The sequence below is a fragment of the Pseudophaeobacter flagellatus genome, assembly GCF_021228235.1.
In the GTDB taxonomy this organism is placed as follows: Bacteria; Pseudomonadota; Alphaproteobacteria; order Rhodobacterales; family Rhodobacteraceae; genus Pseudophaeobacter; species Pseudophaeobacter flagellatus.
This window is the reverse complement of the sequence record NZ_JAJQRG010000010.1, coordinates 56,256-112,457: the sequence shown is the minus strand read 5'-3', so window position 1 is coordinate 112,457 and position 56,202 is coordinate 56,256. Positions and strand designations below refer to the sequence as shown.

The 56,202-nt window shown below is 59.8% G+C and carries 53 protein-coding genes (2 of these 53 running past the window's edge); 30 read left to right on the top strand and 23 right to left on the bottom strand.

Going from position 1 to position 56,202, the window contains the following annotated elements; translation table 11 throughout:
• Both LRK71_RS17145 and LRK71_RS17140 read left to right on the top strand, forming a co-directional pair.
• A protein-coding gene (locus LRK71_RS17145; RefSeq protein WP_232405185.1) for a DUF1150 family protein crosses the window boundary here: on the top strand, positions 1-81 show its end. It extends 144 nt beyond the left edge of the window; the window shows 81 of its 225 coding nt (coding positions 145-225); its start codon lies off the left edge, out of view; it ends in the stop codon at positions 79-81.
• A gap of 155 nt (positions 82-236) precedes the next feature.
• The gene (locus tag LRK71_RS17140; protein ID WP_232405184.1) at positions 237-1,121 is read left to right on the top strand and encodes a PhzF family phenazine biosynthesis protein; all 885 of its coding nucleotides are present in this window, start codon (positions 237-239) and stop codon (positions 1,119-1,121) included.
• Here the strand turns inward: LRK71_RS17140 and LRK71_RS17135 are convergent.
• The 5 genes from LRK71_RS17135 to trxB all read right to left on the bottom strand — a co-directional run bounded on the left by LRK71_RS17135 (position 1,118) and on the right by trxB (position 7,745).
• Complete coding sequence (locus LRK71_RS17135; protein WP_232405183.1) at positions 1,118-2,230, bottom strand: hypothetical protein; 1,113 nt, start codon at positions 2,228-2,230, stop codon at positions 1,118-1,120. The genes LRK71_RS17140 and LRK71_RS17135 overlap by 4 nt on opposite strands.
• Before the next feature lie 165 nt (positions 2,231-2,395).
• Complete coding sequence (locus tag LRK71_RS17130; protein ID WP_232405180.1) at positions 2,396-4,471, bottom strand: bifunctional sulfate adenylyltransferase/adenylylsulfate kinase; 2,076 nt, start codon at positions 4,469-4,471, stop codon at positions 2,396-2,398.
• A gap of 185 nt (positions 4,472-4,656) precedes the next feature.
• Positions 4,657-6,336: an adenylate/guanylate cyclase domain-containing protein gene (locus tag LRK71_RS17125; protein WP_232405179.1), complete on the bottom strand. Its 1,680-nt coding sequence runs from the start codon at positions 6,334-6,336 to the stop codon at positions 4,657-4,659.
• A gap of 123 nt (positions 6,337-6,459) precedes the next feature.
• A complete protein-coding gene (locus tag LRK71_RS17120) occupies positions 6,460-6,798 on the bottom strand; it encodes a ribonuclease E inhibitor RraB (RefSeq protein ID WP_232405178.1) in 339 nt (112 codons plus the stop codon).
• 5 nt (positions 6,799-6,803) lie between these two features.
• Entirely contained in the window at positions 6,804-7,745 is a 942-nt protein-coding gene (gene trxB / locus LRK71_RS17115) for a thioredoxin-disulfide reductase (protein ID WP_232405174.1), read from the bottom strand.
• Positions 7,746-8,058: 313 nt separating this feature from the next.
• Here trxB and LRK71_RS17110 point away from each other — a divergent pair, with 313 nt between their 5' ends.
• Entirely contained in the window at positions 8,059-8,559 is a 501-nt protein-coding gene (locus tag LRK71_RS17110) for an Lrp/AsnC family transcriptional regulator (RefSeq protein WP_232405173.1), read from the top strand.
• Positions 8,560-8,620: 61 nt separating this feature from the next.
• On the opposite strand, the gene LRK71_RS17105 is transcribed toward LRK71_RS17110, so the two are convergent.
• The 4 genes from LRK71_RS17105 to lgt all read right to left on the bottom strand — a co-directional run bounded on the left by LRK71_RS17105 (position 8,621) and on the right by lgt (position 12,866).
• On the bottom strand, positions 8,621-9,400 hold the full coding sequence (locus LRK71_RS17105) for a Hint domain-containing protein (RefSeq protein ID WP_232405172.1): 780 nt from the start codon (positions 9,398-9,400) through the stop codon (positions 8,621-8,623).
• Between the two features lie 747 nt (positions 9,401-10,147).
• Entirely contained in the window at positions 10,148-10,903 is a 756-nt protein-coding gene (pgeF, locus tag LRK71_RS17100) for a peptidoglycan editing factor PgeF (protein ID WP_232405171.1), read from the bottom strand.
• Entirely contained in the window at positions 10,900-11,970 is a 1,071-nt protein-coding gene (locus LRK71_RS17095) for a class I SAM-dependent methyltransferase (RefSeq protein WP_232405169.1), read from the bottom strand. Before LRK71_RS17095 ends, pgeF begins: the two co-directional genes overlap by 4 nt.
• Complete coding sequence (lgt, locus tag LRK71_RS17090; RefSeq protein ID WP_232405167.1) at positions 11,967-12,866, bottom strand: prolipoprotein diacylglyceryl transferase; 900 nt, start codon at positions 12,864-12,866, stop codon at positions 11,967-11,969. Before lgt ends, LRK71_RS17095 begins: the two co-directional genes overlap by 4 nt.
• Positions 12,867-12,962: 96 nt before the next feature.
• Here lgt and LRK71_RS17085 point away from each other — a divergent pair, with 96 nt between their 5' ends.
• The 5 genes from LRK71_RS17085 (at position 12,963) to LRK71_RS17065 (ending at position 16,482) form a co-directional block, all read left to right on the top strand.
• Positions 12,963-13,205 carry an accessory factor UbiK family protein gene (locus LRK71_RS17085; protein ID WP_232405165.1) on the top strand — a complete coding sequence of 81 codons (243 nt, stop codon included), beginning with the start codon at positions 12,963-12,965 and terminating at the stop codon, positions 13,203-13,205.
• 548 nt (positions 13,206-13,753) lie between these two features.
• Complete coding sequence (locus LRK71_RS17080) at positions 13,754-14,254, top strand: type III secretion system chaperone family protein (RefSeq protein WP_232405164.1); 501 nt, start codon at positions 13,754-13,756, stop codon at positions 14,252-14,254.
• Between the two features lie 128 nt (positions 14,255-14,382).
• A complete protein-coding gene (proC, locus tag LRK71_RS17075; RefSeq protein WP_232405162.1) occupies positions 14,383-15,198 on the top strand; it encodes a pyrroline-5-carboxylate reductase in 816 nt (271 codons plus the stop codon).
• Positions 15,191-15,529, top strand: coding sequence for a tRNA-binding protein (locus LRK71_RS17070; RefSeq protein ID WP_232405161.1), 339 nt, complete (start codon positions 15,191-15,193; stop codon positions 15,527-15,529). Before proC ends, LRK71_RS17070 begins: the two co-directional genes overlap by 8 nt.
• A gap of 2 nt (positions 15,530-15,531) precedes the next feature.
• Positions 15,532-16,482 carry a 2-hydroxyacid dehydrogenase gene (locus LRK71_RS17065; protein WP_232405160.1) on the top strand — a complete coding sequence of 317 codons (951 nt, stop codon included), beginning with the start codon at positions 15,532-15,534 and terminating at the stop codon, positions 16,480-16,482.
• Positions 16,483-16,514: 32 nt separating this feature from the next.
• On the opposite strand, the gene LRK71_RS17060 is transcribed toward LRK71_RS17065, so the two are convergent.
• Positions 16,515-17,099, bottom strand: coding sequence for a thymidine kinase (locus tag LRK71_RS17060; RefSeq protein ID WP_232405158.1), 585 nt, complete (start codon positions 17,097-17,099; stop codon positions 16,515-16,517).
• 534 nt (positions 17,100-17,633) lie between these two features.
• Between LRK71_RS17060 and LRK71_RS17055 the strand changes: the two genes are divergently transcribed.
• Positions 17,634-18,107, top strand: coding sequence for a hypothetical protein (locus LRK71_RS17055; RefSeq protein WP_232405157.1), 474 nt, complete (start codon positions 17,634-17,636; stop codon positions 18,105-18,107).
• Positions 18,108-18,195: 88 nt separating this feature from the next.
• Here the strand turns inward: LRK71_RS17055 and LRK71_RS17050 are convergent, their stop codons facing one another.
• On the bottom strand, positions 18,196-19,323 hold the full coding sequence (locus LRK71_RS17050; RefSeq protein ID WP_232405155.1) for a beta-ketoacyl-ACP synthase III: 1,128 nt from the start codon (positions 19,321-19,323) through the stop codon (positions 18,196-18,198).
• Between the two features lie 255 nt (positions 19,324-19,578).
• Here LRK71_RS17050 and LRK71_RS17045 point away from each other — a divergent pair, with 255 nt between their 5' ends.
• The 3 genes from LRK71_RS17045 to LRK71_RS17035 are packed head-to-tail and all read left to right on the top strand — an operon-like array spanning position 19,579 to position 24,220.
• Entirely contained in the window at positions 19,579-20,064 is a 486-nt protein-coding gene (locus tag LRK71_RS17045) for a MarR family winged helix-turn-helix transcriptional regulator (RefSeq protein ID WP_232405154.1), read from the top strand.
• Positions 20,065-20,091: 27 nt separating this feature from the next.
• On the top strand, positions 20,092-21,156 hold the full coding sequence (locus LRK71_RS17040) for an efflux RND transporter periplasmic adaptor subunit (protein ID WP_232405251.1): 1,065 nt from the start codon (positions 20,092-20,094) through the stop codon (positions 21,154-21,156).
• A gap of 10 nt (positions 21,157-21,166) precedes the next feature.
• Positions 21,167-24,220: an efflux RND transporter permease subunit gene (locus tag LRK71_RS17035; RefSeq protein ID WP_232405153.1), complete on the top strand. Its 3,054-nt coding sequence runs from the start codon at positions 21,167-21,169 to the stop codon at positions 24,218-24,220.
• A 207-nt stretch (positions 24,221-24,427) separates the two neighbouring features.
• Here the strand turns inward: LRK71_RS17035 and carB are convergent, their stop codons facing one another.
• A complete protein-coding gene (carB, locus tag LRK71_RS17030; RefSeq protein ID WP_232405152.1) occupies positions 24,428-27,796 on the bottom strand; it encodes a carbamoyl-phosphate synthase large subunit in 3,369 nt (1,122 codons plus the stop codon).
• 242 nt (positions 27,797-28,038) lie between these two features.
• On the opposite strand from carB, the gene LRK71_RS17025 reads away from it, so the two are divergent.
• The 6 genes from LRK71_RS17025 to LRK71_RS17000 all read left to right on the top strand — a co-directional run bounded on the left by LRK71_RS17025 (position 28,039) and on the right by LRK71_RS17000 (position 36,216).
• A complete protein-coding gene (locus LRK71_RS17025) occupies positions 28,039-29,220 on the top strand; it encodes an aminodeoxychorismate synthase component I (RefSeq protein ID WP_232405150.1) in 1,182 nt (393 codons plus the stop codon).
• A complete protein-coding gene (locus LRK71_RS17020) occupies positions 29,163-29,837 on the top strand; it encodes an aminotransferase class IV family protein (RefSeq protein WP_232405149.1) in 675 nt (224 codons plus the stop codon). Before LRK71_RS17025 ends, LRK71_RS17020 begins: the two co-directional genes overlap by 58 nt.
• A 252-nt stretch (positions 29,838-30,089) precedes the next feature.
• Entirely contained in the window at positions 30,090-31,943 is a 1,854-nt protein-coding gene (gene aspS, locus LRK71_RS17015; RefSeq protein ID WP_232405148.1) for an aspartate--tRNA ligase, read from the top strand.
• A gap of 392 nt (positions 31,944-32,335) precedes the next feature.
• The gene (locus LRK71_RS17010) at positions 32,336-33,721 is read left to right on the top strand and encodes a DUF1800 domain-containing protein (RefSeq protein WP_232405146.1); all 1,386 of its coding nucleotides are present in this window, start codon (positions 32,336-32,338) and stop codon (positions 33,719-33,721) included.
• Between the two features lie 38 nt (positions 33,722-33,759).
• Entirely contained in the window at positions 33,760-35,004 is a 1,245-nt protein-coding gene (locus LRK71_RS17005) for a DUF1501 domain-containing protein (RefSeq protein ID WP_232405145.1), read from the top strand.
• Between the two features lie 222 nt (positions 35,005-35,226).
• Positions 35,227-36,216 (top strand): IS1595 family transposase, encoded by a 990-nt coding sequence (locus LRK71_RS17000; protein WP_232405144.1) that lies wholly within the window; start codon positions 35,227-35,229, stop codon positions 36,214-36,216.
• A gap of 742 nt (positions 36,217-36,958) precedes the next feature.
• Here LRK71_RS17000 and LRK71_RS16995 read toward each other — a convergent pair.
• A complete protein-coding gene (locus LRK71_RS16995) occupies positions 36,959-37,678 on the bottom strand; it encodes a response regulator (protein WP_232405143.1) in 720 nt (239 codons plus the stop codon).
• 241 nt (positions 37,679-37,919) lie between these two features.
• Here LRK71_RS16995 and mce point away from each other — a divergent pair, with 241 nt between their 5' ends.
• Positions 37,920-38,324 (top strand): methylmalonyl-CoA epimerase, encoded by a 405-nt coding sequence (mce, locus tag LRK71_RS16990; RefSeq protein WP_232405142.1) that lies wholly within the window; start codon positions 37,920-37,922, stop codon positions 38,322-38,324.
• Positions 38,325-38,380: 56 nt separating this feature from the next.
• Positions 38,381-38,656 (top strand): DUF1467 family protein, encoded by a 276-nt coding sequence (locus LRK71_RS16985; protein WP_232405141.1) that lies wholly within the window; start codon positions 38,381-38,383, stop codon positions 38,654-38,656.
• Between the two features lie 125 nt (positions 38,657-38,781).
• On the opposite strand, the gene LRK71_RS16980 is transcribed toward LRK71_RS16985, so the two are convergent.
• On the bottom strand, positions 38,782-39,474 hold the full coding sequence (locus LRK71_RS16980) for an EI24 domain-containing protein (protein ID WP_232405140.1): 693 nt from the start codon (positions 39,472-39,474) through the stop codon (positions 38,782-38,784).
• Positions 39,471-40,049: a nitroreductase family protein gene (locus LRK71_RS16975; protein ID WP_232405138.1), complete on the bottom strand. Its 579-nt coding sequence runs from the start codon at positions 40,047-40,049 to the stop codon at positions 39,471-39,473. Before LRK71_RS16975 ends, LRK71_RS16980 begins: the two co-directional genes overlap by 4 nt.
• 167 nt (positions 40,050-40,216) lie before the next feature.
• On the opposite strand from LRK71_RS16975, the gene LRK71_RS16970 reads away from it, so the two are divergent.
• Positions 40,217-40,504, top strand: a complete 288-nt coding sequence (locus LRK71_RS16970) for a DUF167 domain-containing protein (protein WP_232405136.1) — start codon at positions 40,217-40,219, stop codon at positions 40,502-40,504.
• A 105-nt stretch (positions 40,505-40,609) separates the two neighbouring features.
• Here the strand turns inward: LRK71_RS16970 and LRK71_RS16965 are convergent, their stop codons facing one another.
• The gene (locus LRK71_RS16965) at positions 40,610-40,849 is read right to left on the bottom strand and encodes a DUF8831 family protein (RefSeq protein ID WP_232405135.1); all 240 of its coding nucleotides are present in this window, start codon (positions 40,847-40,849) and stop codon (positions 40,610-40,612) included.
• 157 nt (positions 40,850-41,006) lie between these two features.
• Here LRK71_RS16965 and LRK71_RS16960 point away from each other — a divergent pair, with 157 nt between their 5' ends.
• The 4 genes from LRK71_RS16960 to LRK71_RS16945 all read left to right on the top strand — a co-directional run bounded on the left by LRK71_RS16960 (position 41,007) and on the right by LRK71_RS16945 (position 42,887).
• Positions 41,007-41,744, top strand: coding sequence for a M48 family metalloprotease (locus tag LRK71_RS16960; RefSeq protein WP_232405134.1), 738 nt, complete (start codon positions 41,007-41,009; stop codon positions 41,742-41,744).
• Between the two features lie 30 nt (positions 41,745-41,774).
• Entirely contained in the window at positions 41,775-42,158 is a 384-nt protein-coding gene (locus LRK71_RS16955) for a YigZ family protein (protein ID WP_232405130.1), read from the top strand.
• 133 nt (positions 42,159-42,291) lie between these two features.
• Complete coding sequence (locus LRK71_RS16950) at positions 42,292-42,555, top strand: DUF6455 family protein (protein ID WP_232405129.1); 264 nt, start codon at positions 42,292-42,294, stop codon at positions 42,553-42,555.
• 53 nt (positions 42,556-42,608) lie between these two features.
• Complete coding sequence (locus LRK71_RS16945; protein ID WP_232405124.1) at positions 42,609-42,887, top strand: DUF6455 family protein; 279 nt, start codon at positions 42,609-42,611, stop codon at positions 42,885-42,887.
• Between the two features lie 84 nt (positions 42,888-42,971).
• Here LRK71_RS16945 and rimO read toward each other — a convergent pair whose 3' ends face one another.
• Positions 42,972-44,378 (bottom strand): 30S ribosomal protein S12 methylthiotransferase RimO, encoded by a 1,407-nt coding sequence (gene rimO / locus LRK71_RS16940; protein ID WP_232405123.1) that lies wholly within the window; start codon positions 44,376-44,378, stop codon positions 42,972-42,974.
• A 193-nt stretch (positions 44,379-44,571) separates the two neighbouring features.
• On the opposite strand from rimO, the gene LRK71_RS16935 reads away from it, so the two are divergent.
• Positions 44,572-46,527: an AsmA family protein gene (locus LRK71_RS16935; RefSeq protein WP_232405122.1), complete on the top strand. Its 1,956-nt coding sequence runs from the start codon at positions 44,572-44,574 to the stop codon at positions 46,525-46,527.
• Positions 46,528-46,659: 132 nt separating this feature from the next.
• On the opposite strand, the gene LRK71_RS16930 is transcribed toward LRK71_RS16935, so the two are convergent.
• The 4 genes from LRK71_RS16930 to LRK71_RS16915 are packed head-to-tail and all read right to left on the bottom strand — an operon-like array spanning position 46,660 to position 51,408.
• A complete protein-coding gene (locus tag LRK71_RS16930; protein ID WP_232405121.1) occupies positions 46,660-48,156 on the bottom strand; it encodes a phosphomannomutase/phosphoglucomutase in 1,497 nt (498 codons plus the stop codon).
• 23 nt (positions 48,157-48,179) lie between these two features.
• The gene (kdsA, locus tag LRK71_RS16925; protein WP_232405120.1) at positions 48,180-49,013 is read right to left on the bottom strand and encodes a 3-deoxy-8-phosphooctulonate synthase; all 834 of its coding nucleotides are present in this window, start codon (positions 49,011-49,013) and stop codon (positions 48,180-48,182) included.
• Positions 49,014-49,016: 3 nt separating this feature from the next.
• Complete coding sequence (locus LRK71_RS16920; RefSeq protein ID WP_232405119.1) at positions 49,017-50,771, bottom strand: KpsE/RkpR family capsule polysaccharide export protein; 1,755 nt, start codon at positions 50,769-50,771, stop codon at positions 49,017-49,019.
• Positions 50,749-51,408 (bottom strand): ABC transporter ATP-binding protein, encoded by a 660-nt coding sequence (locus LRK71_RS16915; protein ID WP_232405117.1) that lies wholly within the window; start codon positions 51,406-51,408, stop codon positions 50,749-50,751. The genes LRK71_RS16920 and LRK71_RS16915 overlap by 23 nt, the downstream gene beginning before the upstream one ends.
• Positions 51,409-51,790: 382 nt before the next feature.
• Here LRK71_RS16915 and LRK71_RS16910 point away from each other — a divergent pair, with 382 nt between their 5' ends.
• Complete coding sequence (locus LRK71_RS16910) at positions 51,791-52,381, top strand: uracil-DNA glycosylase family protein (RefSeq protein WP_232405114.1); 591 nt, start codon at positions 51,791-51,793, stop codon at positions 52,379-52,381.
• The gene (locus LRK71_RS16905; protein ID WP_232405113.1) at positions 52,378-53,169 is read left to right on the top strand and encodes an SseB family protein; all 792 of its coding nucleotides are present in this window, start codon (positions 52,378-52,380) and stop codon (positions 53,167-53,169) included. Before LRK71_RS16910 ends, LRK71_RS16905 begins: the two co-directional genes overlap by 4 nt.
• A gap of 407 nt (positions 53,170-53,576) precedes the next feature.
• Here the strand turns inward: LRK71_RS16905 and yghU are convergent, their stop codons facing one another.
• Positions 53,577-54,458 carry a glutathione-dependent disulfide-bond oxidoreductase gene (yghU, locus tag LRK71_RS16900; RefSeq protein WP_232405112.1) on the bottom strand — a complete coding sequence of 294 codons (882 nt, stop codon included), beginning with the start codon at positions 54,456-54,458 and terminating at the stop codon, positions 53,577-53,579.
• Positions 54,459-54,750: 292 nt separating this feature from the next.
• Here yghU and LRK71_RS16895 point away from each other — a divergent pair, with 292 nt between their 5' ends.
• Entirely contained in the window at positions 54,751-55,266 is a 516-nt protein-coding gene (locus tag LRK71_RS16895) for a YHS domain-containing (seleno)protein (RefSeq protein WP_232405111.1), read from the top strand.
• A gap of 174 nt (positions 55,267-55,440) precedes the next feature.
• Here the strand turns inward: LRK71_RS16895 and LRK71_RS16890 are convergent, their stop codons facing one another.
• Positions 55,441-56,034 carry a GcrA family cell cycle regulator gene (locus tag LRK71_RS16890; RefSeq protein ID WP_232405110.1) on the bottom strand — a complete coding sequence of 198 codons (594 nt, stop codon included), beginning with the start codon at positions 56,032-56,034 and terminating at the stop codon, positions 55,441-55,443.
• A gap of 160 nt (positions 56,035-56,194) precedes the next feature.
• On the opposite strand from LRK71_RS16890, the gene LRK71_RS16885 reads away from it, so the two are divergent.
• Positions 56,195-56,202: the 5' portion of an ABC transporter permease gene (locus LRK71_RS16885; protein ID WP_232405109.1), read on the top strand. Its footprint extends 835 nt past the window's final position; the window shows 8 of its 843 coding nt (coding positions 1-8); the start codon lies at positions 56,195-56,197; the stop codon falls past the right edge of the window.

The following is a 56,202-nucleotide window of genomic DNA, read 5'->3' as shown; positions in this document are numbered from 1 at the left end:
CAGCTGGCAGTTGTCACTGACCGGAAGCTGGCATTCTTGCTGGCGCGTCAGAATGATCTGTCTCCGGTTGCTGTACACTAGGCTCCGGCCTTAAAACGCCTGTAGGTTCTGGCCTCAAAATACCTGTGCGCCCTCTCATCGGAGGGGGCGCTATTATTTGCGAAGACCCGAGATGGTTTTCAGGTCTCCTCGTTGTGTTATGCTCTGGCAAAAGTCAGCCAAACAGGTGGGGCATGATGAGCAGATATGATTTTGATTGGGTCGATGCGTTTTCGGATCGTGCCTTTGGCGGCAATGGCTGTGCGGTGGTCCATGGTGGCGCGCATTTGCCGGTAGATATCTGCACCGCCTATGTGCGCGAGACGTCTTTGGTGGAATGCACCTTCACCGGCCCCTCTGAGGTGGCAGACCTTCAGGTGCGCTATTTCCTGGCCAGCCGCGAGATCCCCTTTGCCGGCCATCCCACAATTGCCACTGTGGCCGCCCTGCGCGACCGTGGGCTGATTGGCGACGGTCAGATCCGTCTGGAAACCGGTGCCGGGATCGTGCCGGTGACCATTGCGGGCGATCAGATTGAAATGACCCAGATCGCGCCAGAGTTTGGTCCAAAACCCGATCCTGCCCTGGTGGCGGCGGCAATTTCCTTGCCGGTCGAGGCCATTCTGGGCGCACCACAAAAAGTGTCAACGGGATTGCCCTTCTGTATTACCGTGCTCAAAGATCACAGCGCATTGGCGCAGGCGCGCCTTGACCTTCCGGCGCTGGCCAAGCTGGGCCAGGCGCTGGGGGCAGACGGCATTGATATGATGGAGCCGTTTCTGGTGGCCCTGCAGGGGGCCACCGAAGGCGGCGATACCTATGCGCGGCTGCTGATGGCGCCCCCTAGCCCGCCGGAAGATCCGTTCACCGGCTCTGCCAGCGGTGCGATGGGTGCCTATCTGTGGCGCAATGGCCTGATGCAGAAAGATAGCTTTGTGGCCGAGCAGGGCCATGGCATGGGCCGCCCCGGCCAGGCGCGTATCAGCCTGGTTGGCCCCGCGGAGGCCCCGCTGGGGATCCGGGTTGCGGGTACGGGGTTTGTGCTGATGCGCGGCACGGTGGATCTGCCGGATTCTGCCTAACCCCGCTTCAGATGCTGGGCGTCGCGTTCTGTGCGGCGTTTGGATTTCTGGCGGTCCCAGGCGCGGCGCAGCCCCTGGGTTTTCAGCTCGGCCTCGGGGTCGAACATAAGGATCGCGTTGCGAAAAATCCATTCGCCAAACGAGCCACGGCATCCCTTTTCCGGCCATAGGGAACGTTCTGACCAGATGTAATTTTCCCTGAGCTCGTCAGGTTGCACCGGCTGCGCCATGGCCTGGTGCGACAGGCGCATCATCAGCTGCATGATGTTTTCTTCTTCCAGAACCTTGTCTCGGGCGGTGCGAATGGCTGACTGGGCGCTTTCCCAGCGGCCATTTTGCATATCGCGGACCATGCGCCGGGCTTCCTCTTCCGGGTTGCTAAGGTCCAGGGTCGCAAAGCTGTCTTCTGGGAAATACTCGGGCACGTTGTTGCAGCCGGCATAGAAGGGAAAGGACCAGCACAGCCAGGGATCGGTGAGCTTCTCTGTCCAGACATGTGGGCCTTTGCCGTTTTCAATCGCAAGATTGTATTTGTTGGGCAGCAGCGCATCGGCCTTGTCATCAATCGGGGTGAAGCCGCGACCGTATAGTTCGATATGTTCAGGGATCAGCTGGGTCATGGCCTCAACAAAGCGCATGCGCTTGCGGTGAAATTCCGTATAGACCTTGTTCGAGGTGACGATCGCGATTTTGTCTTGTTTCTCTGGGATGGCAAGATCCTTGAACCAGTCATAGCCATGCGGCGCGCGCTGACCGGAGAAATCCGTACCAACCCACCAATACCAGCAGACGGCCCGGTGCCATTTCTTGGTGGTCAGCGGTTTGTCCGTGGTGGTCAGGGCCAGGCCAAACTGATTGAGAAAGCGGCAGCTATAGGGATGAATGACATCCGGTTCCGCTGCGATAAAGATGCTGCGTTCACGCGGCACCCGGCTCTTGATTGTGTAGGAGGCGCGGTTAAAGGCGATCAGGACATCGGTATCTTCCGGGACGGTGGAGCCAAAGGTGAACCTGACATTCCCAATTTGTGATAGCCCGCCGGGTGCCTGTTTGAGAAACGAAATTGGGGCGATATCGGTGAAAACATGTGTCTTAATCTGCTGGGCCATCTGTATCTTTACCTATGAATAGGCCTAGCTTAGGTGGAAATCCGCCTACACGAAAGCGTGAATGCCGCGGAGAATACCATAAAATAACGCGCGCCCCTTCATCAAAAGGAACGCGCGTCACTGATGTTTGACTGCCTGCGGCAGACTGGCGGGATTGATCGCGCCTTAGCCGGAGATCAGACCCATGTTTTCCAGCTTCAACAGCACCTGATGCGCGCAGTTGTCGACATCGACGTTCTCGGTCTCGACGCTCAGCTCAGGGCTGGTGGGTACGTCATAGGGGTCAGAGATCCCGGTGAACTCTTTGATCTTGCCTTCTCGGGCCAGTTTATACAGGCCCTTGCGGTCGCGGCGTTCGCATTCTTCCAGCGAGGTCGCGACATGGATTTCAACAAAGGCACCAAAGGCTTCGACATCTTCACGCACGGCCCGGCGGGTGGTGGCGTAGGGCGCAATGGGCGCACAGATGGCGATGCCGCCGTTTTTGGTGATCTCAGAGGCCACATAGCCGATGCGACGGATATTCAGATCGCGGTGCTCTTTCGAGAAGCCCAGCTCGGAGCTGAGGTTTTTACGCACGATATCGCCATCCAGCAGGGTCACGGGGCGGCCGCCCATTTCCATCAGCTTGATCATCAGCGCGTTGGCGATGGTGGATTTGCCTGATCCGGACAGGCCGGTCAGGAAGACGGTAAAGCCCTGCTTAGAGCGCGGTGGCTTGGTGCGGCGCAGTTCCTTGACCACTTCGGGGAAGGAGAACCACTCGGGGATCTCCAGGCCCTCGGACAGGCGGCGGCGCAGCTCGGTGCCGGAAATGTTGAGGATGGTAACGTCATCCTTGTCTTCGATCTCGTCGATGGCTTCGTATTGGGCGCGCTCGGACACCCAAACCATATGTTTGAAATCGACCATTTCGATGCCCATTTCTTCCTGATGGGTGCGGAACAGGTCCTGCGCATCATAGGGGCCGTAGAAATCTTCACCGGCCGAGTTCTTGCCGGGGCCTGCGTGGTCGCGACCAACGATGAAATGGGTGCAGCCGTGGTTTCTGCGGATCAACCCGTGCCAGACCGCTTCGCGGGGGCCTGCCATACGCATCGCCAGGTTCAGCAGGCTCATCGAGGTGGTGGACGTGGGGTATTTGTCCAGCACGGCCTCGTAGCAGCGCACGCGGGTAAAGTGATCGACATCGCCGGGTTTGGTCATGCCGACAACCGGATGGATCAGCAGGTTGGCCTGGGCTTCACGCGCGGCGCGGAAAGTCAGTTCCTGGTGGGCGCGGTGCAGCGGGTTGCGGGTCTGGAAGGCCACGACCTTGCGCCAGCCCAGCTTGCGGAAATAGGCGCGCAGCTCGTTTGGAGTGTCGCGACGGGCGCGGAAGTCATAGTGCACAGGCTGCTGGATGCCGGTGACAGGGCCGCCCAGATAGATCTTGCCAGCCTGATTGTGCAGGTAGTTGACCGCAGGGTGTGCGTCATCGTCGGCGCCAAAGACCATTTCGGCTTCGCGCGCTTTGTTTGGGGTCCAGCTGTCGGTGACAGTCATGGTTGCCAGGATCACGCCTTCCTGATCGCGCAGTGCGATATCTTCGCCCACTTCTAGCGTGGCGGCAAACTCTTCGGAGACATCCAGGTTGATCGGCATCGGCCAGAGCGTGCCGTCGGCCAGGCGCATGTTTTCCACAACACCGTTGTAGTCTTCCTCGCTCAGGAAGCCTTTCAGCGGGTTGAAGCCGCCGTTCATCAGCAGTTCAAGATCACAGATCTGGCGCGGGGTCAGGTCGTGGCTTTTCAGTTCTCCCGCCTCGGTTTTCAGCTTCTGGGCAGAGTCATAGGAGACATAGAGCTCGGGGATAGGAGCCAGGTTATTCTGCATTGGATGAGTCCTGTGTTTAATATGGGGCAAGCCGCTTGCTGTGCCGGTAAGTTCCGCGTGCAGCACATCGTATTCAGCCAACTTGCGGGAGAGGAATTGATCGGTGAGTCGTCTTTTTTCAGTGGCGCCATGTCGTGTCAGCGTGTAGGCAAAGCGCTGACGCTTATCGGGGCCAGCTCTGTCGCTTATGGTGATCAGCCCGGTATCAGCGACACTGCGCAACAGTGTGTTCAATCGCCCCAAAGAGAGACCCAGCGCTGCTGCAGTGGCGCGCTGTGACGCTTCCGGTGCCAGATCAAGCTGGCGCAGGAGGCGGAAGATCTGGTCTTCCTCGTTTGGCGTGGCGGGTGTGTCGGGCGGTGTCATGGCGGGATGGCGTCTGGGTTAATGTGTGTTCAGGCGTGAACGCATCGCATAAATAGCCCTGCGAGCAAAGGCCAAAAATACCCGAAATGTGTGAGATCGGGCAGCGTTGCTGCGCTGCAACGCCATTTGATCTGCTGTGGTCCTGATTGCTGAAACACTGTCCCGTCTGGATAGGGTAATCAGGACTATGGTTCAGATCTTTGCAAAATTTCGGGAAGTGTCGCGGCCTGACGCAGGGCAAGGGCCATCAGCGGCTCTGCGACGCCGCGAAGGTGAAAGGTGCGGAGTTCGAGATCTGAGGTGGCGTAGCCTGCCGCGTGCAACACTGCGGCCGAAACCATCAACTCGACCCCTTCGTCCTTGCTGGCGCCCTCCAGGCGGCTGGCGGCATTAACGGTGTCACCGATGATGGTGCGTGGGGCATGGCCCGCGGCACCAATTTCGCCAATCACCAACTCTCCCAGATGCAGCCCCATGCCGATCTTTATCGGCTCATCCCCTTCGGCCTGTAGGGTCTGGTTGAAGGTTTCAAGCGCCAGGCCAATCTGGCAGGCGGCCCGAAGCGCCGCCTGGGCGGACTGCTGGGCCTTAGCCGCGTCGAAGACGGCGAGAAAGCCATCGCCAAGGTATTTGTCCACATGGCCGCCGCTGCTGATGACGCAGGGGACTACGGCATCAAAGAATCGGTTCAGCAAAAAGACCACGTCATAGGGCAATTGGGCAGAGGTGCGGGCGGTAAAGCCGCGCATGTCGAGAAACAGGATCGCCAGCTGCTGTTCGCGCCCCTGGCTGGCATGGGCGCGCTTTCGGCGGCCGCTGGGGTGAAACATGCGGGTCACGGTCAGCGGTGCCTCTGGGCGGATCTGGCAGGCCAGCCGCATATTGGGCTGGGCTTTGACAGCCGCTAGGCTGCGCGCTTCGGGTGGGGCGGGGGGTGGCAGGCCGTCGCTGCCCGCGTCGATCACCACCCGGCAGGTGGTGCAGCGCCCCTTGCCACCGCACAGGGAGGTATGGGGCACCGCGTGGCTGCGTGACATTTCCAAAAGGGTCATGCCTTTTTCCGCCGTAATCGAGGGGCCGTCGGAATAACTGATGTGCACGGATCGGCCACTGCGGCGCAGCTTTTGCAGCCCATAGGCGCAGGCGGTCAGGGCCAGCAGCAGCAAGAAGATCTGTAATAGACGGGTTTCGGTCAGGCGCAGGGTGGCAAAATTCTCGGGGGTGGGCCAATTGAAATAGGCCATCAGATCGGCGCGCTGGCTGCCCTCGACAAAGATGTCATAGATCCGTCGCCCTTCGCTAAGCAATCCGGCGAGGGCAAAGCTGGGGATGAAAACCGCCAGGCCGATCATATAGGGGAGGGTCTTGCGCCACCATCGGGTGAGGCGCAGCCAGAAATGCAGCCCTATGCAGCCATGGATCCAGACCACCAGAAGCAGCGTCGATTGCCACCAGATCACCGGGCTATTCCACATCAGCACGATAATATAGGGGTAGTCATCGCGCACCGCAAAGAGGTGATGCGCAACAGAACTATGGGTGATGTGAGATAAGAGCTGCAGCGGGATCAACAGGCCCAGAATGGTCTGAACGGCCTCGCCCAGTGGCATGCGCAGGCTGCGTTTGCGCGCCAGCCGCCACAGCGCCAGGCCAGGATGCAGCAACAGGGAACTGGCCATGATGACAATCCCCAGGGGATTGCGCGTAATGACATGGCGCGCTTCTTGCATCGCCTCCATTGCGGTTGGTGAAAACAGCCCAAGCCCAAGATTGATGAAATGAAAGAAAGCATAGGTCATCAGCACCAGCCCGGTGATGATCCTGGTGCGGGTGATCCAATTCCCCCGCCAGAGTGCGCTTGCCACCCGCCGCTTCTCCTGTCTTTTGGGTTCTGTCCAGGAACAGAGTGCCGGGCGTAGCCTCCTGGGTCAATGCCAGGTCACCCCTGGGGGCAAAACCACCGATGCCAAGGCGGGCGCGGGCAGTGTTTAGCTCTCCAGTCCCCAGCCATCGGGGGCAAACCCGTGCTTCAGTGCGGCGCGGGTGGCCACCTCCTCGCCGATCCAGATGCCGGTGGCCGAAATCATCTGATCTGGCAGGGTGGCGGCGAGATAGGGGGTGCCATCCTCTGCTTCATCGGCACTGACATAGGTGCAGCTATACTCGCTGCGGCTCAGTTCCTCTGCCAAGGCACGCCAGTCGGCCCCGTCGTGGGTGGGGACAAAGAAATAATCCACGTCCGCCACCTCGGGCAGGCCATGTTCGGCCTGCAGGGCGTTGAATGCCGCAACGGTTTCGTCGCGCTGGGTGTCGAAATCCTGCGGCATCCGGCTTACTCCTGTTCCGCGATAAAGCGTTCCGCGTCCAGTGCGGCCATGCAGCCCATGCCGGCCGAGGTCACCGCCTGGCGGTATTTGTGATCGGTCAGATCACCCGCAGCAAAGATACCGGGAACCGAGGTTTCGGTGGTGCCGGGCTTGACCGAGACATAGCCGCCATTGTGCAGTTCAAGGCTATCCTTGACCAGTTCATTGGCCGGGGCGTGACCGATAGCCACAAAGACGCCCTTGCAGGGGATCTCGGTGATTTCGCCGGTCTTGCTGTGCTTGACGCGCACACCCTCAACCCCAAGCGGGCTTTCGCTGCCGATCACCTCATCCAGTTCATGGAACCAGAGCGGCTCAATCTTGGGGTTTTTCATCAGCCGATCAATCAGGATCTTTTCGGCGCGCAGCTCATCGCGGCGGTGGATCAGCGTCACCTTGGAGGCAAAATTGGTCAGGAACAGCGCTTCTTCGACTGCGGTGTTGCCGCCGCCAATGACCACAATTTCCTGGCCGCGGTAAAAGAAGCCATCACAGGTTGCGCAGGCGGAAACGCCAAAGCCCTTGAACTTTTCTTCCGTTTCCAGCCCCAGCCATTTGGCACGGGCACCAGTGGCCAGGATCACTGCATCCGCCGTATAGGTGGTGCCGCTGTCGCCCTTGGCGGTGAAGGGACGCGCAGAGGTGTCGAGCGAAGTGATGATATCGCCGATGACCTCGCAGCCCATGGCCTGGGCATGTTCCTGCATCTTGATCATCAGATCCGGGCCCTGCACCTCGGTAAAGCCGGGGTAGTTTTCCACCTCGGTGGTGGTCGTCAGCTGGCCGCCGGGCTCGATGCCCTGCACCAGGACGGGTTCCAGCATGGCGCGGGCGGCATAAACGCCAGCGGTATAGCCGGCTGGACCGGAGCCAATGATCAAAACCTTGGTGTGGCGCGTGTCGCTCATCTCGTATCCCCAAAAACTGCGCAGTATTTGCACATTGAATCAGCAAAAATGGCGTCCGTGGCCGCCGTCAGGCTTGCATATAACGATAGGGCGGCAGCTCTTAAACCCCTGTTGCGCGGGCAGGGCTGGTGCTGGACGGGCGCAGCGGCGCAGGCTTTGGTGTGATTTGTGGTACAGGGGCGCGGCACGGGGGAAGAGGGGCTTTTGCCGCTTGAACTTGGCTGAGGCAAAGAATATTGCGCCGTTGTGAAATAATATTGCGCAGTCTTGCAGTAGTGCTATAAGAAACGCAATCTGACAGGAGCTTTACACCATGGTCACAACCCGTCTTGATCCGATTGATCGCAAGATACTCTCGGAGTTGCAGGCCGATGGGCGCATGACCAATGTCGAGCTGGCCAAACGTGTGGGCATTTCTGCTCCGCCCTGCCTGCGCCGTGTGCGCGCCCTGGAAGAGGCCGGCCTGATTGGCGGCTACCACGCCGAGGTCAATGCCCGCGAGCTGGGCTTTGAGGTTCAGGTCTTTGCAATGGTGGGGCTGGAAAGCCAGGCCGAATCCGAACTCACCGCCTTTGAAGAGCAATGCCGCAGTTGGCCACTGGTACGCGAGTGTCACATGCTGAACGGTGAGGTGGATTTCATCCTGAAATGCGTCTCTCCGGATCTGAGCACCTTTCAGAGCTTCCTGACAGCGCAGCTCTTGACCACACCAAATGTGGCCAGCGTCAAAACCTCGCTGGTGATCCGTGGTGCCAAGGATGAACCAGGGGTGCCCTTTGATGTTCTGGAAGAACGCCTGCAACGCCAGGCCTGAGCCGGGCGATCCCCCCACTGCCTATCTTTGCGCGGCTGTTTTGCCAAAGAGGCTGGCCCGGCTAGGGCTGGTCACCACGTTCTGGGGCGTGGTTGCGCTCATAGGCCAGTGGGCCAAAGCCTGAAATCGTATCGATATGGCTAAAGAGGTTGAGGTAGAGCGTCTTGATGGCATAGCTGACCAGCTTCAGCGCCTCGGGGCCGGGGTGATAGGTCTCGAACTCTAACCCGCCGACCCGGATCACCGCATGTTTGGGCAGGCAGAGGTGAAACAGATCCACCACTGTCGGTGGCGCGGTTTCAAAGATGTTCATGCCATCCTGAAATTCTTCCACCAGGGTCAGCATCGGTGGTCGGTCGGTGCCGACCCGCATATGTGGCGGCATCCGCAAGAGCCGCGCCGCAGGTCCGGCCACCACGCAGGAGGTTGGCTTTTGCAGCCCCAGGCTGTCAGCCATAAAACTGGTCAGGCGATGGCTGCGCCCCTTGGCATCAGCGCGGGCGGGCACCAGGCTGGTGCTGCCTTTCCAGATCAGTGGCTGGCAAGAGCCGTCCTGGGTGATGAGCATGTCGCCGGGCAGCAGGTCTTCGACGGCGATTGGCCCGTTGCAGGTGTCCACCATTGATCCCCGGGTAAAGGCGCAAAAGGCATCTTCAAAAATCGGCAGGGCCGGGGCGATATGGCGGGTTTCAGCGATTGCGCCATCGGGCAGCAGGCTGCTCACCTCATAGCGGCGCAGTTGCGGCTTTGTGCCCAGGCGGAGTGCGGCCGGATCCTGTAGCAAGGCCTGGGCTTCGGAAGCCCTGGACGCGGCCTGTTGGAGTGACTGCGGCAGGGTCATGAGGTTTGGACCTTTGGTCGGCCCTGCCACCCGAACGCCATTCTCCATCGGTGCTGCGAACTGGCAAGGTGTCTGGGGGAAAAGGATATTTTTTGCATAATGTGGCTCTGCGCTAAAGTGCTCTACGGGTTACTCTTCTGGTCAATCTGCGAGATGCGGCCCAAAACCAGCGCATCCTGCGGACGTTTCCTGCGCGAGTGTGATGGCGAATACCTAAGAAAGGGTCACTGCGATTGCAGATATCACACGATTTGCGGGCGGTTTGCGGTGGTCTTTTATCAGGACTGGCAGCGGCGCAGGCGGATCAGCCCTATATGGTCTTTGCTAGGCGTGTTTCTGTTGGTCAGGCAGGTCGTTCTGCGGGCGGTTCACCGCCAATCGCTGTCCGAACTGCGAGGGCTGTCTTTTGCGATGTTTCTGCCAAGGGAGCCGCTGAGTATCTGATTTTGCTTCTGAAATCATCGATCTCAAAAAACGTGATCCGGTGTTCATTCTGCAACTCCAAGCTGTACGCCCCGGTGTGACCCAAGGCTTGTTTCAGCTTAATATCGGTAATCATTGCGTCATGAATATGGCTGGCCCATGGAAATTCCCAAGCGCAGTGCTGCAGGGGCCTGCGGCGCAGTGTTCTGATGCGGCATGGATAAGTTGTTGATATTTATATAAAATTCTTGGAAGTTTCGCGATCTGGGTGTGATCGGGGGCGAAATGGGGCCAAACCTGTGCTGCGCTGCCCTGATTTGGGCCCTATAGGACGATGCAGGAAATTAACCTTCCGTAGTCGGCTTCGCCCGCGTGGGTAGTGCGTCGGTATGAGTAAAACATATCCGCATCGCTATAGGTGCAATGACGGGTCCATTCGGCTTGGCCAATGCCTGCGGCGCGCAGCAGGTGCAGTCCCAGGCCGGGCAGGTCGAACTGATAGCGCCCCGCCGCACCATTGGCAAAGAAACGGGCGTGATCCGGGTCTTGCTGCAGGAAGTTTTCGCAGAACTCCGGTCCCACCTCATAGGCGCGTTGCGAAATAGAAGGGCCGATCACTGCGTGGGTCTTGCTGCGATCGGCGCCAAGGTCTTCCATCGCGTTCAATGTGGCTTCCAGCACGCCGGCCAATGCGCCGCGCCACCCTGCATGGGCGGCGCCAATGACCCCTGCCTCGGCATCGGCAAACAGCACGGGCTGGCAGTCGGCGGTCAGAATCCCAAGGGCGATGCCGGGCGTTTTGGTCACCATGGCATCGGCGCGTGGGCGGTCGGTGGTGGGGGCGGTGATCACCGCAACATCGGCGGAATGCACCTGATGCACCCCAACTAGCGCCATTGGTGCCACCTGCATGGCCTTGGCCACGCGCGCGCGATTCAGCGTCACGGCATCACGTTGGTCGCTAGAGCCAAAGCCGCAGTTCAGCCCCTTGAACACGCCGGTAGAGGCACCGCCGCGACGGGTGAAGAACCCATGATGAACACCGTCCAAAAGATCCGAGGTCAGAATTTCCAGCGTCATGAGGTCAATCCAGGTGGCAATGAGGTCGTGGCGGGGGTGATCCCCAGAACTTTGAACAGGTTTCCCATTTCATCCGGGTGCGTCAACCGTCGATGTGCGGCAATCAGGCTGTCGAGTGCGGTGCCGTCCAGCCGGTTTGCCAGGGTGCGGGCGCGTTCGGTGATGCCAAGCCGCTCCAGAAAGACCCCCTGCGGTGTGACCCTGCTGTGGCTGCAGCCCGCACCGGTTGCCACGCTGCACAGCACTTCAAAATCCACATGCGCGGTCAGATCGGCGGTACCTGGCGCATGCAGAGGATCCACCGGAGCGTGCGATTTCAACGCCTGTAGCGTGTCGCCCAAAGACCGCCAGTCGCCATAGTCGATTATCAGCGCAGCACCGCCATGCTGGGCAATGCGCTGGGCCAGGCTGGCGGTGATGGGAGGGCTGGCGGGACACAACTCTACCAGATCGTCGGGTTTGGTATCGGCCAGGCGGTGTTCCAGCGCGGGCTGCGGCGCTGCGGGGCCTAGCCCAAAGCACAGCGCGCCCTCGGCGAGGCCAACGCAGCGTTCGCGCCAGCCTGCCCCGTCGCGGACAAACTGGCGAATGGGCAGGGCATCAAAAAATTCATTGGCCACCAGGAACAGCGGTTGCTGCGGCAGGGTATCTATGCTGTCGGCCCAGGTGACCTCATAGCCTTTTAAGGTCTCGGCCTGGGTGTGACGCAGGCTTGGCGAGGCCTCGACCAGATGCAGGCGCAGCGCGGCGTGAAAGCCGGGCACTGCGCGGGTGGCGCGCAACAGATCCGCCATCAGGGTGCCGCGTCCGGGGCCCAGCTCGGCCAGGGTAAAGACTTTGGGGGCGCCCTGATCCAGCCAGCTTTGCGCCAGCGACAGGCCGATGAGTTCGCCAAACATCTGGCTGATCTCTGGCGCGGTGGTGAAATCCCCTGTCGCGCCAAAGGGTTGCTGGCGGGTGTAATAGCCATGTTCCGGGTGCAGCAGGCAGTCTGCCATATAATCAGCCAGGCTGATCGTACCGTCGCTGTGGATACGGGCGGCCAGCTGATCCATCAGCGATGTCATGCCGGAGCACCCACCACAGGCCGAGACCGCAGAGCAAAGTACAGCCCTAGCGCAACCATCGGTAGCGACAGGATTTGTCCCATCGTCAGGCCATAGCCGCCCAGCTGCCAGGCCAGTCCCAGCGGGTTGCCCTGGCTGACAAACTGCGCATCGGGCTGGCGAAAGAATTCTACCAGGAATCGCGCCGCGCCATATCCGGCCAGGAACAGGCCCAGGGCCAAACCTGGGCGCAAGAATGCCTGACGCCGCCAGACCAGCCAGATCAGTAGGCTGCCCAGTACCAGCCCCTCTAGCAGCGCCTCATAGAGCTGCGATGGATGGCGGGCGCAGAGCGAGCCCAGGGTCTGTCCGCAGCTTTGGGCCGCGTCACCCGGGAAAGCCACGCCCCAGGGCAGATCGGTGGGGCGGCCCCATAGCTCGGCGTTGATGAAATTGGCCAGTCGCCCCAGCAACAACCCCGTCGGCACCGTATAGGCGACCAGATCGGCCATCTGTATCTTGGCAATCCCGTGGCGTGCGGCATAGGCCCAGGTTGCGACAATCACCCCAAGCAAGCCGCCGTGAAAGGCCATGCCGCCCTGCCAGATGCGCAGAATTTCCACCGGATGGCTGAGATAGTAGCCCGGTTGGTAGAACAGCACAAAGCCAAGCCGCCCCCCGAGAATCACCCCAAGAATGATCCAGGTCATCAGATCTTCGACCTGCTGGGGTTGCATTGGCGGGGTTTGCGCGGGCCAAAGTCGTGGCGTTTTCAGCGCGGCAACCGCCAGGCGCCAGGCAATCAGAATGCCCGCAATATAGGCCAGGGCGTACCAACGCAGGGCAAACTCCATGCCAAACAGGGAAATCGAGAAAATCTCGGGCGAAATATCGGGGAATTGGATCATGGCCTGCATGTGGTCCTGAATGCCTCTGGTCGTGAAGGGAAGTCAACGGCTTGCCGATGACCCTTTGCACCCCATATAGGGGGGGAAAGCGATACGGAGAAGATGATGCAGAGCCGCAACAAGATTATGGATGATATTTCCCAGCTGATGACTAATGCGATGGGCGTGGCCCAGGGCGCAAAGGATGAAGCAGATACCGCGATGAAGGGGCTGATGGATCGTTGGTTGGCTGGCCACGATTTTGTCACCCGCGAAGAGTTTGATGCGGTGCGCGCCATGGCGCAAAAGGCACGCGAAGAAAACGAGGCCCTGAAGTTGCGCCTCGAGGCGCTTGAAGCCAAGGGTTAAGCACGGCTGATCTGCCTGGCGCTGTTTGCCCGGTTTGCTGTTTGCCCTGTGGGCTGTACGGCGCGATGTGATGGCGTGCTGTATTGGCACCTGACGTGGTTGACCAATTCTATCCTGCCTGCCCCGATTTTGCGGGGCAGGTAGTTGCTTGCCTGTGCCTCTGCGCTACGGTTCTACTGTTTTGGGGGCAAGGGGCGGGCTGAATTTGTGTCGCCCTATCGCTTTCATCCCCTGTTGCGCTGGGCAGTGCCCGCGCGGCTTTCCCGTCAATTTACGCTCTCGCCGCGTGCCGCTGTGCCGGGGCTGCTGGTCCTGTTCACGGCCTGGCCGTGGAAGAGGGGAGGCCGCCGGGTATGCGATATTTTGCGGCTGAAGCGCTTTCGTCCACAACTTATTGCAGATATCCCCAGATAAAGGGTTGCCAGGATCACTCCCTCTTGCCACCATATCTGGTATGGAGGCGGGGATGCTCCCCGTTCTGTAGACCAGAAACCTAGCTGTAGCGGGCGCCCCGCGCCCCAGCGGTTAGAGACCCGAGAGGTGAGATTATGGCCCTTTCCGAATATCTTCTGGACGACGAGGCCCACCCGATTGACATCGTCGAAAACCTTGCTGCGCATCACGACTGGGATTTTGACCGCATTGGCGACGATCAGATTGCCATGGCCGTCGAAGGCCAGTGGCGCACCTATTCGCTGACCCTTGCCTGGTCCGGCTATGAAGAAACGCTGCGGCTGATTTGCAGCTTTGAGATGGAACCACCCACCGCGATGATTCCGCAGTTGTATGAGCTGATCAATCTGATGAATGATCAGTGCTGGGCAGGCGGTTTCACCTATTGGGCGGATCATAAGGTGATGCTCTATCGCTATGGGCTGGTTCTGGCGGGTGGGCAATCGGCCAGCCCCGAGCAGATCGACGCGATGATCCATGCGGCAGTGTCCAGCTGCGAGCGTTATTATCCGGCGATCCAGTTGACCACCTGGGCTGACAGATCCCCCAAAGAGGCTATCCAGGTAGCCATTGCAGAGACCTACGGCCGGGCATAAAATCCTGCCGTGTTAGGGTGTTATTGAAAACTTGCGCGGCGCGCGCCGTTTGGCGCGGTCGGCTGAATCCGTGACATTTTGTGCATTGGCCGATACGTGACGCGCGATTGACATGGGAAGATGAACAGATGACCAGATCACAGATTGAAACCGGCGGGCTGGTTTTGCTGGGCTGCGGCAAAATGGGATCGGCTATGCTGGCAGGCTGGCTGGAGGACGGATTGCCTGCAAGTTCGGTCTGGGTCCTGGACCCACACCCGTCAGAGTGGTTGCAGGGTACTGGGGTACATATCAATCAAGACCTGCCGGACGAGCCGGCTTTGGTGTTGGTGGCGGTGAAGCCTCAGATGATGGGCGCGGCACTGCCAAAATTGCAGGCGCTGGGCAATGGAAAGACGCTGTTTGTATCGGTTGCGGCAGGCACGTCAATTGCCAGTTTCGAAGAGATCCTGGGCGATCAGACACCGATTGTGCGCGCCATGCCCAACACCCCTGCCGCCATTGGCCAGGGTATCACCGCGCTGGTTGGCAATCGGCGGGCCTCTGCGGCCGACCTTGACGTGACCGAAGAGCTGCTGTCCGCAATTGGCGAGACCCTGCGCCTGGAGTCGGAGGCCCAGATGGATGCGGTCACCGGGGTCAGCGGCTCTGGTCCAGCCTATGTGTTTCATCTGATCGAAACACTTGCGGCCGCCGGAGAGGCCCAGGGCCTGCCCGCTGACATGGCGATGAGACTGGCCAAGGCCACTGTGGCCGGGGCCGGCGCATTGGCCAAGGCCGCCGAGGAAAGCCCTAGTCAGCTGCGGGTGAACGTGACCAGCCCCAATGGCACCACCCAGGCGGCGCTAGAGGTTCTTATGCAGGAAGATGGCGGCTTTCCCGATCTGTTGAAACGCGCCGTTGCGGCTGCGGCCAACCGGTCAAAGGAGCTGTCGCGTGGCTGATCTTGATTTTGATGACTTCATGAAGGTGGATATCCGCGTCGGAGAGGTGATCCGCGCGGAGCCCTATCCAGAGGCGCGCAAACCGGCGATCAAGATCTGGATCGATTTTGGCGCTGAGATTGGGGAGAAAAAGACCTCTGCCCAGGTGACAGCGCATTACACGCCGGAAACGCTGATTGGCAAACAGGTGCTGGCGGTGGTGAATTTTCCGCCGCGCCAGATCGGAAAATTCATGTCAGAGGTGCTGGTGCTGGGGTTGCCGGATGAAGACGGAGAAATCCGCCTTGTTGGCCCCGACGGGCCGGTTCCGCTGGGGGGAAGGATGCATTGACGATGAAGCTGTTGATTACACGACCGATGACCGCAGCGGTCGAGGCCCGCGCGCGGGCTGAGTTTGATGTTGATATTCGCGCTGACACCCGCGTTATGTCCCGGCAAGAGGTGACTGCCGCATTGCGGGACTATGATCTGGTGATGCCAACGCTGGGCGATACCTTTGACGCCAGTGTCTTTGCCGAAGTGGCGAGCCCACGCTGCAAGCTTTTGGCCAATTTTGGCGTTGGGATCAATCATATTGATGTGGTCTCTGCAAATGCCCATGGGGTGCAGGTGAGCAACACGCCCGGTGCCGTCACCGATGCCACGGCGGATATTGCCCTGACGCTGATCCTGATGTCGGCGCGCCGGGCGAGCGCGGGTGAACGGCTGGTGCGCAGTGGCAACTGGCCCGGCTGGCATCCGACCCAGATGCTGGGCCAGCATGTGACCGGTAAAAAGCTGGGTGTTGTCGGGATGGGCCGGATTGGCGCCGCGATTGCCCGGCGCTGCCACTTTGGCTTTGGCATGCAGGTTTCATACATCGCGCGCAGCGACAAGGAACTGGATTTTGCTGCGGTGCGGATGCCGGACCTTATACAGATGGCCGCAGCGGTGGATTTCCTGGTGGTGGCGGTGCCGGGTGGGGCTGAAACGCGGCATCTTGTCGATACAGCGGTGCTGGCGGCGATGCAGCCAACGGCGCATCTGGTCAATATCGCGCGCGGCGAGGTGGTCGATCAGGCGGCGCTGATTGCCGCCCTGCAAGCGGGAGGCATCGCAGGCGCGGGGCTTGATGTCTATGAATTCGAACCGGAGGTGCCGCAGGCGCTGCGGGATTTGGATAACGTGACGCTCCTACCGCATCTGGGCACCGCCACCGAGGAGGTGCGCAGTGCCATGGGCCATATGGCGCTGGATAACCTTGCCGCAGCACTCGCAGGTGAAACGCTGCCAAATTTGGCCTGAACCCGGCCCCTGGGTCTGCAGGGGCGGTCAGGTCAATCGCCCGCCCGCATGGCGGCGCGCCAGTGGCGGCGGCACAGTGAAACATAGCTTTCGTTGCCGCCGATCTGCACCTGGTCGCCCTTGGTGATGACGCGGCCTGTCCCATCCTGGCGGATCACCATGGTGGCCTTTTTCCCGCAGTGGCAAATCGTGCGCACCTCGCGCATTTCATCGGCCAGCGCCAAGAGACTGGCAGAGCCGGGAAACAGCTGGCCTTGAAAATCCACCCGCAGCCCGTAGCACAGTACCGGCACGCCGAGATCATCCACCACATTGGCCAGCTGCCAGACTTGATCAGGGGTCAGGAACTGGGCCTCATCAACAAAGATACTGGCCAGTTTTCCCTGGGCAATACGGGTGCTGATCTTGGTAAAGAGATCATCTTCTGGCGCAAAGGTATCGGCAGCTTCGCTGATGCCAATGCGCGAAGCGATTCTCCCGGTGCCTTCACGGGTGTCGATCTGCGCGGTCAGCAGATAGGTGTCCATGTTGTTTTCGCGGTAGTTGTGCGAGGCCTGCAATAGAACCGCCGACTTTCCCGCGTTCATGGTTGAGTAATTGAAATAGAGCTTTGCCATGGCGCCCCCCATATCGCGCGAGAGCGGGACTGGGCAAGAGGTAGAGGTGCCGGTTGCGGTGCCGGAACGGCAGAAATGTACCCCCGGTTGTAAGCGCGGTTGGTGGCTCTGTTATGGGGATCTGCCAGGCAGAGGAATTGCGCGATCAACGCGCATCCCCTTTAAATTTAGAGGGAAAATGGCCATCCAGAGAGACGGGACGCAGGGATAGAGAAAATCGTACCCTTCCCGACCCTCAGCAGGTGATGGCCTGAAGAGTGGAGACCCAGCAAATGTGACCGGGCAGGCAGGAAGGGTACCTTGCTATAAAGTTTGCCCATCTCAAAGCATGGGGAAATGTATTTTACCTCGAAGCACAGCCCACTCACAAAGCCGACTTCGCAATAACCGAGGAGGATGAAATATATCCTCCGGCACTCTCTAAATCCCTGAAAACCTTAGGGATGGCGCAAGAATAACAAATACTTTACAACACCCTCATGGGAAATTTTTCCCGACCTTCCCCTTTTGGCGCGGCATAGCTGGTGAGAGTTAATGGCAGAGATCGGTACCTATCTGAAAAAGCATACAGAGGCCCTAGTAAAGGATGTCGGGATCGAGGCGGCCTGCCAGATCACCGGAAAGTCCAAGGCGACTTTGGGGCGGTATTACTCCGACAACGCGGAACACGCCGATCGTTTTATGCCGGTGGATGCGGTGGCCAAGCTGGAGAAAGAATCCTCTTATCCGCATGTGACCTCAGCGCTTGCGGATCTGAAGAACATTACCCTGTCTTATGAAAGCAGAAGTGGCGGCAATGCCGAAGGCGGCGCGGGGCGCAATGGCGGCGTCAATGCGGATGTTATCGCGCTAAGTCAACGGTTTGCCTTTTTGATGAGCGAATACCAGACGGCAATCGAAGACGGTATTATCACCGTGAATGAAGCCAAGCGGCTGTTGCGGGAAACAGTGCTGTTGCAGCATGTCCTGTTGGATATGAAACTGCATCTGGAAGAAGAAAGCGCCTAGCGAAAACAGGTTGGGCAGGGCCCTGCGCCAAGGCCAGACCGCATTGATTGCGGGGCCTTGGCTGCTTTCTTCTGGTCGGCCTGCGGCCTTAGCTGGCGTGGCGCCGCAGCAGAACCGATCCCACGGAATAGCCCGCGCCAAACGAACAGATCAGCCCAAGATCTCCCTCGGCCAGATCTTGCGAATATTTGGCAAAAGCAATGATCGACCCGGCCGAAGAGGTATTGGCGTAGTCCTGCAGGATATTGGGTTGTTCCCCCGGCTGCGGCGTGCGGCCAAGGGCCTTTTTGCCGATGAAATCATTCATGGACTTATTGGCCTGATGCAACCATAGCCGCTTTAGCGCGTCGCTCTTGATGCCTTCATCCGCCATATGGGCGGCGATGTGCTGGCTGACCATTGGCAGCACTTCCTTAAAGACCTTGCGCCCGTTTTGCATGAACTGCATATCGCGCCGGTCTTTCACCCCATCCGGGCGAGAGCGCCGCAGGAAGCCGTTGTTGTTGCGGATGTTGTTGGAAAAATCGGTGGCACAGCGGGTTGAGATCACCTCGAAATGATCGCCCTTGGCGTCTTCGATCCGCTCCAGCAGGGTTGCTGTAGCCACATCGCCAAAGATGAAATGGCAATCGCGGTCGCGCCATTCCAGATGGCCGGAACAGATTTCGGGGTTCACAACCAGGGCCGAACGAATGCTGCCAGAGCGGATCATATCGGCGGCAGTCTGAATGCCAAAGGTGGCCGAAGAACAGGCGACATTCATGTCAAAGGCAAAGCCCTTTATCCCCAAAAGATCCTGGATTTCAATCGCAACCGCCGGATAGGCGCGTTCTAGGTTAGAGGCGGCGCAGATCACCAGATCGACATCTTCAGCCGTCTTGCCCGCTTGAGTCAGCGCTTTTTGGGCCGCGTCCAGTGCCATTTCGGCCAGGATGCCCGGCTCACTGTCGTCGCGCTGGCGCAGCTGTGGATACATGATATCGGGATTCAGCACTCCGGCCTTGTCCATCACATAGCGCTGTTCGATCCCAGAGGCCTTGAAGATGAACTCCTCCGAGGAATGCTGCAGCGGTTCAACGTTGCCTGCGGCGATGGCCTCGGCGTTTTCGGCGTTGATCCGGTCGGCATAGGCATTAAAGGCCTCCACCAGTTCAGCATTGGTGATAACTTGCGAGGGGGTGAAAACCCCGGTGCCGGTGATGGCGGCTGTGTACATAGCTTTGGACCCATGGGGATGAAACCCCGCAGTTGTGCCGCTTTTTTGTGCCAAAGGTCAAGGTTTACGACAGGTCCAGCAAAGGGGGCGAACAAAGAATAGGTCCGAACAAAGAAGTGTGAACTTCATCACATGAAAGGTTCATTGAGTGAAGTATATCAGGGGAATCACTACTTTGCCGTCCGGAGCCCGATGTCACCGTCTTCACCAAAATCCTCTCTGCCTTCAGGGGCTGGTTCTGCCAGCGGGTCTGCCGTGCCGCACGTCGATCCGCCCAGTCAGCCCGCCAAGGCGGTGCTGACGCCGGAAATGCGGGCGCTGCGGGGGGTTCTGGCCTTGCACCTGCGGATGGAAGAGGCCTTTGAGCAGCAGGGGCTTGGCGCCGGGCTAGGCCGCATGGAGTGCTATCTCTTGATGCAGCTCGACTGCCCGCGCCGCATGGGAGAGCTGGCAAAAACGCTCTTGCTGGTGCCCTCCAGCGTGACCCTTGCGGCGGACCGGCTGGAACAAGAGGGGCTGGCGCAGCGGCAGCGTGATCCGCAGGATCGGCGCGCCCTGCAGCTGCAATTGACCGAAAAGGGCCGCCTGATGCGCAGCGGTCTAGAGGATCGCGCCGGGCGGACCCTGCGCCAGATCAGCGGGCTGACCCCGGATGAGATAGACCAATTCGCGGAACTTTCCGACAAGATACAAGAGAACATTCTAGGCGCTGGTGACCAGCAGCCTGGTACAGAAAGGTAGAAGATGCAGCTATTGCAAAAATTAGCCATGGCGCTGGTTCCGGTTTTGTCAGGTACTGCCCTAGGGGTCTCCAGTGTGGCGTTATCTGGGTTGGCCTTTGCGGTGCCCGCACAGGCGGAAGAGGTGCTCAAGCCGGTGAAACTGCTGACAACCCAGTCGGGCACCCGATTGCTGGAACGGCAGTTCTTTGGTCAGGTGGCCGCCCAACAGACGGTTGATCTGGCCTTTCAGGTGCCTGGCCAGGTGATGCGCTTCCCGGTAGCCGAAGGCTATATCGTGCCCAAGGGGCAATTGATTGCGCAGCTTGATCTGGAACCCTTTGAGCTGAATCTGGAACAGGCGCGGCTGCAAAAGGAGCAGGCGGACCGGACGGTTCACCGGCTGGAGCGGCTGAAAGGCACGGTGAGCGCGGTGTCGATCGAAGATGCCACAACCCAGGCGGGGCTGGCACGGGTGGCGCTGCGCAATGCCGAGTATGAACTGCGCCATGCCACCTTGAACGCCCCATTCGAGGCGCTGGTTTCCACCCGAGAAGTTGAGAATTTTACCACCGTCTCTGCCGGGGTGCCGATTGTGCGCCTGCATGACATGTCGGTTCTGCATATCGAAGTCGACGTGCCAGAGATTCTGTTCCAACGGGCGGATCGTGGCGACGACGTTTCGACCACCGCGCGCTTTGCGGGCAGCGATGAGGAATTTCCTCTGGAAATCCTTGAATTCAAGGCCGAAGCCAGCAATATCGGCCAGACCTTCCGGGTGACCTTTCGCATGACCCCGCCAGAGGGGCGGGAAATCCTGCCGGGGGCCTCGGCCTCGGTGCGGGTCAAGGTGGATACCGGCGAGCGGGGCATCCTGGTGCCAGGTACGGCTATTGTGACCTCTGCGGCGGGCGAGGTTGGCGTTATGGTTTTTTCCCCCAAGGGGGGCGAGACCGGGGTGGTCAACTGGGTCCCGGTAGAGCTGCAGGCAACGCAGAACGGCGAATTTGCCATTTCCTCTGGCCTGGAAGGCGGTGAAGAAATCGTTGCCACCGGTGGCAATGCGCTGATCGACGGCCAACCGGTCCGCCGGTTTGCCGGCTTTACGAACTGAGGCCCGGAACATGGATATCGCACGTGCCTCGATCAATCGGCCACTTTATACTTGGATCATCATGCTGGTGGCCCTGCTGGGCGGCATATGGGGGTTCCTCAACCTTGGTCGCCTGGAAGACCCCGCTTTTACCATCAAACAGGCGGTTATCGTCACCGCCTATCCCGGCGCCAGCGCCGAGCAGGTCGCCCGCGAGGTGACTGAGCCGCTGGAATCTGCGATCCAGAAAATGGGCGAGGTGAAGACCATCACCTCGATCAATCGTCCCGGTAGTTCGCTGATCGAAGTGGAAATGCAAGACATCTATGATGGCAGTGAATTGCCTGCAATCTGGACCGATCTGCGGGCCAATATTCGCGATGCGGCGCGCGGGCTGCCCGATGGGGTTTCCCAGCCCTTTGTGAACGACAGTTTTGGCGATGTCTTTGGCCTGTTTTATGCAGTTACCACCGAGGGCTATACTGACGCCGAAAAACACGAATTGGCCACCTTTTTGCGGCGCGAGCTGTTGGCGGTAGACGGGGTCGCGGATGTCGAGATTGCGGGCCTGCCGGACGAGGCGGTCTTTGTCGAACCGAATATGGCGATTTCGGTCAATCAGAACATCTCTATCAATGCCATCGCCGGCTCTATCGCCACCTCCAATACCGTACGTTCTGGCGGGTTTCTTGATGGCGAACACTCCGAAACCCGCATCAGCGCCCCGGCTGGATCGGATACCGTGTCGGAAATCGCTGGCCTGTCGATTGGCGCCCAGGGCGAGGTGATCAATGTGGTTGATATGGCCGAGGTCTTTCGCGGCCGCACCAGCAACCCCGACCTGATGATCCGGTTCAACGGGGTCGAAGCCTTCACCCTTGGCATTGCCGGCCTTGCCAGTGAAAATATCGTCGAAGTGGGCACACGGGTCGATGATCGTCTGGCCGCGCTGGACCGGCAGATCCCCTTTGGGGTAGAGCTTTTGCCGATCTATCAGCAGCATCTGGTGGTTGATCAGGCATCCAATGACTTCCTGGTCAATCTTGCGACCTCGGTGGCGATTGTGGTTGCGGTGCTGGCCCTGTTCATGGGCTGGCGGGCGGCTGTGGTTGTGGGCACAACCCTGTTGCTGACGGTTGTGGGCACGCTCTTGTTCATGAACCTGTTTTCCATTGAAATGGAGCGGATCTCGCTGGGCGCGCTGATTATCGCCATGGGGATGTTGGTGGATAACGCCATTGTGGTGGCCGAAGGCATGCAGATCTCTATGCAGCGTGGGCGCGATTCCCGTGCCGCAGCCCATGATGCGGCCGCCAAGACGCAGATTCCGCTTCTGGGTGCTACGGTGATTGGCATCATGGCCTTTGCCGGCATTGGGCTAAGCCCGGATTCCGCCGGTGAATTCCTGTTCTCGCTCTTTGCAGTGATTGGGATTTCCCTGTTGCTGAGCTGGCTCTTGGCGCTGACCGCGACGCCGCTCTTGGGGCATTATTTCTTCAAACAGGGCGATGGCGGCGATACGGATGCCTATGGAGGCCTGCTGTTCCGCGCCTATGGGGGCTTGCTGCGGATTTCGTTAAAACTGCGCTGGCTGGTGGTCGTGGGGCTGTTTGGCCTGACGGCGGTGTGCTTTGTCGCCTTTGGCACCGTCAAGCAGCAGTTCTTTCCCGATGCCAATACGCCGCTGTTCTTCGTGCATTACAAACTGCCACAGGGCAGCACGATAGAAACAACTTCGGCGCATCTTGCCGTGGTCGAGGACTGGTTGAAAACGCGCAATGACGTGGTGGATTTCACCAGTTTCGTGGGGCAGGGCGCCACCCGTTTCATGCTGACCTATAACGCTGAGAAACCTAACCCAAGCTATGGTCATATGATCATTCGTACCGCCAGCCTGGCTGATATTCCGCCATTGCAACAAGAACTGGAAGCCTTTGGCCAGGCGCAGTTCCCCGAGGGTGAGTTCCGCACTAAACGGCTGGTCTTTGGGCCGGGCGGCGGCGATCCCATCCAGGTGCGCTTCTCGGGGCCGGATCCAAAGGTGCTGCGCCAACTGGGAGAAGAGGCGATGCGCCGTCTGGAGACCACTTCGCCCAATATCCTCAATACACGGCAGGACTGGCGCGAGCAGGAGCTGGTGCTGACCCCGCGCTATGCGACCGAGCGGGCCCAGACCGCCGGTATCGCCCGCGAAGACATTGCCGATACGCTGTTGTTTTCAACCGATGGCTTGCAGGCCGGGGTCTTTCGCGAACAGGACCGGCTGATCCCCATCGTTATTCGCCGCCCCCGTGATGGCACCTATAACATCATGGATCAGGTGGTTTATTCCAATACCGCGCAGAAATTCCTGCCGATCGAACAAATGATTGATGGTGTCGATCTGAAGCTGGAGAACACGTTGCTGCACCGCCGCGACCGGGTTCCGACGCTGACGGTGGGCGCCGATATCCCTACTGATCTGACGGCGGCCACGGTCTTTGCCGAAATCCAGTCGAGCATTGAAGAGATGCCGCTGCCGCCGGGCTATACCATGGAATGGGGGGGGGAGCACGAAAGCTCGGGCGATGCCAATGAAAGCCTGGGCAAGCAGTTGCCTGTGACGGTGCTGATCATGGTGCTGATCTCGGTGCTTTTGTTCAATGCGCTGCGCCAGCCGATCATCATCTGGCTCTTGGTGCCGATGTCGGTGAACGGGGTGGTTGTTGGCCTGCTTGGCACCGGTCTGCCCTTTACCTTCACCGCGCTTCTGGGCCTGCTCAGCCTGTCGGGCATGCTGATCAAGAATGGCATCGTTCTGGTCGAAGAAATCGACCTGGTGCGCGAAACGGGCAAACCGCTGCGCGAGGCCATCATCGAGGCCTCGGTGTCGCGTCTGCGCCCCGTCATGCTGGCGGCTGTGACCACTATCCTGGGGATGATCCCATTGCTGTGGGACGCCTTCTTTGTCTCCATGGCGGTGACCATCATGGGCGGTCTGGCCTTTGCCACCGTGCTGACCCTGGTGGCGGCGCCGGTGTTCTACCTGATCTTCTTTGCCCGCGATGAGAAGCGGGAGAAGGAGGCTGTGGCCCTGGCGGCATAAAGAAGGTGTACGCAACCAAAAATTTCTTAGGGGTCGCGGTGAAAATCGCGGCCCTTTCTGTTTCTGTGCACTCTGGTTCGCACAGGTAACAATGGATGGAGTGATTTACACAAAGCTATGAACTTCCAGCCTGAGTGCTGGTCGAAATGAGAAAACCCCAGCTCAACGAGCCGGGGATTTCATTTGTGTCTGGCGAGGTGGAGGGGATCAGCCTTGCAGGCTTTTCACTTCCACATCCCCTTCGGCCTGGGCCTTGATGGCCAGGGCTGCAGCGTTGGAGGCGGCAGCGGTGGTGAAATAGGGGATCTTGTCATAGAGCGCCACCGAGCGCATTTCCTTGCTGTCTTCTACAGCCTGCGCCCCCTCGGTGGTGTTCATCAACAGCTGCACATGGCCATCTTTCAGCAGGTCCACCACATGCGGACGGCCCTCATAGACCTTGTTGACCAGCTCGCAGGCGACGCCGTGACCATCGAGCCATTTATGGGTGCCACTGGTGGCCATCAGGGTAAAGCCTTGCTCGATCAACACATTGGCGGCCTCGAGCATCGGTGCGCCCTTGTCGGCGTCCTTGATCGAGATAAAGGCACGACCCTCAGATGGCAGCACCATGCCGGCTCCCATCTGCGCCTTGAGGAAGGCACGTGGGAAGTCGCGGTCCCAGCCCATGACTTCACCAGTAGAGCGCATCTCTGGCCCCAGAATGGTGTCAACGCCGGGGAAACGGGCAAAGGGCAGCACCGCTTCTTTCACCGAGAACCAGGGCATATCGGGATCGGCCAGGGTCATCGGATCCGCCATTGGCGTGTCCACATCATAGCCGGCATCGGGCTTGTAGGGGCCACGGTGCGGGAAGGCGGTGAGCTTTTCGCCCGCCATGACGCGCGCCGCAATGGAAGCAATGGCGCTGTCGGTGGCCTTGGCTACAAAGGGCACGGTACGGCTGGCGCGGGGGTTTACCTCAATGAGGAAGATCTCATCGTCCTTGATGGCAAACTGGATATTCATCAGGCCCACAACATTCAGCGCCTTGGCCAGCGCATAGGTCTGGGTCTTGATCTCTTCGATCAGATCCTTGGACAGGGAGTAGGGGGGCAGCGAACAGGCACTGTCGCCCGAGTGCACACCGGCCTCTTCGATGTGCTGCATGATGCCTGCCACATGCACGTCGGTGCCGTCGCAGATCGCATCCACGTCCAGTTCAACCGCGCCAGACAGGTAGCTGTCCAGCAGCACCGGGCTGTCGCCTGAAACCACCACGGCCTCAGCGATGTAGCGGCGCAGCTGATCCATATCGCGGACGATCTCCATCGCCCGGCCACCCAGCACGTAGGAAGGGCGGATCACCAGCGGGAAGCCAATTTTTTCTGCGATTTCCAGGGCTTGCTCATCCGTTGAGGCAATGCCGTTATGCGGCTGCTTCAGCCCCAGATTGTTGACCAGCTCCTGGAACCGCTCGCGGTCCTCGGCCAGATCAATGGCGTCTGGGGTGGTGCCCAGGATCGGAATGCCCTCGTCCTGCAGCGCGTTGGCCAGTTTCAGCGGGGTCTGACCGCCGAACTGTACGATGACTCCGTGCAGGGTGCCGTTTTCCTGCTCGACCCGCAGGATTTCCATCACGTGTTCAAAGGTCAGCGGTTCAAAGTACAGCCGGTCAGAGGTGTCATAGTCGGTCGAAACTGTTTCCGGATTGCAGTTGATCATGATGGTTTCATAGCCCGCATCCGTCAGCGCATAGCAGGCGTGACAGCAGCAGTAGTCAAACTCGATGCCCTGACCGATACGGTTGGGACCACCGCCCAGGATGACAACCTTCTTGCGATCCGAGGGCCGTGCCTCACATTCCACGTCACCCATCATCGGGGCCTCATATGTGGAATACATATAGGGGGTCTGGGCCTCAAATTCGGCGGCGCAGGTGTCGATGCGCTTGAACACGGCAGTCACGCCTTTGGCAATCCGCGTATCGCGCACGGATTTTTCGCTCGCTTTGGTCAGGTTGGCCAGACGGGCATCGGTAAAGCCAAGCATCTTGAGGTGGCGCAGCGCCTTCTCATCGTTTGGCAGGCCGTTGGTGCGGATCTCTGCTTCGGCTTCGACGATCTCGCGGATGCGGGCCAGGAACCAGGGGTCAAATTTTGTGACACCGTGGATCTCATCGTTGCTGAGGCCATGACGCATCGCCTGGGCGATGGTGCGCAGCCGGTCCGGGGTCTGCTGGCTGATCGCCTTGATCACCGCGGCCTTGTCGGTGGCACTCTCGGTGGCGATGTCCCAAGTGCCGATGGTCAGACCAGGGATTTCGATCTCATCAAAGCCGGTGAGACCCGATTCCATCGAGGCCAGCGCCTTTTGCATCGATTCGTGGATGGTGCGGCCAATCGACATGGCTTCGCCCACGGATTTCATCGCGGTGGTCAGATAGGGTTCGGAACCGGGGAATTTCTCAAAGGCGAATTTGGGGATCTTGGTGACCACATAGTCGATCGAAGGCTCAAACGAGGCCGGTGTGACCTTGGTGATGTCGTTGTCCAGCTCGTCCAGCGTGTAGCCCACAGCCAGCTTGGCGGCGATTTTGGCAATCGGGAAGCCGGTGGCCTTGGAGGCCAGCGCCGAAGAACGCGACACCCGCGGGTTCATCTCGATGACCACCATACGGCCATCGGCAGGGTTCACCGCCCATTGCACGTTGGAGCCGCCAGTTTCGACGCCGATCTCGCGAAGCACGTTGATCGAATGGGTCCGCATGATCTGGTATTCTTTGTCGGTCAGCGTCAGCGCCGGGGCCACGGTGATCGAATCGCCGGTGTGCACGCCCATGGGGTCGATGTTTTCAATGGCGCAGACGATGATGGCGTTATCCGCCTTGTCACGGACCACCTCCATCTCAAATTCTTTCCAGCCCAGCAGGCTCTCGTCGACCAGGATCTGATTGACCGGCGAGGCATCCATGCCGGTGCGGCAGAAGTGCTCGTAGTCTTCCCGGTTATAGGCAACACCACCGCCGGTGCCGCCCATGGTAAAGGCAGGCCGGATGATCGCTGGCAACCCGATATCTTCGAGCGTTTCCAACGCGATACGCACACCTTCATTCAGGTCAGCCTTGCCGTCTTCCAGCTTTGGCGCGGTGACGATGGTGGCGCGGGGGTTTTCAATGCCCAGACGATCCATCGCGTCGCGGAACAGTTTGCGGTCCTCGGCCATCTCGATGGCTTCGCGGGTGGCACCAATCATCTCGACGCCAAATTCCGCCAGCACGCCCATTTCTTCGAGCGCCAGTGAGGTGTTGAGCCCCGTCTGGCCGCCCATGGTGGGCAGCAGCGCGTCGGGGCGCTCTTTTTCGATAATCTTTGCAACTACTTCGGGGGTGATCGGTTCGATATAGGTAGCATCCGCCAGGCCGGGGTCGGTCATGATGGTCGCGGGGTTGGAATTGACCAGGATAACCCGGTAGCCTTCTTCCTTCAGGGCCTTGCAGGCCTGGGCACCGGAATAGTCGAATTCGCAGGCCTGCCCAATAATAATGGGCCCCGCACCAATGATCATGATCGACTGGATGTCGGTTCTTTTTGGCATGGGTAAGCTTCCTTCGTTATGTGCGAGCGGCAGGCCCAAGCGGTTTGCTCAGGTCGGTCAGAGATCGTTAGGCGAGTCGGGCAGCCCCAAGCGCCCAAATTGTCCTGCGTTATAGGGGTAGCGCAAAAAGGTGCAAGGGGGATCGGCGTTGCGCATCGAATTGCCGCTTTTATTGCTTTTGTTCGCATAGCGTACAGATATAAGCGACAGCAAGAGATTTGGCTGAATTCGGGGGCTGCGGCGTGCAAATTCGTTTTGATCAGGGTCCGCGTCTGCAGGCAGCTGGGGGGCAAGAGATGCTGTTTACCGCGCCCCTGCGCATGATCCGGGCTGATTCTGTCGCCGAGGTTCCAAAGGCGCTGGCAGATCTGGAGGCAACGGGCCGCCAGGGCCATTGGCTGGCGGGCTATGCAAGCTATGAACTCGGCTATGCGCTGGAGCCAAGCCTTGTGGCGCGTCTACCGTCGAACCGGCGTCTGCCGTTGCTGTGTTTTGGTGTCTATGACCCACCGACCCGCGTTTCGCGCGCGAAACAACCGCCGCATCTGCGCCACAAGGTTCAAAGTGTCACCGCAGGCCTGAGCGAGCTGCACCCGCGCTGGAACTTTGAACGCTATGGCGCTGCCTATAGCAAAGTGAACCGCGCCATTGGGGCAGGCGATATCTACCAGGCCAATCTGACCTTTCCAATTGATGCGGGTGTTGCGGGCCATTCCAGCGATCTCTACGCGGCCCTTGCGGCGCGCCAGCAGGTCGGTCACGGTGCCTTGGTGCTGCAAGAGGGGCTGCCGGATCTGCTGTCGCGCTCGCCCGAGCTGTTCTTTCGTACCGATGCGGCAGGCCGGATCGAAACGCGGCCGATGAAAGGCACGCAACCGCGCTGTGCCGATCCGGTCGAGGACGCACAGGCGCGGGCCTTCTTGCAGCAGGACGCAAAGAATCGCGCCGAGAACCTGATGATCGTCGATCTGCTGCGCAATGATATCTCGCGCATTGCCGAGCTGGGGTCGGTCACGGTGCCGGAACTGTTCGCGGTAGAGAGCTATGCCACGGTGCATCAGATGGTCTCAACCGTGCAGGCGCAGCTGCGTCCGGGGATTGGGCTGGGGCAGATATTTCAGGCGCTGTTTCCCTGCGGCTCCATCACCGGTGCGCCAAAAATCCGGGCGATGGAAATCCTGTCCGATCTGGAACCCTGGGCGCGTGATATCTACTGTGGCAGCATTGGCTGGATGGCCCCGGATGGTGCCTCTGAATTCAACGTGGCCATTCGCACCTTGATGGTCGAAGAGGGGCGCGCCACCCTGAACGTTGGCGGCGGCGTTGTCTGGGACAGCACTGCCCAGTCGGAATATGAGGAAGCCCTATGGAAAGCCCGTTTTGCCCAGCTGACGCCATCGCCCAGGGTGCCGATTTCCGCCTGATCGAAACCTTTGGCTACAGGGCCGGCTGCGGGATCAGGGGGCTACAGCACCACCTGCACCGGCTGGAGCGATCAGCCCAGGTGTTTGGCATTCCCTTTGACCGAAGGACCCAGATGGCACCTTTGCAAGCGCTGCAGGCAGAAGAGGACCTGCGCTGCCGTCTCACCTTGGCGGCAACTGGCGCGGTAGAGCTGAGCACGGTTCCGCTGCCACCCGCGCCTCAGTCCTGGGTTGTTGCGCTGGCAAAACAAAGGGTCCGATCCGATGATGCCTGGCTGCTGCACAAGACCACCCATCGTCGGATCTATGATACGGTGCGCAACTCTCTGCCTGCCGGGGTGGATGAGATGCTGTTTCTCAATGAAAGGGATGAACTCTGCGAAGGCACGATCACGAATGTCTTTGTGACACTGCGCTCTGGTCTCCGGGTAACGCCGCCTCTGTCATCTGGCTTGCTACCCGGGGTGCTGCGACAGCAGCTGCTGGAGGCCAAGCAGGTGTCAGAGCAGGTGGTCACGCTCCGGGATTTGCGGGATGCGCAAAATGTCACCGTGGGCAATTCCTTGCGGGGGGAGATCCCGGCGGCCTTTCCCGGTGCGGTCGCGCCGTCTCCGTGATCCTGGATGCAGTCGGGTGGTCTTGGCGCTGGGTCCAGCGCCCGATGGCAGCCCCCACCTGGCGGGGTAACCAGCACGGCGGAGACAGTATATCTCCAGATTGCGGCGAAAACGTCGCGCTTTGCTTGACAAGCGCGCCGCAACCCTGTGTATCGGCCCAGACGAATTTTGCGCCGAATTCCCAGCGCCAACGCGCATATCCCGAATGACGGCCCGCCCGAAGACTAGACCCGCATACCGAAAGGTCACGCCATGCATGCCTATCGCAGCCATACCTGCGCCGAACTGAACAAATCCAACGTGGGCGACACCGTCCGCCTCTCCGGCTGGGTCCACCGTGTCCGCGACCACGGCGGGTTGCTGTTCATCGACCTGCGTGACCACTATGGCATCACCCAGGTGATGGCCGATCCTGACAGCCCCGTCTTTGCCGAGATCGAAAAGGTGCGCTCCGAATGGTGCATCCGTATTGATGGCAACGTGCTGGCGCGCGACGCAAGCCTGGTTAACGACAAGCTTCCCACCGGTGAGGTCGAGGTTTTTATTCGCGACATCGAAGTCCTGGGCAAGGCGGAAGAGTTGCCGCTTATGGTCTTTGGCGAGCAGGAATACCCCGAGGAAACCCGTCTGCGCTATCGCTACCTCGACCTGCGCCGCGAGAAGATGCAACAGAACATGCTGCTGCGCTCCAACATGGTGCAGTCAATCCGCAAGCGCATGTGGAACAACGGGTTCAACGAATACCAAACCCCCATCATCACCGCCTCCTCCCCCGAAGGGGCGCGTGACTTCCTGGTGCCCTCGCGACTGCACCCGGGCAAGTTCTACGCCCTGCCGCAGGCACCGCAGCAGTTCAAACAGCTGATGATGGTCTCGGGCTTTGACAAATACTTCCAGATTGCGCCCTGTTTCCGCGACGAAGACCCGCGCGCCGACCGCTCGCCCACCGATTTCTACCAGCTTGATCTCGAGATGTCCTTTGTCACTCAACAGGATGTCTTTGACACCATCCAGCCGGTGATGCAGGGCGTGTTCGAAGAGTTTGGCGGCGGCCGCAAGGTTGATACAGACTGGCCACAAATCTCCTACCGCGATGCGGCCCTGTGGTATGGTTCGGACAAGCCCGACCTGCGCAACCCGATCAAGATGCAGGTGGTGTCTGAGCATTTTGCCGGTTCCGGCTTTGCCATCTTTGCCAAACTGCTGGAGCAAGAGGGCACCGAAGTGCGCGCCATCCCGGCGCCCAAAGGCGGCAGCCGCAAGTTCTGCGACCGCATGAACGCCTTTGCGCAAAAAGAAGGCCTGCCCGGCATGGGCTATATCTTCTGGCGCAAACAGTCGCCCGACTCGATCGCGCAGGAACGCGGCATCACGGTCAAAGAGGTCAACGCGCTGGTCAAATCCGGCGAGATCACTCTGGGGAGCGAGGCTGCAGGCCCGCTGGCCAAGAACATCGGGCCCGAGCGCACCGAAGCGATCCGCCAGCAGCTGGGTCTTGACGTGGGGGATGCTGCCTTCTTCCTCGGCGGTAAACCCAAAGCCTTTGAAGGCGTTGCTGGCCGCGCCCGCAATGTGATTGGCGAAGAGCTGGGCCTCACCGACAAGGACCGTTTTGCCTTTGCCTGGGTTGTCGACTTCCCGATCTACGAAGCGGACGAAGAAACCGGCAAGATCGATTTCGAGCACAATCCCTTCTCGATGCCTCAGGGCGGAATGGAGGCATTGGAGGGCAACCCTCTCGAGGTGCTGGGCTACCAATATGACCTGGCCTGCAACGGCTATGAGCTGGTTTCGGGCGCGATCCGGAACCACCGCCCTGAAATCATGTTCAAAGCCTTTGAAATCGCCGGCTACGGTAAAGACGAGGTCGAAAAACGCTTTGGCGGCATGGTCAATGCCTTCCAATACGGTGCCCCGCCGCACGGTGGCTGTGCCGCCGGCATCGACCGGATGGTGATGCTCCTGGCGGATGAGGCAAATATCCGCGAGGTCATCATGTTCCCGATGAACCAACGCGCCGAAGATCTGATGATGTCGGCCCCAAGCGAGCCAATGTCTGACCAGCTGATGGAACTGGGTCTGCGGGTCATTCCCCAGGACCAGTAGGCCGCATCTCGTGGTGGTTCTTGCCGCTCTGTAAAACGACGACACCCGGGAGGTTTCTTCCGGGTGTTTCTGCTTCGGCCTGCCGGTGCCTCTCTGCAACATTGGCCTGGGGGCGCGCTTCGCGGCTTCATTTGGCCTGAAATATCCCGGGGGAGCGCCCTCCGGGCGCGGGGGCAGAGCCCCTATATTCAAACGCGGCAGAGCCCTCATCAATCCCATCGGTCTTGGGAACGATGCGCGCATGGGCGGGAAGATGCGCAGCAGACCGTGCAGTGATGCAAAGCCAGCCATTCGGGGGTAGCCTTCTGACAGGCCCCCTGGCTGAGAGGCCACCTTCTGACAGGCACCGCGGCGCTCTGTGCTGCAAAACTGAACTATATCGAGAGAATACGATGTCCTATGATCCCGAACTTGCAGCGATCCGCTTTGGCTGCGGCTTGTCGCCAGGGATTCCTGCACCAAGCTCGGCAGAGCAGATGCTGTCGCAGTTGCAGGGGCCGGATCTGGCGGCGCAGCACTTTCCCATAGCGGACGCCGCAGCGGGCCTGGCGGCTGTGCAGGGGTTTCGCCAGATGCGCAAAGCGGCCCGGCGCAGCCAGGGCACGCCCGAGGGCGAGCAAAGCCAAGAGGCCTTTCGCCGCTATCGCCGCCGCCATTTGCGGCAGCGCGATCACTGGTTTCGCCAGTTGTTGTTGCGCCAGATCACCACCCAGGATGGCCTGCGTGAACGTCTGACGCTGTTCTGGGCAGATCATTTCACGGCCCAGGGGAAAGGCCAGGCGATGCGGCCCCTGGGGTATGGCTATGTCGAAAGCGCAATTCGCCCTCATATTACCGGCAGGTTTGAAGATCTTCTCATTGCCGCCGTCACCAGCCCCTTGATGTTGCACTACCTTGATCAGACCCGCTCTCGGGGGGGGCAAAGCCCGGCGTCGCGGCGTCAGGGGGGGCGTGGCGGATTGAATGAAAACCTGGCGCGCGAGGTGCTGGAGCTACACACTCTGGGGGTGAATGGTCCCTATAGTCAGGCGGATGTGAGGCAGCTGGCGGAACTGTTCACCGGGCTCAGCTATCGTGTCAAATCCGGTTTTGTTTTTCGTAAGGCCCTGGCCGAACCCGGCGCAGAGCAGGTGCTGGGCCAGAGCTATGGTGGCGACACCGCAGGGCTGAAGCCGGTGTTGCAGGGGCTGCGCGATCTGGCCCGCCACCCCGCCACCGCCGATCACATTGCCTGGAAGCTGGCAGTGCATTTCACCCGCGACGCCCCGGATCCGGCCCTGGTGGCGGATCTCGCCGCCACCTACCGCAACAGCGGCGGTCATCTCGGCGCGCTGTATGAACGGTTGTTGACCCATCCGCTGGCCTGGGAACCGGGGCTGCAGAATGTAAAACCCCCCTTTGATTTCATCGCCTCCAGTTGCCGCGCCCTGGCGCTGACACCCGAAGCGCTGGCAGGGCTAAGCGGCAAGCGCATCCGGCAGAGCTTTCTTGCGCCGCTGAAGCTCATGGGGCAGAACTGGCAGGCACCTAGCGGGCCGGATGGCTGGGATGAGGCAGATGAGGCTTGGATCACCCCACAGGGTCTGTCAGCGCGGATGCGCTGGTCCATGTCTGCCCCCAGCCGCCTGCTCGATAGCCTTCCTGACCCAGAGACCTTTGCCCGCCAAAGCCTGGGCGCGCGGGCTGATGCGCAGGTGCGATTTGTCGCATCGGCGGCCGAAACCCGGGCCGAGGCCATTGGTCTGGTGCTCTGTGCACCAGGTTTTCAACGGCGCTAGGCCCAAACGGGGCCGGTGCCACAAAAGGGAGATCGTAGATGACGCTCTCACGTCGTAAATTTCTTGCCCGTAGTGGCCTGTTGGGCTGTTCATTGGCAGCCAGCCCGCTGATCACCCCGGTAAGCTTTGCCGCCGCGCCCTGGGATCGGCGTCTGGTGGTGATCATCCTGCGCGGCGGCATGGATGGGCTGGATGTGCTCCGGCCCTACGGCGATCCCGGCTTTGCCGGGCTGCGCCCCGGCTTGTTGCAGGCCAAGAGCATGGATGCGGCGGGCGGGCTTGATCTTGATGGTTTTTTTGCGATGCACCCGGCGCTGGCCCCGCTGATGCCCCTGTGGCAGCAGCAAGAGTTGGGCTTTGTGCAGGCGGTCTCCACCCCTTACCGCGATCGGCGCAGCCACTTTGACGGGCAGGATCTGCTTGAGGCCGGCACTATTGGGCTGGGCGAGCGCCGCGATGGCTGGCTGAACCGGCTGTTGCAGGTGCAAACCGGGGTGGTGGCACGCACCGCCTTTGCGATTGGCAATGGCGATCTGCGGCTCTTGCAGGGGGCCGCGCCGGTGTCGGACTGGTCGCCGGATGCTGATCTGGCGCTCAGCCCGCAGGCTGAGCAACTGGCAAGGCTGATGATGCAGCAAGATCCGCTGTTTTCGGCGGCCTTGGCCGAAGCGCTGGCCCTGTCACGCGATGGGGCAGCGGCGGCGCCCGTAGTTGGAGAGGAAGCGGCCGACATGATGTCAGATATGGGGGCAGGCGTTATGGAGATGCCACGCCCGGCACCCGGCAAGCCGCATGTGAAGCTGGCCAGCTTTGCGGCGGAACAGCTGCGCGGGGACACCCGGATTGCGTCTTTTTCGCTGAATGGCTGGGACACGCACAACCGCCAGAACGCAACACTGAAACCTGCCCTGACACGGCTGAGCGATTGCATCTTGACGCTAAAACAAGAGGTCGGCGCAACTGTTTGGGACAAAACCGCAGTAGTTGCCATGACAGAATTTGGCCGCACAGTCCGCGAGAACGGCACCGGGGGCACCGATCATGGCACCGGTGGTGCGATGCTTCTTGCCGGGGGGGCAATCCGGGGGGGGCGAGTCTATGGGCGCTGGCCAGGGCTGGATGAAGCGGCGCTGTATAATCGCCGCGATCTGATGCCCACGGGCGATGTGCGCGAGGCCACAGCCTGGATCATGCGAGGGCTGACAGCGACAGGCCAGAGGGATCTGGAAACCACAGTGTTTCCGGGGCTGAAAATGGGGCAGGACCCCGGGTTTCTTCGGTAAAATCGGGGGTTTAGTATCCAGTCCCCTGCTGGTCAGGCAGCCCGCCAGCGGCGACGGCACAAGACAGCAGCCTAAGGAGAGGAGTCGAGGCTACAGCCTGTGGTCTTCATGTGCATTCACATGACTGGCTTTGCTTTATGCCGTGTCCACAAATCGTGTTGGTTAGCCTTCGTGTTTTCACATTCGGCCAATATCCCTCCGTAAACCATTGCGGAGATGCCTATGAGAAACCACGATTTTCGCCGGTTCCTGGACCGAATTTCTCACCTGAGTCCTGCACAAATAGCGGTAGCTGGGACCGCCTTTCAGGAGGTTCGCAGGAGATCCGAAGCGCTTGCCGAAATCGAAACACGAACAGAGCAAGAACACAAGTGCCCGTTTTGCGACTGCGAGGGGCGCCAGAAATGGGGCACAACGAAAACGAAGGTCCAGCGATATCGCTGCTCTGGCTGCCTCAAAACCTACTCGGGGCGAACAACCTCGATCATTCGCTATATTCACCGCCCTGATCTTTTCCTGGAAGTTCTCCGTGACATGATGGGAGATGCACCGCCTTCGCCGGTTCGACGCCTCGCCGATGCCTTGGGCGTGAATAAATACACCATCTGGCGCTGGCGCATGATCATTCTCGATGGATTATCTGGATCATCTTCTGAAGTCTTCGCAGGTATCGTCGAGGTAGATGAAACCTTTCAGCGGGAGTCGCGAAAGGGATCGCGTGAATGGGTCAAGCATCTGCGCAATCCTGCAAGCCACCCTGCGCCGCCGCGACTGCGCTGGTATGAGTATGGCAAGAAGGGTATTCCCATGATGCGAGGGCTGTCGCGCTGGCAGCTGCCCATTCTGACGCTGGTAGATCGGAACGGCGCCCGTCGGGCCGAACGCATTCCAAACCGAACCGACACAACGATTGAGGCCGCGCTTGCGCCATTCGTGGCCTCAGATGCCGTCCTGTGCTCTGACGGCCTTTCAGGCTACAAAAGCTTCACTTCGAGCAGGCAGATCACTCACGTTGAAATCAAACCGAAACAGGTATCGACCGGCAACTCGTCAGCTTACCACATCCAGAATACAAACTCGCTCCACCAACTCTACAAGACTTTTATTCGGCCTTTCCGCGGCCCCGCCAGCAAGTATCTCGAAGGCTATATTTGCTGGTTCATTGCGCGGTCATTGAAGCGTGATCCAGTTGAGGTTTTTCGAACAATATGAGAGTGCGCAAAAAGCGATACCAGGCCAGACCGTCATTTCGTAGTGCAGGTGAGTGATGCCAGGGTTTTACGCTAAATGATCGCTTTGTTCCCTCTTCAGTCGTAGAATGTTCCTGGTCCAAGAATCTCAAAACCCTTTATCTCAAACTCATACATACCCGAGCGGTCGGCCTTCTCGGCTCTGGCGATCAACTTACCGCCTGAATCCCGAAAAACCGCATGAGCAGTATGTATTGCCCGGTAGCAGTGTGATCCGTCAGGGTAAATGTATTTCAGCATTTCGGGTCTCCAGTAGGATCTACGATCGGTGATAATGTTCTTTAATCGTTCTCATTTTTTAGGTCTGCGTCAACGGTAAACTTGTCCGTGAAGCCGATCTCCGGAATGTTTCCTCGCGTGCCGTTGTGGGACATGGTGTCTTACCCGCAAGGAGTGTTTCACCGAGCTGCATCACCATGTGTAGGGGCCCGATTGGCAAGCCATCGTGTTCCCAGAGCTATTTAACCCAAAACGGTTTGTGGACACGGCATTGCTTTATGTGGTGTCGCATGTTTCAGATGCGCAAAACTGGTCCCCGGTGTTGCGCCATATGTTCTAGCGTTTCGTGGGGTGGATCAACAAGGATTGTACGCTATCGGTTGCCCGAGCACGGTTTCGGCGGATGGCCCGGGCAGAATGTCGCGCTTGCAGGTAGAAAATAATTGCAAGGGTTGCCAGGCTAATGACAAGAATTTCCAGCATTATTAGATGGCGATCTTTTGTTCCAGTCGTTTCTGCACCAGTCCGGCCATCAGCGCGGCATCGCCGGCACCAGGGCGGCCTTCCGACCGGGCGCGAGCCAAGTCTTCTGCGGCCTTGGCCAAGGGGGCATCGCCAGCGCTGCGGGCAACGCCGCCGATAAACTGTGCCAGATAATCCAGTGTTTTTTCTTCGTTCCTGTGGGTCAACAGGTCCGCCGCATGGGCCATGTCATCCATAAATGCAAGGGGATCTGGCTCTATGGTTTCATCGCTGACCTGACGTGGACCGCTTGGTTGGTGGTCAGAGGGAAGGCGCGATAGAATGGCATTTTGAAAGTTCGCGAGCGAGGTGATCGGCTTGGCGATGAAGCCATCGGCACCAGCCTTGAGCGTGGCCTCTTCGACGCCTTCATCGCCGGAAATGGCGAGGACAACCCGCACCCTTGGGCGCGCTGCGTCCATTTCTTTGATGAGATCCAGGCCAGAGCCATCTGGCAGGCCAACATCTGTGATCACCACTGAAGGGCGGTAGACCTGTAGGTGACGGCGGGCAGATTTCAGACAATCGGCACGTCGAATACGGGCACCACTGCGCAGGCAGAGCAATCGCAGTGCCTCGCAGGCATAGCGACTGTCTTCAACAACCAGAATGGTCAACCCCAACAATGGGCGGCGGGCATTCGGCAATCTTTGGGCGGCAGCAAACAGTTCCGAATCGTCCATTACTCATACTCCTTCCGCGAGACACAGGCTTACGCTATAAATTTTAGGCTAATTCAAAGTTAACAGTGCCCGGCCATGGCGCAGAGAGCGGGGCAGGGCGTAGTTTGGCGGGCAGGGATGGTACACAGGTGCGGTGGAACCCTGCGTGATATGGCAACCTGGGCGCATTGGCGCACTTGCACAGGCTGGCGGCACTTGTGCATATGGCAGCAGAAAAGCATCGCCAAGGAGAAGCCAGATCATGATTGGACGCCTGAATCACGTCGCCATTGCCGTTCCCGACCTAGAGGCCGCATCGGCGCAGTATCGCAGCACGCTTGGCGCCAAGGTCGGCGCGCCACAGGACGAACCCGATCACAGGGTGACGGTGGTCTTTATCGAACTGCCAAACACCAAGATCGAACTTCTGTATCCGCTGGGCGAAAACTCTCCTATCAGCGGCTTTCTGGAAAAGAATCCGGCTGGGGGCATTCATCACATCTGCTATGAAGTCGACGATATCCTGGCCGCGCGCGATCACCTTCTGGCCGAAGGCGCACGGGTGCTGGGCGGCGGAGAGCCGAAGATCGGCGCCCATGGCAAGCCGGTTTTGTTCCTGCACCCCAAAGATTTCAATGGCTGCCTGGTAGAACTTGAACAGGTTTGACATTAGGTAGGTTCTGCTCTGACTGAGGGGCAGCATGCACGCAAGGAAGATGCACAATGGCGATTACATCCGGTTTGGTTCTGTTCGCGGTGATCTGGTTCATGACCTTTCTGGTCATCATCCCGATCCGCATTGAAACACAGGGCGACAAGGGGGTGATCGCACCGGGCACCCATGCGGGCGCGCCCGAAAATCACTATCTCAAACAGAAGGCGCTGATCACCACTGGCGTTTCCTGCCTGTTGTGGATGCTGATTGCGGGCATCATTTTGTCCGGGGCGATCAGCGTCAATGATTTTGACTGGTTTGATCGCCTGCCAGATCCTGTTTAAGCCAAGATGAACTGGAAACGCTGGAATTCGACAAACCAGTAACCAGACAAACGGCAGACCCGGCACCACATGCTATGTGGCTGCCGGGTCATTTTTTGGGGTGTTTGCTTTGGCGCGGTGGCGTTTCAGCCCTGGCGCCACAGGGCGTGAAACAGGTGGGTAAAGGTGGCCGCGCCCAGGATCGGGATCACCAGATTGACCAGTGGGATCGACAGCGGCATGGCCATCAGGATGCCAGCTCCCCAAATTGTTCCCCGATACCTGCGGCACATCTTCCGGGCCTCAACCGGGCCGACACGGCGGCTGGCGGCCAGGGTGAAATATTCCCGCCCCAGCAAGAAACCGTTCAGGGCCCAAAAGATAAAAGGCGCGGCGGGTGGGAACATAACATAGAGGATCAGCGCCAGGATATTGGCCCCGATCAGGATTCCTAGAAAATTCATCGTGTCCTTGACCGCCTCCCAGATGGGAATAGCTGCGGCCTCTGGCAGGTGGGGGAAATGGCGGTCTTCCACCGCCTGCGCCACCTCGTCCAGAAACAAAGAGGTAATGGCCGAGGCCACGGGCACCATCAGGAAGACCGATAAAAACATCATCAAAATGACCGAGCCGATGGAAAACACATCATCCAGCCAGGTGACGGGTCCAATCAATGGCAGGCTAACGCTGGACGCGGTCAGCCATTGCACCAGCCCCAGAAACCCGAGGGTGGCGCCAACCAGTAGCGCCAGTGTTAGTCCGACCCCGAGGAACAGAACCCGGCGAAACCGTGGGTCGCCGATTTGGCCCAGAGTTCTGAAAAACGCATCCAAGATCATGACGACATCCAGGTGGTCAGCTCTGCGATATCCGGGCGGGGGCGTTCTGGCGGGATGGCGCCCTGGGTGGCGATATGGATGATCCCGGCGATGCGTTCGTTTCTGGCGAGGTTAAAGCCTTCCTCGCAGAACTGGCGGTCATGGCTGGCCCAACCTGACAGCCAATTGGCCCCCCAGCCCGCCGCCAAAGCTGCATTCAACAGCGCCAGGCAGACCGCCCCAGCGCTGTAGCTTTGCTCGATCGCTGGAATTTTCGCGCTGTCTTTCTGCACCTCGATCACCGCCACGGCCAGATGGCCCAGTTCGAATTGGCTACGGCCCTTGGCAATGTCCTCTGGTGATTTGCCCAAACGGGCGCCGACCTGGCTGGTCAGATCGGCCAGACGCGCCATAGCCGCCTTTTCAATCACCACAAATCGCCAGGGCTCTAGCTTGCCATGGTCGGGGCTACGGGCCGCAGCCTGCAACAGCGGTGCCAGTTCTGCGCGGCTGGGGGCGGGGGCGATCAGTGTCTTTGCCGGGCGAGAGCGCCGCGACAACAGGAATTGCAGGGCGGGAGCATTGGGTTGGGTCATATGTAAAGCCTTTTTACATCAATGGGCGTAATTTCGGCATCTATAGGCGGAAATTCAAGAGGAGGGGAGCGCAGTTTCTGCCCAGCCCGCCAAGAGGATGCGACTGCAGCCTTGGAGAGAGGAAAAAATATCTGGTCATGGCGCGTCTTTGCAGGCATCCCTTGACCATGGGAAAGCCAAAGAAGAAAGACCTGCCGGATCTGTCGCATCTTGCGGTCAGGGATGGGCTGATTGCCGTGAAGGTGGTGCCAAAGGCGGCAAGAAACGCCCTGACCCTGGCGGATGGCCTGATCAAGGTTACGGTGACGGCCGCGCCAGAAAATGGCAAGGCCACCGAGGCGGTGCGCCAGCTCTTGGCTCGCGCCATGGGCACGGCCAGCTCCAACCTGGAACTGCGCCGGGGCGCCACCTCCCGTAGCAAGGTCTTTGTCTATATCGGCGCAGAGCCGCGCTAAAGCATATTGCGCAACTAAAACATGCGAAATCAGATGAGTAGAGCTTGGTGCGTGACTGAAAATGAATGCGATAAGCTCTAGACCAGATCGAATCTGTCTTTGCGTCTAGGGCTTGTCCGTCACCAGGCGATAGATGCCTTCGGGCAGGTCCAGGGCGGCTGCAAGGTCTCGCACCTGGGTATAAGAGAGGGTGATCTTTTGCACTTGATCGGTGCGAGCATCCAGCTGTTCAATCGTCACACATTCGGCAAAGGCATTGAGTGTAATGTCTTCTTGCAGCGGTGTTGCGCCTTCATCCAGCAGGGTGACGGTGGTGCAGTCAAAGTCATGTTCGATACTAAACATGGCTCATAGGGTGCCCCGATTTCCAAAGACTTGCAAGGCCATAGCGGGGCTGCCAAAAGCGTCCCCTGGTTGGGCCGGTGGGGACAATGCCGCGAACTGTGATTGTACCCCAGGCTCAATGCGGCTTATGATCCATGGTAGCAGCAGGGAACCCGATATGCGCCGTCCAATTTCCAAACTGGCTCTTGCCGTCACTTTTTCATTTCTGGCGGGCTGCGGCATTGACATCGATGCGCCCCCTCCCGGTTCAGCGGGGGGTGGGGGTTCGGTGGCTCCGCAGGTTGCAGGCATGGCCCCTGCGCAGTCGCAGCAGGCCTTTGCCACGGTCAGCCGCAGCGTGGAACCGGTGGCCGAACGCAGCTGCCGCGAATTGTCCAAGGGGGTGAACTGCGATTTCCTGATCCGGATAGAGCCGAACCCGAATGCGCCGCCAAACGCCTATCAAAGCCTTGATAAATCCGGGCGGCCGGTGATCACCTTTACCCAGTCAATGCTGGGGCAGATCGCCAACCGGGATGAACTGGCCTTTGTCATGTCGCATGAGGCGGCGCATCACATCCGTGGCCATCTGGCGCGCCAGCAGCAAAATGCCGTTGCCGGTGCCGTTTTGCTGGCGGGCCTGGCAAGCCTGGCCGGGGCCACGGCGGCAGATGTGTCGGCGGCTCAGGACATCGGGGCCAGTGTTGGCGCGCGCAGCTACTCAAAGAATTTTGAGCTGGAGGCCGATGAACTGGGCACGCTGATCACCTATAAAGCCGGGTATCGCCCCAGTGTTGGCGTCCAGTTCTTTTATCGTCTGCCCGATCCGGGGGATCGCTTTTTGGGCAGCCATCCCGCCAATCCCGATAGGGTGCGCGTGGTGCAGCAGACCATTCAACGCTATGGCCTGAACTGAGCCTTCACAGTGCAAAACGGACGGCCCCTGATGACCTCGACTGACACCTCTACCATACCGCTGACCCAGCTGGGGGTGGTTTTGACGGATCGTGGCTCGCGCTATGCGGTGACGGGCGCGCCTGTGACATCGCGCGCGCAGGTCGATCAGGTGCTTGCCAGCCTGAAAGAGGATCGCAGCTACGCCAAGGCAACCCATAACACCTGGGCGGCCCTGTTGCCGACTGGCGGGCTAAAGGCGGATGATGGCGAAAGCGGCGCGGGCATGGTGATCCTGCGGATGCTGGAACGCGCAGAGCTGCGCGAACATGTCATCATCGTGACACGCTGGTACGGCGGTAAGAAGCTGGGTGGCGATCGGTTCCGCCGGGTGCAGGATGCGGTACGCGCCTATCTGGAACACCGCGCGGAATAAGTGGCCTTTGGGCCGCCTCTGCTCCCTGTGGCGTGCTTTCTGGGGCGGCCTGGTCTGGCGTTGATCTGCATCAAAGTAAGCGTGCCCTCTGCTGCTAGGTTGTTTTCCAGCAACGATAGAAGGGGGAAAAACCATGTCTGACCTTCCAACACTCACGCGACATGCGGCCCTGTTTGATGACATGGGGCAGGCCCTTGGGCTGGATCTTCAGGAAGAGGCCATTTCCGGGCGGCTGCAGTTTGACGAGATCTGCGAGGCGGTACTGCGGTGCGGCCGCTGTGCCCATCCAGGGCACTGCGCGGCACAGCTCGCGCGGGGGGCAAATGGGCTTGCTGTCGCACCCGACTATTGCCGCAACCGTGATCTGCTGGGCTTCCTGAAAGAGGCAGTCGCCTGATCCGCTCGGGTTGGCCTGATCACCGCCACTCGCCACAGTAAAGGAGCTTTGACATGCACCCTCTTGGGGAGCCAATGCAGCATCTGCAACTATTGGCCCGGATGGCGAAGGCCCTGGGCGTGGATCTGACCGAAGCCTTTCACCGGGGCGAGATCAGCGCCGAAGACTGGGCTGAGATGATCACCTCTTGTTGTGGATGCGATGGGCCAGAGGGCTGCAAAAGGTGGCTGGACGCGCAGGAACGGGCCGGGGGCGCGGTACCTGCGGGTCTGCCATTGGGCCAGTGCTGCAACGCTGCGCGCCTGTTGCACCTGCGCGAAGGATCCCCCTAGCGGCGGCAATCCATGACAGACTGGCAGATCTGTATCAAACAGGTCAGCGTCCCTGCATCCCGAAAACTCGCTGCCAGAGCAGATCTATCCCCGGATGCACCCCCAAAGGTCATATTCGCCAGCCTCGTCCACCTCGACCGTCACCAGATCGCCGACCGACAGCCCATCGGTGCCCTCGTCGATGAACAGGTTGCCGTCTATTTCCGGCGCGTCTGCCTTGGTGCGACACGTGGCGATGCCGTCTTCGTCGATGTCGTCAACAATCACTTGGCAGATCTGGCCGACCTTGGCCTGTAGTTTGGCCTCGGAAATGGCCTGCGCCTTTGCCATGAAGCGTTCCCAGCGCTCTTGCTTGACGTCTTCGCCCACATGATCGGGCAGCGCGTTCGAGCGCGCACCCGCGACGTTTTCGTATTTAAAGCAACCAACCCGATCCAGCTGCGCCTCATCCATCCAGTCCAGAAGATGCTGGAACTCGGCCTCGGTTTCACCGGGGTAGCCCACGATAAATGTCGAGCGCAGGGTGATATCGGGGCAGATCGCGCGCCAGGCGGCGATTTCGGTCAGGGTTTTTGCGGTATGGGCGGGGCGCGCCATGCGTTTCAGCACATCCGGGTGGGAATGCTGAAACGGGATATCCATATAGGGCAGCAAGGCATTGTCCGGGTCGGCCATCAGCGGGATCAGGTCGCGCACATGCGGATAGGGATAGACATAGTGCAGCCGGATCCACAGTTCATCCGCCGGGGCCAGCTTGCCCAGTTCGCGCGATAGATCCAGGATGTGGCTGCGGACTTCTTCGCCGTTCCACGGGTTCACGTCGTATTTGCGGTCCAGCCCATAGGCCGAAGTATCCTGGCTGATCACCAGGAGTTCGCGCACGCCGGCTTTGACCAGCTTGTCTGCCTCGCGCAGCACCGCATGGGCGGGACGCGAGGCCAGCTTGCCGCGCATATCGGGGATGATGCAAAATTTGCACTTGTGGTTGCAGCCCTCTGAAATCTTCAGATAACTGAAGTGGCGGGGCGTCAGCTGCACGCCGGTAGCAGGCAGCAGATCGATAAAGGGGTTGGGGTCGGCCGGCACAGCGGCATGTACCGCATCCAGCACCTGTTCGTATTGATGCGGGCCGGTGACGGCCAGAATACGTGGGTGATGCTCGCGGATGTAATCGGGTTCAGCCCCCAGACAGCCGGTCACGATGACCTTGCCGTTTTCCTTCAGCGCTTCGCCAATTGCTTCCAGGCTTTCGGCCTTGGCACTGTCGAGAAAACCGCAGGTATTGACGATCACCGCGTCGGCACCGGCATAGTCTGGCGAGATGCCATAGCCTTCGGCACGCAGCCGGGTGAGAATCCGTTCACTGTCGACCAGGGCCTTGGGGCAGCCAAGAGAGACCATGCCAAGGGTGGGCTGGCCCGCGCGGGCGGGCTCTCCCAGGATGGCTTTGGGGGCGAGGTCGGGGCGAAGCTCTGGCGGATTGCTGGTCATGGCTGCGCATATAGTACGGGCGGGCGCCTTTGGGAATGGAGGATTTGCATCCAGGCCCGGCGATGTCTCTGCGGCCTTTGCGCCTTGATTGGCCCCAGAGGGCGAGGCAAGCGGCGTAAAAGCCTTGCATTGCTGCATTGCACCTGCTGTGGCTTGCGCTAATCTGTTTGAAATCAAGGGGCAGGAGCAGAGCATGCGGTGGGTTTTTCGGATATTGGGCGCTTTGGTCGCGACGGTCATGGTTCTGGTGGCGCTGGTCTTTATGTTGCCGGGAGAGAAAGTCGCAGGTCTGGCGGCGGATCAGATCGAGGCCCAAACGGGGCGGCGCCTGACATTTCACGGTGATGTGCGCTTTACGATTTGGCCGATTCTCGGGGTGAAATCCGAGGCGGTCACCCTGTCCAACGCGGACTGGGCCGGGCCTGAGCCCATGTTGACTGCTGAACGCCTGTCGATTGGGATCTCGGCCTCTGATCTTTTGCTGGGCAGGGTCCGCGTCACCGAGGTTTCGGCGCTGTTGCCGCATCTGAACCTGAGCGAGCGAGAGGGTGGCCTGGGCAACTGGGTGTTGCAGGGCGGCGGCGCTGCAGCCTCTGCAGGCGGTGGCGGGCAACCGCAGACACAACAGGCAGATATTCCGGCTGTCAGCATCGAAAAGCTGACCCTCGCCGGGGCCTCTGTGCGCTATCGCCCGCACCAGGGGAAGCCGATTGAACTGTCGGCTATGGATCTGGTTTTGAACTGGCCGGACCCCAGTGGCACCGTCAATGTTGATCTGAACTTCCTTCCCCTTGGCGCACCCATGCGGGTGCAGGCCGAGGTCGGCACCTTTGCCTCGTTCCTGAGCGGCAATGTTGCCTCGGTCGGGGCCACGGTTTCGGCGGATGGCGGTATGCTGCGCTTTGACGGGCGGGCCGATCTGACCGGGGCAGCAACCGGGCGGGTCACCGCCAAGGCCACAAATACCAGTGCCTTTCTCGCGGCCTTTGGCCAGGCTGGCATCACCCTGCCACGCGGGCTGGGCCAGGCGCTGAGCCTGGGTGCGGATGCAACCTATACCATAGATGGCCGCCTGGCCCTGCGGGATATGGCGTTGGATCTGGATGGCAACCAGCTGCAAGGGGCGCTGGACTTGACCCTGGCAGAGGTGCCGCAATTCACCGCGCAGCTGAACGGCACGCATTTGCAGGTGCCGGGGCTTTTGCCTGCTGCACCCGGGGGGGGATCCGGCGCGCCATCCGGTGGGGCGGCGGCCAGCTCGGCGGGCTGGTCAAAAGAGGCGATAGATGCCGCAGCGCTGGGGCTGGCCAATGGCACGGCGGTGCTGAGCTTCCAGAGCCTGAAGGCGGCTGGCTATGAGTTGGGTGCCAGCAAGCTGTCGCTGACCCTGGATCGGGCGCGCGGGGTGCTGAAATTGCAACCGGCAGCGCTGTTTGATGGGCTGGTGCAGGGGCAGGTGGTGGCCAATAACCGCAATGGGTTTTCGACCGGTGGCAAGCTGAGTTTTAGCAGCATCCGGTTGGAAAAGGCGTTGAGCCAGGTGGCAGGTTATGACCGGATGAACGGCGAAGCCCTGGGGGAGCTGGAGTTTCTTGCCTCTGGCAACACAGTGGATGCGCTGATGCACTCGCTCTCGGGAAAGGGCTGGCTAGAGGTCAACAAGGGCTTCTTTTCGGGATTTGACCTTGAGGGGCTGATGCGGTCTGGCAAGGGCAATGGCGGTAGCACGGTGTTTGACCAGTTGACCGGCAGCTATGACATCACGCAGGGGAACCTGCAAAACGATGATCTTCTGCTAACTCTCAAGGGGTTGCGGGCCGAGGGTGCCGGGCGGATCGGGCTGGGAACGCGGGATATCGACTATCTGTTTTCGCCCACGATTGCCGGGGTGAATGGCGGCAATGGTTTGACAATTCCCGTTTCGATCACCGGTCCCTGGGCCGACCCCAAGATCCGCCCCGATCTGAAAAACGCGCTGCAACCGCAGATCGACGAGGTGGAAGCCGAAGCCAAGGAGCGCCTGCGTGAAAAGCTGAGTGAAGAGCTCGAAACAGAGATTGCGCCAGAGCAGGACCTGAACGAGGTGATCCGCGACCGCATCGAGCAAGAGGCCAAGGATCAGTTGCAGCGCCTATTGTTGGGCGATTGACACGGGCGGAAGCGCGCGCCTGTTATATTGGCCCGCCTTGCGGCGGGACAGGTCAAGCAAAAGGGCCTGCCGTTCGGCAGGCCCTTTTGCGATTGGCGACCCTGGCTGAAGAGCCATGATCGGCAGATCGGATCAGATGGTTTGGTCGTAATCACCGACCAGGGGTTCGCTGCGGATCACCGCGTCGATATCGGCAAAGATAGCGCGCATTTCTTCTTCACTGTCTGAGCTTTCGCAGACCACAACCAGGTTTGGTGTATTGGAGGAGGCCCGGACCAAGCCCCAGGAGCCATTGTCGAGGATCACACGGGCACCATTTACGGTGACAACCTCTTTGATGGCGCGCCCGGCGATGGTCTCTTTGGCTGCGTGTTTGGCGACCAGTTTTTCGACCAAGCGGTCCAGTACGGTGTATTTTTCCGTGTCGGCGCAATAGGGCGACATGGTTGGGGTCGACCAGGTCTTGGGCAAGGCCTTGCGCAGGTCCGACATCGACATATCGGGGTTGCGTTCCATCAGTTTGCAGATCTCAACCGCGACGCGCATGCCGCAGTCGTAGCCCCGGCCAAGGGGTTCGGCCAGGAAGTAGTGGCCCGATTTTTCAAAGCCCGCCAGCGCGCCGATTTCTTTCACCCGGCGCTTCATGTGGCTGTGGCCGGTTTTCCAGTAATCTGCTGTGACGCCGTTTTTGATCAGTTCCGGATCTGAGGCAAACAGGCCGGTGGATTTCACATCGGCCACAAAGGTCGCGTTGGGATAGATCTTGCTGAGGTCGCGCGCCATGATGACGCCGACCTTATCGGCAAAGATCTCTTCGCCTTCGTCATCCACCACGCCGCAACGATCACCGTCACCATCAAACCCCAGCGCCATATCAGCACCCGACGCTTTGACGCTGGCAGACATGTCATGCAGCATCTCCATGGCTTCGGGGTTGGGGTTGTAGTGGGGGAAGGTGTAGTCCAGCTTGTTGTGGCTGGGCACCACTTCGACGCCGATCCGCTCAAACAGTTCTGGCCCAAAGGCAGAGGCGGTGCCATTGCCGGTGGCGCAGACTACCTTGAGTTTGCGGGTCATTTTGAAATCGCCAACCAGATCGTCGAGATAGGCCTCTTTGACGCCATCGACAAATTCATAGGATCCGCCTGCGCGGGCCTCGCCTTCGCCGTTCAGGACAATTTCGCGCAGTTCTGACATTTCGTCCGGGCCATGGGTGAGGGGGCGTTCAAATCCCATCTTCACCCCGGTCCAGCCATTGGGGTTGTGGCTGGCGGTGACCATGGCAACCGCGGGAACATCGAGGTGGAACTGGGCGAAATAGGCCATGGGCGACACGGCCGGGCCGATGTCCTTGACCTGAATGCCCGCCTGTATCAGGCCCAGAATAAGTGCCTGTTTGATCGTCAAAGAATAGTCGCGGTAATCATTGGCCACGACAATTACCGGGGGAATGCCCCGGCGATGCATCTGGGTACCCAGGCCAAGGCCGAGCGCCGTCATACCGGGCAAGTTGATTTCTTCGGGGTATTTCCAACGGGCATCATATTCGCGAAAGCCGGTGGGGGTAATCATCGGGTCGCGCAAAAAATTCCAAGTGTTTGGGTGCACCGGAGAGCTTGGTTTCTTCATCTTCAAAAAAATCCCTTTTGGGCTCAAATATGAATGGGGTTGGCTTTGGCGAGCGCATCAAAGGCCATCAAGGTCTCGATAAGTTTCGGCATCTGATCGAGGTAAATCATGTTTGGCCCATCGCAGGGGGCATTGTCCGGGTCCTGGTGGGTTTCCATAAAGACCGATGCAATGCCAGTCGACACGGCGGCGCGGGCCAGAACCGGGGCAAATTCACGCTGGCCGCCCGATGCACCGCCAAGACCGCCGGGCTGGGCCACGGCATGGGTGGCATCCATCACCACCGGATAACCGGTGCGCGCCATTTCCGGCAGGCTCTGCATGTCGACAACCAGGCGGTTGTAGCCAAAAGAGACACCGCGTTCGGTCAGCATGATGCGGGTATTGCCGGTGCTTTCGATCTTGGCGACGACATTGGGCATGTCCCAGGGGGCCAGAAACTGGCCTTTTTTGACATTGATCACCGCACCAGTGCGCCCTGCCGCCAGCAAGAGCGAGGTCTGGCGGCACAGGAACGCCGGGATCTGCAGGATGTCGACAACGGCTGCAACGGGGTCACAGTGCTCGGCCTCGTGGATATCGGTGAGCACAGGCACGCCGATGGCGTCCTTGACGGATTGCAGCACCTCCAGCCCCTTGTCGAGGCCAAGCGCAGGCTTGGCATTGATCGAGGTGCGGTTGGCCTTGTCGTAAGAGCCCTTGAAGACATATTGCGCCCCGGCCTTGTCACAGGCCTCTTTCAGGGTGCCTGCAATCATCTGGGCGTGATCTGCGCTCTCGAGTTGGCAGGGACCAGCCAGAATGGTCAGGGGGCGATCATTGCCAATGGAGAGGTCGGCGACTTGGATGTTTTTCATGACTTACGATGAAACCTGTTCCCGGAGAATGGATGCTGTGAGTGAACACAACAGATAGATACCGGAAAAGATCAGGAATGCCAAAATCGTATTTTCAAACTTGCGCGGATAGGAGGCTTCTTGGCTTGCGACGGGGGCAACCGCGGTGGTCAGATACCGCACTTGGCGGTTGGCCTCCATACGGGTCGATTCCACTTGCTGCAAAGCCGATTGCAGCATCAAATCGCGGGTGGCGAGGTCGGCCTGGGCCATCTGGATTTGCACCCGTGAATTGGCCAGCGAATTTTCGCCTTCCGAGGCATCGGTCATGCGGTCATTCAGCCGATTGATCACCACAGCCAGACGCGCGATATCGGCCTCGACACCGTCGACCTTGGCACGGTTGGGCCGGGTATTGTCCATCAGGGCGGCCAGTTCCAGCTCTTTTTGCTGCAGCTGCACCTCAAAGGTGTTGATCTGCGAGCGCAGCGACAGGATGACCCCTTCAGGATCCAGTACCGTGCCATCTTGTTGCAGCTCGACCAGGCGGCGCTGGGCTTCGCGGCGTTTGGTTTCGGCCAGCACCAGGGCTGCTTCGGATTCGCGCACCTGATCAGAGCGCTTTTGTTCCGACAGGTGATTCACCTCTTCCTGGGCATAGGCAATCAGGCGACGAGAAAAATCAGCCGAGACGTTGGGATCTGCGGCTGAGACCTCCATGCGGACCACGCCTTCGGTGGGGTCATAGCCGATTTTCACATTGCGCTTGTAGGTTTTATAGGCCTGTTCATTGGTTGCATTCGGATCCAGCCGCTGGATCGGGTCGATCCAATCCTGAGAGAAATGGGATTTGAAGCCGACTTCATCATCTAGGCGGAGCATGGCGCCCTTGGATTCCAGGTAGCCTTGTACCGCGATGGAATCCTGGCTGGTGGCAAACTGGGTGCCACTTAGCAAGCCGCTGACAGCGCCGGCACCATCAGCCTTTAGCACCAGAAAGGCGGATTTTGTGGCATACATCGGGGTGGCGACAGCGTAAAAGAAATAGCCGGTGATGAGGGTTGGCAGCATGACAAAAAAGGCCAAGCGCCCCATCAACAGAACCAGTTTGCGACGGCGCCGCCTGGCGATATCTTGCTGAATTTCCTGAATTTCCCGGTTGCGTCGTTCTGCCGGGCTTAGGTCGGTGGCGGGCAGATTGGTCTTGGCTGCAGGCACGGTTTGCGGCAGCTGCACCCGGTTGTCGGTGCCCGGAACATTGTCCGGCATTGCCTTGTTCTGCGGCACCACCAGTTCCAGCATGTTGGCGCGTTTGAAGGGATCAATGCCGTTTTCACGCAGCAGCCGTACCGCATCAAAATCCGAGGTGGCAGGCAGGTTATGCTTTTGTGCGACGCGGCGCGCCATGCGCAATTGCCGCCCCGTCAGCCCCTCGCTTCGGATCGCATCCATGTCGGTTTCCAGCCGGGTTTCACGGGCCGAACTGATCTCGCCTGACTGGGCAGTCCCCGATTTTGGCGCGGCCTTACCCCTGTCGGGCCCAGACTGTGCCTGGCTGGCAGAGCCGCTGCCCTGCGCAGCATCAGATGGTGCTGCATCAGCCTGCCGAGAGCTGGCTGTGGCGGCCACCTGGGCAGAGGCGCTGGCGGCACCGGCACTGCTTTGGGCATTCGGTGCCGGGACCGCACGTGCTGCTGCCGGCTGTGCTGCGGGGCTGGCCCCCGGGGCAGCAGGGTTGCGGCGGATTCTGAACTTTTTAGCCTTGGGTTTGATAGTCATAGAGCTGTTTCGCTTCTTCCAAGGTTTCAAACTGATTTAATTGCCCGTCCAGCAGCACAGCCGCCGAGCGGGCAAATTTTTCCAAGGTCTTCGCCTGATGCGAGACGATGATGATGGTGGTGGTCTGCAAGCGTTCCTGCAGGATCGCGCCAGCCTTTTTGTTGAACTCCACATCAGTGGTGCTCGGCATGCCTTCGTCGATCAAGTAGATGTCAAAGTCCAGAGCCAGCATCAGAGAAAAGCTGAAGCGGGCGCGCATGCCCGAAGAATAGGTGCCGATGGGCTGGTCGAAATATTCCCCCAGACCACAAAGCCAGCGGCAATAGGCTTCGACATAGTCGGGGTCCAGACCGTAAAGATTGGCGATATAGCGCGCGTTGGCCAGGGCAGAGAGGCGGCTGACCACGCCCCCCATGAAGCCAAGCGGAAAAGAGATCTTGCAGCCGCGCCTGATTTCGCCCTCATCAGGTTTTTCCAGCCCGGCCATCATATTGATCAGGGTTGTCTTGCCCGTGCCATTTGGGGCTAGGATGCCAAGAGATTTGCCTATCTCAACCCGAAAAGAGGCCTGGTCGAGGATGACCTTGCGCTGGGTTCCAGTCCAGAAGGACTTGCTGACATTTTCAAATTCAAGCATCTTTTGTTCCGGTTGGTACTGGTAGTCGGCTGGCTTTTTGCCTTTGTGCTGGCGCGTTGGGGTGAAGAATATATCAGGAATGTTAAGGGTATGGCCGCTGACTTGGGCTTTATTATGTCGAATTATGGCATAATTATTCAATCATTGAGTAACCATTTGGGCTAAATTCAAGCTGCTCCCTTCGCGAAACGATGGTGCTTTGGGTTTATTAACTGTTTTTGTTTTGGAAACAATGAATCCTGCGCAGAGCCATGCAAATATCTCTGTAGTGACAAGGGCGGGTTGGCGCCGAGGAAGCAGCGTCGCAATCGCGCGCGATGTGGCAGACAGGGGCAAATGCGCGCCGGATCAGTCGTCGGGCCGCGATGAACAGGAGGGAAGGATGCAGGCGGAAGAGCTTTGTGCGCAGATCAGCGCCTGCCGAATTTGTGCCGACCGGTTTGCCAAGACGCAGACTGCGCACCAGCCGCGCCCGGTGGCCTGGTTTGCCACTGGCGCGCGCATCCTGATTGCGGGGCAGGCACCGGGGCTGCGGGTGCATGACAGCGGTCGCCCCTTTACCGATGCCTCGGGGGATCGTTTACGCGACTGGTTGGGGCTGGAGGAGGCGCAGTTTTATGATCGTGCACAGGTGGCTATCGTGCCCATGGCCTTTTGCTTTCCCGGCTATAACCGGCAGAAATCGGATCTGCCGCCGCCGCCGATCTGTGCCCGCACTTGGCACGACAAGGTGCTGCAGGCGCTGCCCAATATAGAACTGACGGTTCTGGCTGGTGGCCATGCGCAGGGCTATCATCTGCAAGGCATGGCCCCAGTCAATCAACGCGTTGCCGCTTGGCGGGACTATGCGCCGCGCGTCTTTCCCTTGCCTCATCCCTCTTGGCGCAATACCGGGTGGGTGAAACAAAACCCCTGGTTCGAGGCAGACTTGCTGCCGGTGCTGCGGGGGCGGGTAAAGGAACTGATGAGATGAGCGAGACAACCCCACTGGATCAGGCCCATGCAGCCATGCAGGCCGCGCCGGAGGATGATGGTGCCAGGCTGCGCTTTTATGAGCGCCTGGCGGATAGTGAACTCTTTATGATGCTGAGCCAGGAGGCCGATGGTGATCGCATCTCACCGGAGCTGTTTGAGACTCCAGAGGGGCAGTTTGTTCTGGTCTTTGACCGCGAAGACAGGCTGGCACAGTTTGCCGGGCGTGCGGTGCCCTATGCCGGGCTGGCCGGGCGCGGGGTGGTCGAAATGCTGGCGGGCCAGGGGATTGGCCTTGGGGTGAACCTGGAGGTTGCGCCCTCTTCGACGCTGCTGGCGGCGCAGGCGGTTACTTGGCTGCACGAGACTCTGCAGAACGTGCCAGATCAGGTGGAGGCGGCGATCGAAGAGCTCTTGCCGCCTGGCGGTCTGCCCGAGGTTCTGTTGGGGGCCCTGGATGCCAAACTGGCAACCGCTACGGGATTGGCCGCATCTGCCTATCTGGTCTCTCTGCGCTATCAGGGCGGCGGACAGGGGCATTTGCTGGGCTTTGTCGATGCCAAGCCCGAGGCAGAAGGCGCCCTGGCCAAAGCGGTTGGCGAGGCGCTGACCTTTTCAGGCATTGCCGCTGGGGCCTTGGATGTTGGATTCTTCGCCGGGTCGGATCAGATGGCAGCCCGGCTGGCACGGGTTGGCTTGCGGTTTGATCTGCCACTGCCGGAAGAGCCAAAGATCTACCAGCCGCGCATTCCGGGCGGTGACCCGGAGAGCCCGCCAATCCTGAAATAATTGGGCCGACAGAACGTCATGTCGGCGGCTTTGGTGCTTGATCATCTCGCAGGGGAGGGCTCCCGCCCGTCATCGCCCCTTGCGGGGCTCTTCCCGTTGGGCCCAGCGCCGCGCGATGCGCGGCGACAGTGGCTGGCGACAGCGGGCGGCAAGAGCCTAAGTGCCGCGATTTGTTGTGGCCTTGCACGGGGTTGGGGTGCCGTTTCGGGCTTTGCCGATCTGGCGACGGCGAGATGCGGGCATGTCCCGCTGGCGCAAATGCCGTGGCCACCAGCCATTGCGCCGCGCAGTATTGCGGTAGTGCACTGCGCCTTGGCGCAGTGCCGGGCCCAAGGCCATTGAGGTCATTTGGCCTTGGCCAAATGACCTCTGGGCGCGGGAGCCCCTCGCTTGCCCGCGTCCTGGCGTTAGCTGTTGTTTTCTAGCGTTTCCAGCTTATCCTGCGTGCGGGTTTCAAAGTCACTGGCGTCGTGGCGCTCGTGTAGCTGGGTATGTGGCTCGCCAAAGGTGCGGTTGACCATGCGACCACGGCTGACGGCGGGGCGGGCGTCGATCTCTTTTGCCCAGCGCATAACGTGCTCGTAGGATGCCACATCGAGGAATTCGGCCGCGCTATACAGCCGTCCCAGGACCAGCTGGCCGTACCAGGGCCAGATCGCAATATCGGCAATGCTGTAGTCCTCGCCGGCGATAAAGCGGTTGTTAGCCAGCTGTCGGTTCAGCACATCCAGCTGACGTTTGGTTTCCATGGCAAAGCGGTCGATCGGGTACTGCCATTTTTCCGGTGCATAGGCGTAGAAGTGGCCAAAGCCGCCGCCCAAATAGGGCGCACTGCCCATCTGCCAGAACAGCCAGTTCATCACTTCGGTTCGGGCCGGGCCTGATGCAGGTAGGAATTCGCCAAACTTTTCCGCCAGATGCACCAGCATTGAACCGGATTCAAACACCCGCAGAGGGGTCTCTCCGGTCAGATCATGCAGGGCAGGAATTTTGGAATTGGGATTGATCGAAACAAAATCAGAGCCAAACTGATCGCCTTCACCGATATTGATCAGCCAGGCATCATATTCCGCGCCGCTATGGCCCTTGGCCAGCAGCTCTTCCAGCATCACCGTGACCTTGACCCCATTGGGCGTCGCCAGTGAATATAGCTGGAAGGGGTGCTTGCCGATGGGCAATTCCTTGTCATGGGTCGGGCCGGAAATGGGGCGGTTGATCGAGGCAAACTGACCGCCATTGCCCTTTTCCCAAGTCCAGACTGCTGGCGGGGTGTAGGTTGTATCGCTCATCTTGTGAAAACCCTGTCTTATGTAAGTGATGGCCCGTGCGCCGCAAAACGCCAGACCGCTGCGTGGGATAGATAAGACCCTTGCTGAATATTCCAATGACTGGAAGGTCTATTCTGATCAACTTTTTGCGTCATCACAAAAACGCCGGGGAAGACACAGTGGCGTGAGCCCCAGTTTCGCGGTGCTTGGGAACCGGCTAGCGTGCTGCTATGCTGGGCTGATCTGCCTGTCTGCTGCGGCTTTGGCTTCCGCAGGTATGAATGTTGAACAAATAGATGGGAGAGTGAGCATGATGAAAAGACTTGCATATGCAGCCCTGGCGGCCTTGAGCTTGGGCTTGCCAGCCTTTGCCGGCGAACAATTTGTAGACCAGACCGGCTTTGCCGTCTCCGGCTATGACGTGGTGGCCTATCGCAGCCTCGAGCAGAGCCCGGTTGGCACGATGCAGGCGGCAGCCGTTCCGGGGCGGGCGAATATCACCGCAGAGTACAATGGCGCGACATTCGCCTTTGCCAGTCTGGAGAACCGCGACAAGTTCCTGGAAAACCCCGCATATTTTGCACCGCAATACGATGGCCACTGCGCCTATGGGGTCTCAAAGGGGGGCAAGGTGCCGGGAAACCCCAATCTGTGGCGCATCGTGGATGACCGGCTGTACCTCAATATCACCAAGAATGTTGTTGGCTTCTGGGAAGAAGATATCCCCGGAAATATTACTCTGGCCGAAGAAAACTGGCCGGGGATCGAGCCAGATGAGGCCTCTGAAAACCCAATTCCCAATTTCACCTCTCAGGCGCCAGCGCAATAGAGCCGCGACCGCAGGTGAGGCAGGTGAGGCAGGTGAGGCAGAATAGCCTGGCCCCGCATAGCAAAAGCCCCGCGCCATAGGCTGCGGGGCTTTTATTACAGTGGATCACCGCGGACGAATACTTGCGCTTGTTTTAGCTGCGCAATACTGGTCACCACTTTTGCACGAGTTGCTCTAACGTTTGCGGTCGCGGCGGGCACTCATCGGCTGGAAGGCGACGCCAACATGCGCCTCGCAATAGGGTTTGCCCTGTTGCACCGGCAGGCCGCAGAACCAGAAATCTTCGGTGGCGGGGTCGCCAACGGGCCATTTGCAGGTGCGCTCGGTCAAGTCCATCAGCGACAGTTTCTTGGCTTTTTTCTCGACTTCATTGACCTTGGCCAGGGCCTCGGGGCTGATTTCGTTGGCCGAGGGCTGCGGTGGCAGCGGTTGGCCTGCCGGGATGATCTGCTTGCGGGCAGGCACCACGGGGCGCGCTTCTGCGGTTGGCGCCGTATTTGCGGGCGGCGGGGTCGCAGGGCGCGCGGGCTCTGTCTTGGGTTGCGGTTTGGGCTTCGGCGCTGGCTTGGCGGCCGTCGCGGGCTTTTCCTTTGGCTCGGCTGCGGCCTTGGCACCGGTGGTCGCACGGTTGGACAGGCCGAGGCGATGCACCTTGCCAATCACCGCGTTGCGGGTCACCCCGCCCAGTTCTTTTGCGATTTGGCTGGCCGACTGACCTTCGCCCCACATCTTTTTGAGCAATTCGACGCGATCGTCTGTCCAGGACATCTGTTGCCTTCCCAAGCTAAAAGCGGCCCCAGAATCCTGTGGCCGCCATCGAGTTCCATATTCTTGCTCTATCTTAATCACTGGTGAGCGAGTTACAAGAGACCTTGCGCCTCAGAACCCAGCAGCTATGCAGGGAAAACACAACAAATGTGGGGAAATCATGCGCGA

Coding starts and splice junctions, on each gene's coding strand:
- LRK71_RS17000 (WP_232405144.1), top strand. CDS start 35,227: ATGAGAAACCACGATTTTCGCCGGTTCCTGGACCGAATTTCTCACCTG.
- LRK71_RS16935 (WP_232405122.1), top strand. CDS start 44,572: ATGCGGTGGGTTTTTCGGATATTGGGCGCTTTGGTCGCGACGGTCATG.
- LRK71_RS17140 (WP_232405184.1), top strand. CDS start 237: ATGAGCAGATATGATTTTGATTGGGTCGATGCGTTTTCGGATCGTGCC.
- LRK71_RS16975 (WP_232405138.1), bottom strand. CDS start 40,049: ATGACCCAACCCAATGCTCCCGCCCTGCAATTCCTGTTGTCGCGGCGC.
- LRK71_RS17110 (WP_232405173.1), top strand. CDS start 8,059: ATGGTCACAACCCGTCTTGATCCGATTGATCGCAAGATACTCTCGGAG.
- trxB (WP_232405174.1), bottom strand. CDS start 7,745: ATGAGCGACACGCGCCACACCAAGGTTTTGATCATTGGCTCCGGTCCA.
- LRK71_RS16970 (WP_232405136.1), top strand. CDS start 40,217: ATGGGAAAGCCAAAGAAGAAAGACCTGCCGGATCTGTCGCATCTTGCG.
- LRK71_RS17085 (WP_232405165.1), top strand. CDS start 12,963: ATGCAGAGCCGCAACAAGATTATGGATGATATTTCCCAGCTGATGACT.
- LRK71_RS16965 (WP_232405135.1), bottom strand. CDS start 40,849: ATGTTTAGTATCGAACATGACTTTGACTGCACCACCGTCACCCTGCTG.
- lgt (WP_232405167.1), bottom strand. CDS start 12,866: ATGCAGGCCATGATCCAATTCCCCGATATTTCGCCCGAGATTTTCTCG.
- LRK71_RS16915 (WP_232405117.1), bottom strand. CDS start 51,408: ATGCTTGAATTTGAAAATGTCAGCAAGTCCTTCTGGACTGGAACCCAG.
- LRK71_RS17055 (WP_232405157.1), top strand. CDS start 17,634: ATGGCAGAGATCGGTACCTATCTGAAAAAGCATACAGAGGCCCTAGTA.
- LRK71_RS17050 (WP_232405155.1), bottom strand. CDS start 19,323: ATGTACACAGCCGCCATCACCGGCACCGGGGTTTTCACCCCCTCGCAA.
- LRK71_RS17060 (WP_232405158.1), bottom strand. CDS start 17,099: ATGGCAAAGCTCTATTTCAATTACTCAACCATGAACGCGGGAAAGTCG.
- yghU (WP_232405112.1), bottom strand. CDS start 54,458: ATGAGCGATACAACCTACACCCCGCCAGCAGTCTGGACTTGGGAAAAG.
- LRK71_RS16950 (WP_232405129.1), top strand. CDS start 42,292: ATGTCTGACCTTCCAACACTCACGCGACATGCGGCCCTGTTTGATGAC.
- rimO (WP_232405123.1), bottom strand. CDS start 44,378: ATGACCAGCAATCCGCCAGAGCTTCGCCCCGACCTCGCCCCCAAAGCC.
- LRK71_RS16960 (WP_232405134.1), top strand. CDS start 41,007: ATGCGCCGTCCAATTTCCAAACTGGCTCTTGCCGTCACTTTTTCATTT.
- LRK71_RS16905 (WP_232405113.1), top strand. CDS start 52,378: ATGAGCGAGACAACCCCACTGGATCAGGCCCATGCAGCCATGCAGGCC.
- LRK71_RS17130 (WP_232405180.1), bottom strand. CDS start 4,471: ATGACACCGCCCGACACACCCGCCACGCCAAACGAGGAAGACCAGATC.
- proC (WP_232405162.1), top strand. CDS start 14,383: ATGACCAGATCACAGATTGAAACCGGCGGGCTGGTTTTGCTGGGCTGC.
- pgeF (WP_232405171.1), bottom strand. CDS start 10,903: ATGACGCTGGAAATTCTGACCTCGGATCTTTTGGACGGTGTTCATCAT.
- aspS (WP_232405148.1), top strand. CDS start 30,090: ATGCATGCCTATCGCAGCCATACCTGCGCCGAACTGAACAAATCCAAC.
- LRK71_RS17005 (WP_232405145.1), top strand. CDS start 33,760: ATGACGCTCTCACGTCGTAAATTTCTTGCCCGTAGTGGCCTGTTGGGC.
- LRK71_RS17135 (WP_232405183.1), bottom strand. CDS start 2,230: ATGGCCCAGCAGATTAAGACACATGTTTTCACCGATATCGCCCCAATT.
- LRK71_RS17095 (WP_232405169.1), bottom strand. CDS start 11,970: ATGACATCGCTGATGGATCAGCTGGCCGCCCGTATCCACAGCGACGGT.
- LRK71_RS16910 (WP_232405114.1), top strand. CDS start 51,791: ATGCAGGCGGAAGAGCTTTGTGCGCAGATCAGCGCCTGCCGAATTTGT.
- carB (WP_232405152.1), bottom strand. CDS start 27,796: ATGCCAAAAAGAACCGACATCCAGTCGATCATGATCATTGGTGCGGGG.
- LRK71_RS16980 (WP_232405140.1), bottom strand. CDS start 39,474: ATGATCTTGGATGCGTTTTTCAGAACTCTGGGCCAAATCGGCGACCCA.
- LRK71_RS16895 (WP_232405111.1), top strand. CDS start 54,751: ATGAAAAGACTTGCATATGCAGCCCTGGCGGCCTTGAGCTTGGGCTTG.
- mce (WP_232405142.1), top strand. CDS start 37,920: ATGATTGGACGCCTGAATCACGTCGCCATTGCCGTTCCCGACCTAGAG.
- LRK71_RS17120 (WP_232405178.1), bottom strand. CDS start 6,798: ATGCCGCAGGATTTCGACACCCAGCGCGACGAAACCGTTGCGGCATTC.
- LRK71_RS17080 (WP_232405164.1), top strand. CDS start 13,754: ATGGCCCTTTCCGAATATCTTCTGGACGACGAGGCCCACCCGATTGAC.
- LRK71_RS17035 (WP_232405153.1), top strand. CDS start 21,167: ATGGATATCGCACGTGCCTCGATCAATCGGCCACTTTATACTTGGATC.
- LRK71_RS17105 (WP_232405172.1), bottom strand. CDS start 9,400: ATGACCCTGCCGCAGTCACTCCAACAGGCCGCGTCCAGGGCTTCCGAA.
- LRK71_RS16945 (WP_232405124.1), top strand. CDS start 42,609: ATGCACCCTCTTGGGGAGCCAATGCAGCATCTGCAACTATTGGCCCGG.
- LRK71_RS17010 (WP_232405146.1), top strand. CDS start 32,336: ATGTCCTATGATCCCGAACTTGCAGCGATCCGCTTTGGCTGCGGCTTG.
- LRK71_RS17040 (WP_232405251.1), top strand. CDS start 20,092: ATGGCGCTGGTTCCGGTTTTGTCAGGTACTGCCCTAGGGGTCTCCAGT.
- kdsA (WP_232405120.1), bottom strand. CDS start 49,013: ATGAAAAACATCCAAGTCGCCGACCTCTCCATTGGCAATGATCGCCCC.
- LRK71_RS17065 (WP_232405160.1), top strand. CDS start 15,532: ATGAAGCTGTTGATTACACGACCGATGACCGCAGCGGTCGAGGCCCGC.
- LRK71_RS16920 (WP_232405119.1), bottom strand. CDS start 50,771: ATGACTATCAAACCCAAGGCTAAAAAGTTCAGAATCCGCCGCAACCCT.
- LRK71_RS16995 (WP_232405143.1), bottom strand. CDS start 37,678: ATGGACGATTCGGAACTGTTTGCTGCCGCCCAAAGATTGCCGAATGCC.
- LRK71_RS16985 (WP_232405141.1), top strand. CDS start 38,381: ATGGCGATTACATCCGGTTTGGTTCTGTTCGCGGTGATCTGGTTCATG.
- LRK71_RS16890 (WP_232405110.1), bottom strand. CDS start 56,034: ATGTCCTGGACAGACGATCGCGTCGAATTGCTCAAAAAGATGTGGGGC.
- LRK71_RS16955 (WP_232405130.1), top strand. CDS start 41,775: ATGACCTCGACTGACACCTCTACCATACCGCTGACCCAGCTGGGGGTG.
- LRK71_RS17020 (WP_232405149.1), top strand. CDS start 29,163: ATGGAAAGCCCGTTTTGCCCAGCTGACGCCATCGCCCAGGGTGCCGAT.
- LRK71_RS16930 (WP_232405121.1), bottom strand. CDS start 48,156: ATGAAGAAACCAAGCTCTCCGGTGCACCCAAACACTTGGAATTTTTTG.